Annotated in this window: 51 protein-coding genes and 2 pseudogenes (1 of these 53 running past the window's edge); 32 read left to right on the top strand and 21 right to left on the bottom strand. The window is 60.7% G+C overall.

From position 1 onward, the window contains the following. The 9 genes from BS630_RS29465 to BS630_RS29425 form a co-directional block, all read right to left on the bottom strand. Positions 1–705, bottom strand: partial view of an ABC transporter ATP-binding protein gene (locus BS630_RS29465; protein WP_077980213.1) — the 5' portion only. The gene continues 96 nt to the left of window position 1, outside the view; 705 of the gene's 801 nt are visible here — the first part of the coding sequence; the start codon lies at positions 703–705; the stop codon falls past the left edge of the window. After that, positions 702–1,691 (bottom strand): ABC transporter ATP-binding protein, encoded by a 990-nt coding sequence (locus tag BS630_RS29460; protein WP_077980212.1) that lies wholly within the window; start codon positions 1,689–1,691, stop codon positions 702–704. Before BS630_RS29460 ends, BS630_RS29465 begins: the two co-directional genes overlap by 4 nt. A 1-nt stretch (position 1,692) precedes the next feature. Beyond that, complete coding sequence (locus tag BS630_RS29455) at positions 1,693–2,550, bottom strand: ABC transporter permease (RefSeq protein WP_077980211.1); 858 nt, start codon at positions 2,548–2,550, stop codon at positions 1,693–1,695. Between the two features lie 3 nt (positions 2,551–2,553). Further along, positions 2,554–3,558, bottom strand: a complete 1,005-nt coding sequence (locus BS630_RS29450) for an ABC transporter permease (protein WP_025397817.1) — start codon at positions 3,556–3,558, stop codon at positions 2,554–2,556. A gap of 113 nt (positions 3,559–3,671) precedes the next feature. Beyond that, positions 3,672–5,576: an ABC transporter substrate-binding protein gene (locus tag BS630_RS29445; RefSeq protein WP_077980210.1), complete on the bottom strand. Its 1,905-nt coding sequence runs from the start codon at positions 5,574–5,576 to the stop codon at positions 3,672–3,674. A gap of 201 nt (positions 5,577–5,777) precedes the next feature. After that, positions 5,778–7,286, bottom strand: coding sequence for an arabinosylfuranosidase ArfA (gene arfA, locus BS630_RS29440; protein WP_077980209.1), 1,509 nt, complete (start codon positions 7,284–7,286; stop codon positions 5,778–5,780). 209 nt (positions 7,287–7,495) lie between these two features. Then, entirely contained in the window at positions 7,496–8,422 is a 927-nt protein-coding gene (locus BS630_RS29435) for an ArsR/SmtB family transcription factor (RefSeq protein ID WP_017957935.1), read from the bottom strand. A 114-nt stretch (positions 8,423–8,536) separates the two neighbouring features. Further along, positions 8,537–8,956, bottom strand: coding sequence for a type II toxin-antitoxin system VapC family toxin (locus BS630_RS29430; RefSeq protein ID WP_077980208.1), 420 nt, complete (start codon positions 8,954–8,956; stop codon positions 8,537–8,539). Next, positions 8,953–9,201 carry a FitA-like ribbon-helix-helix domain-containing protein gene (locus BS630_RS29425; RefSeq protein ID WP_077980279.1) on the bottom strand — a complete coding sequence of 83 codons (249 nt, stop codon included), beginning with the start codon at positions 9,199–9,201 and terminating at the stop codon, positions 8,953–8,955. Before BS630_RS29425 ends, BS630_RS29430 begins: the two co-directional genes overlap by 4 nt. Before the next feature lie 89 nt (positions 9,202–9,290). On the opposite strand from BS630_RS29425, the pseudogene BS630_RS38235 reads away from it, so the two are divergent. After that, positions 9,291–9,497: pseudogene (locus BS630_RS38235) on the top strand (alkaline phosphatase family protein); the annotation flags it as partial. Between the two features lie 54 nt (positions 9,498–9,551). Here BS630_RS38235 and BS630_RS29415 read toward each other — a convergent pair. Beyond that, positions 9,552–10,310 carry an IclR family transcriptional regulator gene (locus BS630_RS29415; RefSeq protein WP_077980278.1) on the bottom strand — a complete coding sequence of 253 codons (759 nt, stop codon included), beginning with the start codon at positions 10,308–10,310 and terminating at the stop codon, positions 9,552–9,554. Between the two features lie 160 nt (positions 10,311–10,470). On the opposite strand from BS630_RS29415, the gene BS630_RS29410 reads away from it, so the two are divergent. The 12 genes from BS630_RS29410 (at position 10,471) to ligD (ending at position 26,176) form a co-directional block, all read left to right on the top strand. Next, complete coding sequence (locus BS630_RS29410) at positions 10,471–11,178, top strand: 3-oxoacid CoA-transferase subunit A (RefSeq protein ID WP_077980206.1); 708 nt, start codon at positions 10,471–10,473, stop codon at positions 11,176–11,178. Continuing rightward, positions 11,175–11,894, top strand: coding sequence for a CoA transferase subunit B (locus BS630_RS29405; protein ID WP_077980205.1), 720 nt, complete (start codon positions 11,175–11,177; stop codon positions 11,892–11,894). The genes BS630_RS29410 and BS630_RS29405 overlap by 4 nt, the downstream gene beginning before the upstream one ends. A 9-nt stretch (positions 11,895–11,903) precedes the next feature. Continuing rightward, positions 11,904–13,109, top strand: a complete 1,206-nt coding sequence (pcaF, locus tag BS630_RS29400; RefSeq protein WP_077980204.1) for a 3-oxoadipyl-CoA thiolase — start codon at positions 11,904–11,906, stop codon at positions 13,107–13,109. 74 nt (positions 13,110–13,183) lie between these two features. Next, positions 13,184–13,666: a GNAT family N-acetyltransferase gene (locus tag BS630_RS29395; protein ID WP_077980203.1), complete on the top strand. Its 483-nt coding sequence runs from the start codon at positions 13,184–13,186 to the stop codon at positions 13,664–13,666. 141 nt (positions 13,667–13,807) lie between these two features. Continuing rightward, positions 13,808–15,022, top strand: a complete 1,215-nt coding sequence (locus tag BS630_RS29390; RefSeq protein ID WP_077980202.1) for an MFS transporter — start codon at positions 13,808–13,810, stop codon at positions 15,020–15,022. Positions 15,023–15,519: 497 nt separating this feature from the next. Beyond that, complete coding sequence (locus BS630_RS29385; RefSeq protein ID WP_245310523.1) at positions 15,520–20,097, top strand: caspase family protein; 4,578 nt, start codon at positions 15,520–15,522, stop codon at positions 20,095–20,097. Next, on the top strand, positions 20,084–20,524 hold the full coding sequence (locus tag BS630_RS29380) for a hypothetical protein (protein ID WP_077980200.1): 441 nt from the start codon (positions 20,084–20,086) through the stop codon (positions 20,522–20,524). Before BS630_RS29385 ends, BS630_RS29380 begins: the two co-directional genes overlap by 14 nt. Next, the gene (locus BS630_RS29375; protein WP_077980199.1) at positions 20,521–21,111 is read left to right on the top strand and encodes a DUF4760 domain-containing protein; all 591 of its coding nucleotides are present in this window, start codon (positions 20,521–20,523) and stop codon (positions 21,109–21,111) included. The genes BS630_RS29380 and BS630_RS29375 overlap by 4 nt, the downstream gene beginning before the upstream one ends. 115 nt (positions 21,112–21,226) lie before the next feature. Further along, entirely contained in the window at positions 21,227–22,021 is a 795-nt protein-coding gene (locus BS630_RS29370) for an SDR family NAD(P)-dependent oxidoreductase (protein ID WP_077980198.1), read from the top strand. A 103-nt stretch (positions 22,022–22,124) separates the two neighbouring features. Next, positions 22,125–24,281: a glycogen debranching protein GlgX gene (gene glgX, locus BS630_RS29365; protein WP_077980197.1), complete on the top strand. Its 2,157-nt coding sequence runs from the start codon at positions 22,125–22,127 to the stop codon at positions 24,279–24,281. A 12-nt stretch (positions 24,282–24,293) separates the two neighbouring features. Further along, on the top strand, positions 24,294–25,301 hold the full coding sequence (locus BS630_RS29360) for a DNA topoisomerase IB (protein WP_077980196.1): 1,008 nt from the start codon (positions 24,294–24,296) through the stop codon (positions 25,299–25,301). Then, entirely contained in the window at positions 25,298–26,176 is an 879-nt protein-coding gene (gene ligD / locus BS630_RS29355) for a non-homologous end-joining DNA ligase (RefSeq protein ID WP_077980195.1), read from the top strand. Before BS630_RS29360 ends, ligD begins: the two co-directional genes overlap by 4 nt. Positions 26,177–26,188: 12 nt before the next feature. Here the strand turns inward: ligD and BS630_RS29350 are convergent, their stop codons facing one another. Genes BS630_RS29350 through BS630_RS29340 form a run of 3 tightly spaced genes read right to left on the bottom strand, consistent with a single transcriptional unit; the run spans position 26,189 to position 27,579 of the window. Next, a complete protein-coding gene (locus BS630_RS29350; RefSeq protein ID WP_077980194.1) occupies positions 26,189–26,914 on the bottom strand; it encodes a glutathione S-transferase in 726 nt (241 codons plus the stop codon). A gap of 6 nt (positions 26,915–26,920) precedes the next feature. Then, positions 26,921–27,211 carry a DUF3175 domain-containing protein gene (locus BS630_RS29345; protein WP_077980193.1) on the bottom strand — a complete coding sequence of 97 codons (291 nt, stop codon included), beginning with the start codon at positions 27,209–27,211 and terminating at the stop codon, positions 26,921–26,923. Between the two features lie 53 nt (positions 27,212–27,264). Further along, positions 27,265–27,579 carry a hypothetical protein gene (locus BS630_RS29340; RefSeq protein ID WP_011655053.1) on the bottom strand — a complete coding sequence of 105 codons (315 nt, stop codon included), beginning with the start codon at positions 27,577–27,579 and terminating at the stop codon, positions 27,265–27,267. 153 nt (positions 27,580–27,732) lie between these two features. On the opposite strand from BS630_RS29340, the gene BS630_RS29335 reads away from it, so the two are divergent. Then, positions 27,733–28,110 (top strand): hypothetical protein, encoded by a 378-nt coding sequence (locus BS630_RS29335; protein ID WP_077980277.1) that lies wholly within the window; start codon positions 27,733–27,735, stop codon positions 28,108–28,110. 34 nt (positions 28,111–28,144) lie between these two features. On the opposite strand, the gene BS630_RS29330 is transcribed toward BS630_RS29335, so the two are convergent. The 5 genes from BS630_RS29330 to BS630_RS29310 form a co-directional block, all read right to left on the bottom strand. Then, positions 28,145–30,868 (bottom strand): hybrid sensor histidine kinase/response regulator, encoded by a 2,724-nt coding sequence (locus BS630_RS29330; RefSeq protein WP_077980192.1) that lies wholly within the window; start codon positions 30,866–30,868, stop codon positions 28,145–28,147. A gap of 176 nt (positions 30,869–31,044) precedes the next feature. Beyond that, positions 31,045–31,218 carry a hypothetical protein gene (locus tag BS630_RS37505; protein ID WP_165503844.1) on the bottom strand — a complete coding sequence of 58 codons (174 nt, stop codon included), beginning with the start codon at positions 31,216–31,218 and terminating at the stop codon, positions 31,045–31,047. A 10-nt stretch (positions 31,219–31,228) separates the two neighbouring features. After that, complete coding sequence (locus tag BS630_RS29320) at positions 31,229–31,411, bottom strand: hypothetical protein (RefSeq protein WP_020052618.1); 183 nt, start codon at positions 31,409–31,411, stop codon at positions 31,229–31,231. A gap of 139 nt (positions 31,412–31,550) precedes the next feature. Next, a complete protein-coding gene (locus tag BS630_RS29315) occupies positions 31,551–31,805 on the bottom strand; it encodes a DUF2934 domain-containing protein (RefSeq protein ID WP_072641816.1) in 255 nt (84 codons plus the stop codon). Between the two features lie 142 nt (positions 31,806–31,947). Then, positions 31,948–32,589, bottom strand: coding sequence for a UdgX family uracil-DNA binding protein (locus BS630_RS29310; RefSeq protein WP_077980190.1), 642 nt, complete (start codon positions 32,587–32,589; stop codon positions 31,948–31,950). A 165-nt stretch (positions 32,590–32,754) separates the two neighbouring features. Here BS630_RS29310 and BS630_RS29305 point away from each other — a divergent pair, with 165 nt between their 5' ends. The 5 genes from BS630_RS29305 to BS630_RS29280 all read left to right on the top strand — a co-directional run bounded on the left by BS630_RS29305 (position 32,755) and on the right by BS630_RS29280 (position 37,736). After that, entirely contained in the window at positions 32,755–34,218 is a 1,464-nt protein-coding gene (locus tag BS630_RS29305; protein ID WP_077980276.1) for a phospholipase D-like domain-containing protein, read from the top strand. 95 nt (positions 34,219–34,313) lie between these two features. Further along, the gene (locus BS630_RS29300) at positions 34,314–35,129 is read left to right on the top strand and encodes an endonuclease/exonuclease/phosphatase family protein (protein WP_077980189.1); all 816 of its coding nucleotides are present in this window, start codon (positions 34,314–34,316) and stop codon (positions 35,127–35,129) included. A 313-nt stretch (positions 35,130–35,442) separates the two neighbouring features. Further along, positions 35,443–35,730, top strand: a complete 288-nt coding sequence (locus BS630_RS38460; protein WP_077980188.1) for a DUF2934 domain-containing protein — start codon at positions 35,443–35,445, stop codon at positions 35,728–35,730. 151 nt (positions 35,731–35,881) lie between these two features. Further along, positions 35,882–36,802, top strand: a complete 921-nt coding sequence (locus tag BS630_RS29290) for an NAD(P)/FAD-dependent oxidoreductase (protein ID WP_077980187.1) — start codon at positions 35,882–35,884, stop codon at positions 36,800–36,802. Between the two features lie 592 nt (positions 36,803–37,394). Continuing rightward, entirely contained in the window at positions 37,395–37,736 is a 342-nt protein-coding gene (locus BS630_RS29280) for a hypothetical protein (protein ID WP_077980185.1), read from the top strand. Positions 37,737–37,908: 172 nt separating this feature from the next. Here BS630_RS29280 and BS630_RS29275 read toward each other — a convergent pair whose 3' ends face one another. Continuing rightward, positions 37,909–38,112, bottom strand: coding sequence for a hypothetical protein (locus BS630_RS29275; RefSeq protein WP_025397417.1), 204 nt, complete (start codon positions 38,110–38,112; stop codon positions 37,909–37,911). Between the two features lie 291 nt (positions 38,113–38,403). Here BS630_RS29275 and BS630_RS29270 point away from each other — a divergent pair, with 291 nt between their 5' ends. From BS630_RS29270 to BS630_RS29230, 12 genes are all read left to right on the top strand, one after another. Further along, positions 38,404–39,945, top strand: coding sequence for a UbiA family prenyltransferase (locus BS630_RS29270; protein ID WP_077980183.1), 1,542 nt, complete (start codon positions 38,404–38,406; stop codon positions 39,943–39,945). Positions 39,946–39,955: 10 nt separating this feature from the next. Continuing rightward, entirely contained in the window at positions 39,956–40,387 is a 432-nt protein-coding gene (locus BS630_RS29265; RefSeq protein WP_025397419.1) for a GtrA family protein, read from the top strand. 7 nt (positions 40,388–40,394) lie between these two features. Next, a complete protein-coding gene (locus BS630_RS29260) occupies positions 40,395–41,717 on the top strand; it encodes an FAD-binding oxidoreductase (RefSeq protein WP_077980182.1) in 1,323 nt (440 codons plus the stop codon). Continuing rightward, on the top strand, positions 41,714–42,463 hold the full coding sequence (locus BS630_RS29255) for an SDR family oxidoreductase (RefSeq protein ID WP_077980181.1): 750 nt from the start codon (positions 41,714–41,716) through the stop codon (positions 42,461–42,463). Before BS630_RS29260 ends, BS630_RS29255 begins: the two co-directional genes overlap by 4 nt. A 145-nt stretch (positions 42,464–42,608) precedes the next feature. Further along, positions 42,609–44,168, top strand: coding sequence for a hypothetical protein (locus BS630_RS29250; RefSeq protein ID WP_077980180.1), 1,560 nt, complete (start codon positions 42,609–42,611; stop codon positions 44,166–44,168). A 159-nt stretch (positions 44,169–44,327) separates the two neighbouring features. Then, the gene (locus tag BS630_RS38230; RefSeq protein WP_245310522.1) at positions 44,328–45,107 is read left to right on the top strand and encodes a hypothetical protein; all 780 of its coding nucleotides are present in this window, start codon (positions 44,328–44,330) and stop codon (positions 45,105–45,107) included. After that, positions 45,094–45,297 (top strand): hypothetical protein, encoded by a 204-nt coding sequence (locus BS630_RS38225; protein WP_245310521.1) that lies wholly within the window; start codon positions 45,094–45,096, stop codon positions 45,295–45,297. The genes BS630_RS38230 and BS630_RS38225 overlap by 14 nt, the downstream gene beginning before the upstream one ends. 90 nt (positions 45,298–45,387) lie before the next feature. Beyond that, a complete protein-coding gene (locus BS630_RS38220; protein WP_245310520.1) occupies positions 45,388–45,657 on the top strand; it encodes a hypothetical protein in 270 nt (89 codons plus the stop codon). 708 nt (positions 45,658–46,365) lie between these two features. Then, the gene (locus BS630_RS29240; RefSeq protein ID WP_077980179.1) at positions 46,366–46,689 is read left to right on the top strand and encodes a DUF736 domain-containing protein; all 324 of its coding nucleotides are present in this window, start codon (positions 46,366–46,368) and stop codon (positions 46,687–46,689) included. 342 nt (positions 46,690–47,031) lie between these two features. Further along, positions 47,032–47,199: a hypothetical protein gene (locus BS630_RS37500; RefSeq protein ID WP_165504247.1), complete on the top strand. Its 168-nt coding sequence runs from the start codon at positions 47,032–47,034 to the stop codon at positions 47,197–47,199. Between the two features lie 544 nt (positions 47,200–47,743). Next, positions 47,744–52,363, top strand: coding sequence for a Ti-type conjugative transfer relaxase TraA (traA, locus tag BS630_RS29235; RefSeq protein WP_077980178.1), 4,620 nt, complete (start codon positions 47,744–47,746; stop codon positions 52,361–52,363). Positions 52,364–52,947: 584 nt separating this feature from the next. Beyond that, positions 52,948–53,838, top strand: coding sequence for a LysR substrate-binding domain-containing protein (locus BS630_RS29230; RefSeq protein ID WP_077980177.1), 891 nt, complete (start codon positions 52,948–52,950; stop codon positions 53,836–53,838). Positions 53,839–53,873: 35 nt separating this feature from the next. Here the strand turns inward: BS630_RS29230 and BS630_RS29225 are convergent, their stop codons facing one another. Next, a complete protein-coding gene (locus tag BS630_RS29225) occupies positions 53,874–54,779 on the bottom strand; it encodes a LysR family transcriptional regulator (RefSeq protein WP_077980176.1) in 906 nt (301 codons plus the stop codon). A gap of 108 nt (positions 54,780–54,887) precedes the next feature. On the opposite strand from BS630_RS29225, the pseudogene BS630_RS29220 reads away from it, so the two are divergent. After that, positions 54,888–55,714, top strand: a pseudogene (locus BS630_RS29220) (SDR family oxidoreductase). Between the two features lie 126 nt (positions 55,715–55,840). Here BS630_RS29220 and BS630_RS29215 read toward each other — a convergent pair. Then, a complete protein-coding gene (locus BS630_RS29215) occupies positions 55,841–57,415 on the bottom strand; it encodes a carboxylesterase/lipase family protein (RefSeq protein ID WP_245310518.1) in 1,575 nt (524 codons plus the stop codon). Positions 57,416–57,671: the final 256 nt, after the last annotated feature.

Below are 57,671 nucleotides of genomic sequence, written 5' to 3'. Positions count from 1 at the left end.
TTCACCTTTGCGCATGATAATGATGTTGTCGCTGATGTAATAGGCGGTGGCGAGGTCGTGGGTGATGTAGACGATGGAAAGGCCAAGCTCGTTTTTCAGGCGGCTAAAGAGATTGACGATCGCCATGCGCAGCGAGGCGTCGACCATCGAGACCGGTTCGTCGGCCACCAGCAGGCGGGGTTGCGGGATCAACGCGCGGGCGATGGCAACGCGCTGAAGCTGGCCGCCCGACAATTCGTGGGGAAACCGGCCTTTCACTTCTTCAAGGGTCAGGCCGACATGGACGAGGGCGGCATCCGCCATCCGCTCTGCCTGCTCTCGGTCCGGCCGTTTTCCCGAGAACGAAAAATTGCGGGCCGTCTCAAAGAGATAACGATCGACACGTTTCAGCGGATTGAAGGCTTCGAAGGGGTTCTGCAGAACCGGCTGGACCTCCTTCATGAAAGCCTTGCGCTCGGATCGGCTATGAATGGCGACGGTCTTGCCGCTGAATTGAAGCTCTCCTTCGGTTGGTTCGGTCTGCCCGAGGATCATCGCCGCGATCGTCGATTTTCCCGATCCAGATTCGCCGACGATCGAGAGGATCTCCGGCTCCGCTCCCAGTTCGAAGCTGACGTCCTTGACCGCCGTGATCAGACGCCGGCCAAGCATGCCGCCCTGGCGGTAAACTTTGGTGACATGCGAGAGGCTAAGAAGAGCGCTCAAACCGGATCTCCCGTAACGGCAAAACACGCCACCCGCCGCCCCGGCTCGACGGTGACGAGCGGCGGAACCTTCTGCGAGCAGATCTCCATGCGCTTCGGACAGCGCGGGTGGAACCGGCAGCCTTCCGGCGGCATGGCGAGGTTGGGGGGGCGGCCCTCGAGCGAAGGGCGGGCCGTCGCATCGCCGATCCGCGGCAGGCTGCCGACGAGGTGCTGCGTATAGGGGTGGAGCGGTTTGCTGAAGAGCTTGGGGGTCGGCGCTTCCTCGACAAGACGCCCGGCATAGACGATGCCGATGCGGTCGGAGACCGTCGCGTGAACCCCCATATCATGGGTGACGAACAGGAAGGACGAGCCCATCTCGCGCTGGATTTCGCGGATCATCGACAGCACGTCGCGCTGAACGATGACGTCGAGCGCGGTCGTCGGTTCGTCGGCGATGATGAATTCGGGCGTCAGGATGGTGGCCAGCGCAATGGTCATGCGCTGGCGCATGCCGCCGGAGAGTTCGTGGGGATAGGCGTCGAGCAGATGCGGATCGAGCTTCAGCCGCTGCAGATGGGTGGCGACCCTTTCGAAAAACACCGGGCCGCTGACCTTCATGTGGCGAAAGGCGAAATCGGTGAAGGAATGCCGGATCCGGCGCACTGGATTGAGCACATTCATCGAGCCCTGCATGATATAGGACAGATGCTTCCAGCGCAGCGCCAGCCGATCCTCCGGCTTCATCGCGTAGATATCCTGGGTGCCGCCGTCGAAATGGAATGTCACTTTACCGGACACGACCCGCAGCGGCGGCCGGATTGCGCCGGCGATGGTCTTGATCAGGGTGGTCTTGCCGCTGCTCGATTCACCGGCGACGCCGTAGACCTCACCGCGGGCGATGGTCAGGCTGATATCGTCGACAGCACGCACCTCGCGATCGACGCCAAAGAGGAAGGCACGGTAATAGGCTTTCAGATTCTCAATTTCGACCAAAGGATCCATACTAACTTCCCATCCGGTTCAGCCGGCTGCGCGGATCATTGTATTCGTTCATCGACATGGACAGCAGGAAGAGCGCCAGGAAGAGGACGACGATGACGGCGACGGGGGCGGCCACCCACCACCATATGCCTGATATCAGCGCCGAATGGGCATTGGCCCAATAGATCATCATGCCCATGGTCGGCGTCTCGATATCTGTGAAGCCGAGCACCGACAGGGTGATCTCCATGCCGATCGACCAGATCATGTTGTTCATCGTGGTGGCAAAGACGATCGGCAGAACATAGGGCAGGTGCTCCTCGACGAGGATCTTGCGCATGCTCATGCCGGAATAGACGCTCTGGGTGGTGAAGGATCTGGTCTTCAGGCTGATCGCCACCGAGCGGATGAGGCGCGCGTCATAGGACCAGCCGAGCGAGGCCATGATGAGGATCAGCGCCGTCCAGGTCATGCTGTCCTTCAGCACAAAATAGAACAGGATCAGCAGCGGAAATTGCGGGATGACCATGACGCTGTCGTTGATGGCCATCAGCACCCGGTCGACGGCGCCGCCGGCATAACCGGCGACGAGGCCGACGACCAGCGAGATGATGCGTGAGATGAAGGCGACGCCGATGCCGAAAAACAAGGTGTTCCTGAGGGCAGTCGTCAATTGCCAGAAAACGTCCTGGCCGCGCGATGTCGTGCCGAGCCAATATTCGCCATCGGGCGGCATGTCGGGCGGCAGAAGATAGATGTCGGTCGCGCTGTAAGGCGAGAAATAGGACACCACTATCAATCCGACGATGACGGCAAAGAGCAGCAGGCCGCTGAGGAATTCCATATTCTGGCGCGCGAGGTCGCGGACGATCGTAAACATGCTCTATTCCACCTTGATGCGCGGGTCGATCAGCGGGCTCAGAATGTCGATGATGAACACTGCGGCGGCGACGCCGACGATCGACAATGCGCTGAGGCCGAGCACCAGGCTGTAATCGCCGGCATGCACCGCTTCGATCAGCAGGTTGCCGATGCCCGGATAACCGAAGACGATTTCGGTAATGACCGTGCCGTTGAAGATCGCGCCGAGCGACATGGCAAGCCCGGTGAACTGCGGCACCATGGCATTGCGGGCGATATAGGAGCGCAGGATCTTTCGCTTCGGAACGCCGCCGAGCTCGGCGAAGACGACGTAATCCTCGGTGATGATGTTGGAAACGAGCGCGCGCATGCCGATCAGCCAGCTGCCGGCGCCGACCAGGATCAGCGACAAGGCCGGCAGGATCGAGTGTTTCAGGATATCGAAGACCAGCGCAAAGGAGAGGTCCAGATTGGCGTTCATCTCGTAGCCGCCATTGATCGGCAGCACCGGCCAGAGATAGCCGAAGACAATCAGAAGCACGAAGGCCAGAATGTAATAGGGAATGGGAAGCAGGGCGATGAAGACGAGGCTGACGGCTTTCAGCACCATGTCCTTGCGGTAATAGCCGGCGAGTGCGCCGAGCGCATTGCCGAGCACGAAGGTGATGAGGGTCGACACCGTCATCAGCCCGATAGTCCAGGGCAGGGACCGCAGGATGATGGTGGAAACGGGTGTGGGAAAGGCCGAGAGCGAGGGACCGAGATCACCGGTCGCGAGCCGCAGCCAGAAATTCAGATATTGCTGCCAGATCGAGCCTTCCATGCCGTAGAGCTCGCGAAGCGACTGGCGCATCAGCTCGATCGCATTGGGATCGGACTGCCCCATCTGGGTGATGGCGCCTATGCTTTCTTCGACCGGATCGATCGGGGTCAGGTGGGTGACGAAGAATGTGATGGTCACGCCAAGGAATACGACAAGCAGAAACTGACCGAACCGCTTCAGCACAAAGATCAGATAGGACGTCATAGGGCGGTGGTTCCTCTCTGGTTCCCTTCATCAAGTGGAAAGGATCGACGGACATGCCACATGCCCGTCGATTAGGGGGCCGGCGCGCAACACTCGCGCCGGCGTTGGGAGGATTATTTCGATTGTGCCGGCTTCAGCTTGACCATCATCAGCCTGGAGTTGGCCCAATTCGGCACCGGATCGGTATAGGGATCGGATATCGTCGGATAACCGGTCCAATAGGTCGTATCCATCGAGGTGAAGACGTTATACGACATCAGCGGGATCGTCGGCATTTCGCGGGCGACCAGCTTCAGATAATCCTTGCCGAGCTCGACGCCCTTCGGATCGTCGGCGCTGATGCCGCGGATGCTTTCGATGATCTTGTCGAGCTCCGGATTGCTCCAGCGCTGCCAGTTGCGCGGCGGCTGGTTCTCACCCTTCTTGGCCACGAACTGCGAATGCCAGCTATCGAGGAAGAACGACAGGTCGGGATCGCCGCCCCAGGTTTCGACGCTCCAGGCGATCGCCACCTGGAAATCGCCGGGCTGTAGCGCCGTCTGCCAAAGTTTCGCGGCCGGCACGGCTTTGGCGTCGATGCCGAAGGCCGCCCATTGCTGTGCAATCAGCGTCCCGGCGCGGGTGAAGACCGAGCGCGTGTCGCCTTCCACCGTCATCCGGATCTTGAAGGGCTGTCCATCAGGTGTCAGCCATTTGCCGCCGGATTTCTTGAAGCCTGCCTTCTCCAGCAGTTCGCCGGCAGCCTTCGGATCCGGTTTCCACCAGCCATAGCCGAACGCACCGCTGATTGCCTCAGGATCGCTCGGGATCTGGTCCTTGAACTTCGGCTGCTTGCGCAGGATATCGGCGATCTGTTGCCCGACCGTCGGGTCATAAGGCTTGATCTTGCTCTTGCCGGTATCGATCTCGAAATTCTTCAGCCAATCCTGCATCGGCGCCTGATAGAATTTCATCGTGGCCGCCGTCGGCGGCACGCCGAGCGCCGAAAGCGTCGCCGCCCCGCGGTAGCTCGCCATATCAACCGCCTTGATGTCGATCAGCAGGGCAAGCGCCCAGCGTACATCGGCATTGTCGAAGGGCGGATTCTGGGTGTTGAAGATGACCGCCGGAAGTGTCGGATCCGGATGGGCGAAGGGGAAGCCCGGGAACCATGTCTCGATCGTCTTGGATTTTTCCTTCAACGTGAACATGCCCTCAGGCGTGTTGTCGTGAATGATATCGAGATTGTGCTCGAGCTGGGCGATCGTGCGCTTATCCGGCGGGCCGGGATCGGTATAGGTCACGTATTTCGGGGCTGGCTCGCCGAAGCGGGCAAGCGAGGTGCGCTGCCAGTCGTCGCGCTTCTCCCAGGTATACCATTTGCCCTGGGGGTCGTAGGACTTGAGCTTGTAGGCGCCGAGCGAAACGGGATTGGCGAAATCATAGCGAAGCGGATCTTCGACTTTCTCGAAGACATGCTTGGGCATGATCCAGGCGCCGTTCCAGCGAACGGTGAAGATGGCATGGAAGCGCGAGTTAGGCTTCTTCAGCTTGAACACCACCGTCTGGGGGTCGGTTGCCTCGACGCTTGCCACCTGCACCGAGAAGGCAGCACTCCAGACCATGCCGGGGTGATCCATCTGCGTCTTGACGGTATAGACCACGTCGTCTGCCGTGAACTCCACGCCGTCGCTCCAGAAGAGCCCCTTGCGCAGTTTCACGGTCATCTCGGTGAAGTCGGCATTATATTGCGGCTTGTCGGCGGCGAGCGAATTATCCCAGGTCGCGCCGCCAAGTCCTTGTTCGGGGTCGATATACCAGAGCGTATCCATCGTCAGCTGCTGCAGGCCGGTCGATACGCCGCCGCCGCCATTGACCCAGATGTTGAACCAGCCGGGATTTTTAATCGTCCCTTCCGGATTTTCGACGATGAGCGTCTCCTTGCGCGGCAAGGAGGTGTATTCTTGGGCTCCGGCCACTGCGGTCAGGCCGAACGTGGCCAGCACGAAGCCGAATGCAAACCTCTTCCACTTTTGCATGAACTCCTCCCTTGAAAGCGATCATGCCGCGGCCGCAAAGGCACGCATGGGCACGTCGCGGTTGTCGGTCCGCAGAAGCCTCAGGACTTGAACAGTCAGGTCCAGGACCTCGGTGAACCATCCCTCCGGCTCCCTGCCTCCTCGCAGCGAGCCGAATATTTTCAGCCGAAGGCGCCCCAATGGGCTACCCGGCGGCAGCTGTCACACCGACAGCCGGATGACGTTGTAGGAGAACGGTTTCAACGCTGCCCGCAACCGTCCATCCTCGATCTTTCCACTCTCGACATTGACGGGGGTGACCGTCTGCGGCCGCGCTGCCGTGTTGACGGCTTCCAGATCGCCGTGGGTCATCTCCACCTGCTCGACCACCCGGGCATTTGCGAAGCCTTCCAGCCGCACATCGAGATCGAGCGCCGTGCTCGGATGGCGGTTGACGGCAAAGAAGGTCAGGGTCCTGCCATCCTCGGAATGGACTGCCGATACGTCGAGATAGGGAACGTCGTTCTCCTCGTCGCTGTCATAGGTCGGGCCATCGACGACCAGCTGCAGCGCCGTTCCACGGCCATATCTGGAGGCGTAATAGAACGGGTAATAGATGGTCTGGCGCCATGCCGCACCGCCGTCCTCGGTCATGATCGGGGCGATGACGTTGACGAGCTGCGCGATGCAGGCGATGCGCACCCGGTCGGAACGGCGGATGAAGGTGTTCAAGATGCCGCCGACCTGCAGCACGTCCTCGAAATTATAGATGTCTTCCAGGAGATGCGGCGCGTCCGGCCATTCGTCGCGCGCCAGGATCTCCTTGTCCTGCTGGTTGGAATGATACCAGACGTTCCATTCGTCGAAGGAAATGCCGATCGTCTTCTTCGAGCGTTTTTTCGCCTTGATGTAGTCGATCACGCCGCCGATCGTGGTGATGTAACGGTCGAGCTTCGTCGCCCGGGCGAGATAGTTGAGGGTATTTTTCTCGCGGTTGGCAAAATACATATGCAGCGAGATATGGTCGGCGCTGTCATAGCACTGCTCGAGAACCTGGGCTTCCCACTCGGGATAGGTCTTCATATCGGAATTGGACGAGCCGCAGACGACGAGCTCGAGCGACTTGTCGAAGCCGCGCATGGCCTTCGCCGTCTCGTCCGCCAGCCGGCCATATTCATAGGCCGACTTGTGGCCGACCTGCCAGGGGCCATCCATCTCGTTGCCGAGGCACCACAATTTGACATCGTGCGGATTGGACCAGCCGTGCTTGCGGCGCAGATCCGACCAGTAGGTGCCGCCGGGATGATTGCAATATTCGAGGAAATTGCGGGCGGCATCCAGGCCGCGTGATCCGAGATTGACGGCGAGCATCGGCTTGGTATTGGCCTTCTTGCACCAGTCGACGAATTCGTTCACGCCGATCTGATTGGCTTCGCGCGTGCGCCAGGCAAGGTCGAGACGAACCGGGCGCTCGGCACGCGGGCCGACGCCGTCTTCCCAATTATAGGCCGAGACGAAGTTGCCACCGGGATAGCGGCAGTATGGCGTGTCGAGCTCACGGACCAGATCAAGGACATCCTGACGGAATCCGTCCTCGTCGGCCGTCGGGTGCCCGGGCTCATAAATGCCCCCGTAGATCGCCCTGCCGAGATGCTCGAGAAATGAACTGTAGAGCCTGGAATCAATGGTGGCGATGCGGAAATCGCGGTGAACCACAACGTTCGTCTTCAACGGATCCTCCCGTTTATATATCAGGTATTTTGTTTTCTTGCCTCTAACTTGATATCAGGAATGTTGTTCTGTCAACCAAGTTGCCGCTTTAATCATACTAATATGAATTTCAGGAAAAAATGTTTGATTACAGTGGCTTGGGAGATTTTATCGGCAGCCGAAACTGGAAAGAATCGTGATATTTAAATCAAGATTTCCGATTTTGATTTTTAGACGTGAAGTCGCATGATGATGTCGCGCCCGTGATTTCCGAAGCCGCGGCCGAAAATATTCACGCCGCCGGTATGGCCGGCATTCTCGGCGATGCCGACCCGGAGCCGGATGGAAGAGTGCTGGGCAAGCGCGAGATCGCTGAGCGTGACATTCGAGGCGGCGACGCCGTCGATGAAGGTGCCGCGCGTCGAGATCCGCCAGGTCTTCATCATCCCATATTGCGAGCCTTCGAGCTTCCACCAGGCCGGCGTGAAGGCGCCGCGCTTGTCGCCGTAGTCGCCAGGGGACGTCCAGGTTCCGATCGCCATTCCATTGACCCAGAGCGTTATATCGGAAGGCCAGTCCGGATTGGTGCCCGGCACTTCCGACGACAGCTCCAGCGAAAACTCGATGGCGCGGATATCCTTGTTCAACACCTTGGCATTGTTGGGGAATTTATATTCCACATAGCCCCTGCCGAACCAGACGAGCCCGGCCTGCATGCGCTGCGGGTCGAGAAAGTAGTCAGGCACATCGAGAGGACCGATGACGCTCTCGGTCGAGCAGAGACCACAAGGGGCATGGACGTCACAGCTGGTATATAGCCCGACCGGCATCTCGACTTCGATGATATTGTTGGCCCTTTGGGCGGCACTTTCCTCGAAGCTGATCAGAATTTCGCTGTAGATCGCCGAGCAGATCTTCTGGTTTCCCTTGCGCGCCTTCGTCAGCTGGGAATCGACAAGCCGGGCGTCTTCCAAAATCTGGATCCCGGTAGCGACAGTCGATTGAGGAAGAGAAAGGGCACGCGCGATATCGTTGATATTCATCGGCCCTTTGGCGCAAAGCAGCTTAAGCATCTCCAGCCGCGCAGGTGCCGAAAGCGCCCGTATCGCATCGTTATTCTCGCCGGCGGCAATCGTCAAAAACGAGCGTTCCATCATTCCCCCAGTATTTCCGATGAAATGATGTATATCGGAAATTATGATACATCAAGTGGAATGATTAGGTCGAGCGTGCCTGACCTGGATGGTTTAGAATTCTGCGATGCGAGGGTGTTAGTGGTCCGTCCACGGATTGATGATCTGCAAGCCTATTCCTTCGAAATCGGACACATTGCGCGTTGCGAGTGAAGCGCCGCGCGAAATGGCGATGGCTGCGATCTGCGCATCGAACTGCCTGATCGGCCTGCCAGCCTTGCGGCGATCGGTAATGATGGCATAGACGTCTGCCGCGTCACGATCGAATGGCAGGACACGGCCACTCATGTCTTCATTGAATATCGGCAGGACTGCCGCCTCGAGATCACTCCGACGCCGTCCGTGAGGAAGGAGACGCAAGCCATATAGAATTTCCGCTTCGGTAATCGCGGTCGTGAATACCGATAGTGGATGTTGTGCCCCGAGCCATTCGATTACACCCACATTCGGCGCCGGCGTGAGCAGTTCCGAAATGACGTTGGTATCGAGGACGATCACGCGTCAAAGTCCGGCGCGTCCCGGATCGGCTGCCGGGGCGAAATTTCGAGCTCCACCCCTCCGACCGATTGCAAGCGGGCGCGAATGGTATCGGCAAGATTGCTCGCCACCGGCTCGGTAGTCGCAAGGGCCATACGCTGAATATCGCGTGCTTCGTCTTCCATTGACCGGCCATGCGTGTCGGCGCGAACACGCAGCCGCTGCTTCAACGCATCATCGAGATTGCGGATCGTCATGCTGGCCATCATTGCCTCCGTTCATCAATGACCGCATATAATCTTGATTGCATTTTCTCAAGCGACCGTCGCGAGATGCGTCCCCGTCCTCAGCAACCCGTATTCCGGCCTTCTTCATCTCGCCCTTCGCCAAGGGCGGCATGGTCGATCATACCCAGTACGACACGACGTCGATCATCCGCTTCATCACCGCGCGCTACGATCTGCCGGTTCTGCCCGGGCGTCATCGCCCGCGACAAGGCGCTGCGCAACAACGACGGCTGCTAAGGGGCGACCTGACGGCCGGGCTCAACCTGTCGCATTGACCGATCACGAGCGGCCCCAGCGCTGATCGGGGCCGTTCTGTCCCAATTTTGCTGTCAGCGCCGCAGCAGCGGTCGCAACGCGGCCTGCGTTTCCTTCAGCAGCGGCAGATAGCGCTCCTTCATCTCGGCGGCCGGGACGAGGGCGGCCGGCGCGCCGATATTGATCGCCGCGACCGTTTCGCCGCGGTCGTTGTCGACAGGCACGGCGATCGAGCAGAGGCCGATTTCCAGCTCCTGATCTATGATAGCGTAACCCTCGGCGCGGACACGCCGGAGTTCGGCGATCAGCTCGTCCGGATCGGTCTTCGTATTCGCTGTGTTTTGCTTCAGTTCGCTGCGGGCAAGGATCGCGCGCGCCTCGCTCTCGGCCAGGGCTGCAAGCAGCACGCGGCCCATCGAGGCGCAGTAGGCGGGCAAGCGGCTGCCGGGGGTGAGGTTGATCGACATGACGCGGCGCTGCGAGGCGCGGGCGATATAGACGATGTCGGTGCCGTCGAGCACCGAGGCGGAGGCGCTCTGGCCGGCCTTTTCCGAGAGATGATCGAGATGCGGCTGCAGCAGCGCCGGCAGCGGCATCGCTGAGAGATAGGCATGGCCAAGACGCAGGATCTTCGGCGTCAGCGTGAAGAACTTGCCGTCATAATCGGCATAGCCGAGTTCGGCGAGCGTTAGCAGCGAGCGGCGCACAGTGGCGCGGTCAAGCTCCGTCAGCTTCGAGGCCTCGGCGATGGAAAGCCGCTGCCGCGTTTCACCGAAAGCTTCGATGACCTTCAGGCCGCGGGCAAAGCCGCTGACGAAATCCGTTTCGCGCATGGGCTCGGTCTCCAATGGATTCTCCTCATTGTGTGCGTTATACGAACAAATGTCAAATATCGCACAAAACACATTGCCGCCTGAGATGGAGCGCTTTATGTCTACGGCATAGGACGGGGTGGAGAGTTCCCGGCCGCATCTAGCCAAGGAGAGATCCCGCATGGACAAGACAGTCGGGAGCACGGCGGAAGCCGTCTCTGAGATCGGGGATGGCGCGACCGTCATGATCGGTGGTTTTGGTGGCTCGGGCGCGCCGATCGAGCTCATTCATGCCTTGATCGACAAGGGCTCCAAAGGCCTCACCGTGATCAACAACAATGCCGGCAACGGCCGGATTGGTATCGCTGCAATGATCGATGCCGGCATGGTGCGGAAGATGATCTGCTCTTTCCCGCGCTCGTCGGATCCGCGCGCCTTCACGGATAAATATCTGGCCGGCGAAATCGAGCTCGAGCTGGTGCCGCAGGGAACGCTTGCCGAGCGCATCCGCGCTGGCGGGGCCGGCATCCCGGCCTTTTATACACCGACCGCCTACGGCACCGAACTTGCCGACGGGAAGGTCATCGCCGAATTCGACGGCCGTCATTACGTGCAGGAGCGCTGGCTGAAGGCCGACTTCGCGATCGTCAAGGCTGCGATCGGCGATACCCACGGCAATCTCACCTACAACAAGGCCGGCCGCAACTTCAATCCGCTGATGTGCATGGCGGCGGCGAAGACCATCGTCCAGGTCTCATCCATCGTGCCAGCCGGCGGCATCGATCCCGAGCAGGTGGTGACGCCAGGCATCTTCGTCGATCGCGTCGTTGCCGTCCCCAATCCCCAGCAGGAAGAAGAGCTCATTCGAGCCGGAGTGGCCTACGTATGACAGTCGATCACAGCTCCATCAACACCCGCCCCATCAACACCCGGGAAGACATCAAGCTTTCCAATGCGCAGATCGCCTGGCGCGCCGCGCAGGACATTGCCGACGGCGCCTATGTGAACCTCGGAATCGGTTTTCCCGAAATGGTCGCCAGCTATCAGCCGCCCGGCCGTCAGGCGATCTTCCACACCGAAAACGGCATCCTGAACTTTGGCGAGCCGCCGGCGGCCGGCGAGGAGGATTGGGATCTGATCAACGCCGGTAAGAAGGCGGTGACGCTGAAGCCGGGTGCTGCCTTCTTCCATCACGCCGACAGCTTCGCCATGGTGCGCGGCGGTCATCTCGACGTCGCGATCCTCGGCGCCTATCAGGTCGCTCAAAGCGGCGACCTTGCGAACTGGCGGGTGGGCAGCAAAGGTGTGCCGGCAGTCGGTGGCGCGATGGACCTGGTGCACGGCGCCAAGCAGGTCTGCGTCATTACCGAGCACGTCACCAAGACAGGCGAACCGAAGCTGGTGGAAAAATGCACCTTCCCGCTGACCGGCGTTGCCTGCATCACCCGTGTCTATACCAGCCATGCCGTCATCGATATCGTCGACGGACGTTTCGTCCTACGCGAGAAGCTAACCGCGATGTCACAAGAGGAATTGCAGGCTATGACCGGCGCGCCGCTGCACGTCGACGGGCCGGTCGGCGACCTCGTCGTCCCCAAACTCTGAGGAAAAGCCATGACCGAAGCCTTTATCTGCGACTATGTCAGAACGCCGATCGGTCGCTTCGCCGGCTCGCTGTCCCAGGTGCGGGCCGACGATCTCGGCGCGATCCCGCTGAAGGCGCTGATGCAACGAAACGGCGCCGTCGATTGGGAAGCCGTCGACGATGTGATCTTCGGCTGCGCCAATCAGGCGGGTGAGGACAACCGCAATGTCGCGCGCATGTCGGCCCTGCTGGCCGGCCTGCCGATCGCGGTACCCGGCACAACGATCAACCGGCTCTGCGGCTCGGGCATGGATGCGGTGATCACGGCGGCGCGTGCCATCCGCTCCGGCGAGGCCGAGCTGATGATCGCTGGTGGCGTCGAGAGCATGTCACGCGCGCCCTTCGTCATGCCGAAGGCCGAGACGGCCTTTTCACGGGCGGCCGAAATCCATGACACGACGATCGGCTGGCGCTTCGTCAACCCGCTGATGAAGAAACAATACGGCGTCGATTCCATGCCGGAGACCGGCGAGAATGTCGCCGGAGACTATCATGTCAGCCGCGAGGACCAGGATGCGTTTGCGGTGCGAAGCCAGGCGAAGGCCGCTGCCGCCCAGGCGAACGGGCGGCTGGCGAAGGAGATCACCCCGGTGACCATCCCACAGCGCAAGGGCGATGCTGTTATCATCGACAAGGACGAGCATCCGCGCGCAACGACGATGGAAACGCTGGCGAAACTCGCCACACCTTTCAAAAAGGAAGGCGGCACGGTGACGGCAGGCAATGCCTCCGGCGTCAATGACGGCGCGGCCGCACTGATCGTCGCTTCGGAAGCGGCAGCACGAAAATACGGCCTGACGCCGATCGCCCGCATCCTCGGCGGCGCGGCTGCCGCCGTTCCGCCAAGGGTGATGGGCGTCGGCCCGATCCCGGCCTCGCGCAAGCTGATGGCAAGGCTCGGTATGACTCAGGAGCAGTTCGACGTCATCGAACTCAACGAGGCCTTTGCCAGCCAGGGACTGGCGGTGCTGCGCGCGCTGAATATCGCCGATGATGACGCACGCGTGAACCGCAATGGCGGCGCGATCGCGCTCGGCCATCCGCTTGGCATGTCGGGCGCACGCATCACCGGAACTGCAGCACTTGAGCTGCTGGAGACCGGCGGACAATATTCGCTGTCGACCATGTGCATCGGCGTCGGGCAGGGGATTGCGATCGCGCTTGAAAGGGTCTGAGGTCGCGACGCTTCCGGCTTTTGCGGAGGCTGGCTCCCGTTGCGCGGAGCGCCCGGTTTCGTTAGAGATCGGGCATGCTGATCCGACCCGCAGACAAGGACGATCGAAGTGCGATCTGGAGGATCATCGGCCCGACGATCCGCGCCGGCGAAACCTATGCGCTCGATCGCGATCTGAGCGAAGCCGATGCGCTGGCCTACTGGATGGGAGCGGACCGCGAGACCTTCGTCGCCGAAGAGGACGGCGTGGTCCTCGGCACATATTACATCAAGGCCAGTCAGGCAGGCGGCGGCCGGCATGTCTGCAATTGCGGTTACATGACCGATGTTGCCGCAAGCGGCCGCGGCGTCGCGCGGCTGATGCATGAGCATTCCCTGGAGCATGCCCGCTTGCTGGGCTTTCGGGCGATGCAGTTCAATTTCGTCGTCAGCAGCAATGAACGCGCGGTTGGGCTGTGGCAATCTCTCGGCTTCGAGATCGTCGGCCGGCTTCCCGGTGTCTTCCTTCATCCCACTCAGGGTTACGTCGACGCATTGGTGATGTTTCGCACGCTTTAGCGGCCACATCGCATGGCGAAAAAAGATAGGAATGCGCTGTCGAAATCGCGGCGGTTCAAACGTCTTAAGATCGCAGGCGCGGATTGCGGCGGTGAGCCGTGTGCCTCGCGATCACTCGGTCGGCATGGAGGTTATGAAGCCATGAGTGTTTCTTATCGTTGGGTCATCGTCGCCGTCGGCGCTCTGATGTCATGCGTGGCAATCGGCGCGATGTTCTCGCTGGCGATTTTTCAGGAGCCGATCGCATCCGCGACCGGCTGGTCGCATGTCGGTATCGCCAGCGCGATGACGCTGAATTTCATCGTCATGGGCTTCGGCGGTTTCTTCTGGGGGGCGGCAAGCGACCGCTTCGGCCCGCGCGTCGTCGTGATGATAGGCTCAGTGCTGCTCGGCTTGGCGCTGGTGCTGGCGAGCCGCGCCGAGACACTCCTGCAATTCCAACTGACGTACGGTGTCCTGGTCGGACTGGCCGCCAGCGCCTTCTTCGCGCCGATGATCGCGGCGACGACCGCCTGGTTCGACGAGCACCGCGGCCTTGCCGTGTCGCTCGTCTCCGCCGGCATGGGGGTCGCGCCGATGACGATCTCACCCTTCGCGCGCTGGCTGATCTCGGCCTATGACTGGCGGCCGGCCATGTTGATCATCGGAATAGCGACCTGGGTGATGCTGGTGCCAGCCGCCCTGCTGGTCAGGCGCCCGCCTGCCGGGACCGCAGATGCCGACACCGAATTTTCCGTGGAAGGCGCCAGGCTACAACTGTCGAAAGTCTTCCGGTCACCGCAATTCGTCGTGCTCGGCCTTACCTTCTTTGCTTGCTGTGCGGCCCACTCAGGCCCGATCTTCCACATGGTGAACTATGCGACGATCTGCGGCATCGCACCAATGGCAGCCGTCAGCATCTACAGCGTCGAGGGGCTGGCGGGACTGGGCGGCCGGCTGCTCTATGGCAGCCTTGCCGACAGGATGGGCGTGAAGCCGGTGCTGGTCGCCGGCCTGCTGGTGCAGGCGCTCGCACTCGCGACCTATCTCTTCGTCAGCCAGCTCGGCGAATTCTACGCGCTCGCCATCGTCTTCGGCAGCGCCTATGGCGGCGTGATGCCGCTTTATGCGGTGCTGGCGCGGGAATATTTCGGCCAGCGCATCATCGGTACCGTCTTGGGCGCAGCGACGATGCTTTCCAGCCTCGGCATGGCCTTCGGCCCTCTCATCGGCGGCTGGATATTCGACACTTTCGCCAATTATTCCTGGCTGTTCATCGGCTCCGCGATGGTCGGGCTGGGGGCCGCGGCGATAGCGCTCGCATTTCCGCCTCTCGCCCGCCAGAAACCACAGCCGGCCTTTGGCGTGGCGCCGTAACAGGCGCCTCGCCAATCCTGACGTGCGGTATCGAGAGTGGACGTCGGTGACGACGCCCACTCAAGGTTTTTCGCATCGTCGCGACTCTTGCCGGCAAATCGCCAACACCTCTGGTGCCACTCTCGCCTCCACCGTAACAAATGGACGAGGACCAGCCGGACCGCGATCATTCACATCCGCTGGCATCGCCATTCTGGATGTCGAAAGAACAAAGCGTCGAAAACCAAGGAATAACTTGATGCCGGCGAAAATCGAACTCGTATTGGTGTAGTAGTGGACGCTCCGGCGACGCGCTCTGCTAGGGCGGTAACGGGTAAGGCGTACCAATCCTTAAATATTCACTTGAGGAACCCTCAGTTCTTCGGCAGTATACTCTTTATTAACTTTTGGCTGGGGGCCATGCTGCAGCAATGAGGGTAATAGGGATTGCTCTGGCATGTATCATGTTGCTGTCGCAGCCGGCTCTGGCGCAGTCTCCACTCGACATCATCAGGAGCTTGACCGACGGCGTCACACGTGATGCTGCGCCGCCCGAGGCTGGTCGCCAAACGTCTAAACCGATGCCGACTTTTCGGTCACAGCTGACAGGAACGCAAGTGCAACGCCTGCAGCGTGCCCTGGAAGCACTCGGTTACTATCACGGTCCGATCGACGGAGATGCCGGGCCTGACACGTGGAGTTCGGTAGCAGCGTGGGCACGCGATCGGGGATGGGAGGCTCCAACAACCCTCCGTGTCGCGCATCTCAATTCCCTGGAAGCTGAACGCGCGCAGGGACAGGTTGCAGAACCGGATCGTCCAAGCTCTGGTCCAGAAGATGGGACTGTTCGTCGCGTTCAAACGGCCCTCTCACGGCTCGGCTACTATTCGGGGCCGGTGAATGGGCAGACAGACCAAGCGACCATGGCTGCGATGGCGGCCTGGGCGGCGGATCGGAGCTGGGAAGCGCCGGCATCGATCCGCGAGGCACATGCCGTCAACATGGAGGAGGAGCTCTCCCATAGGACAGGCCCGGTTGTCGGCGATGCGGCCTTGCCACCGTGGCAGCCGGACGACACGGGGATCGGCAGCAAAGTCTGCGCTTCCACCGGCTACAGCAAGGTCTGCCTTCGTCTTGCCTGCGATGCCGAAGTCGGTGTGGTCCTTGATTTAGAAGAGGTGGCGGGCTACTCGACACCGTCGGTCTCTAGCGCGGGTCTGACGGTGGATCGAGGCCCTGAGGCAATGCTTCCTCTCGATGGCATCCGCAAAAGACCGGTCCTCGATGCCGATCGCGATGCGGCGCTCGTCGCCCGCCTTTCCTCCGGGCGATCGTTGAACCTCAAGTTGGGGACATGGTCGATGTCCTTCGGTCTCGCGCAATTCGGCCCCGAATACGACCGGGTTGGAAAGGCATGTGCTACCCTCCTCGCCAGACTCCGTAGCGGCCAGGATCCCTTCCCTGGACGGTTCTCCCGCCTTGCCGACGAGCTGGCCGAGGTCACGATGTCCGAAGGAACGTGGACCTCGCAGCCGAACACGGATCTTGCCGGCAATGACATTCGAGATGGGCTGGCCGATCCGCTTCTGCGTGGCCTGACGGAAGGCGGCTGTATCGCGATCTGCTCGGAAACCGACATGTGCCAGGCCTATACGTTCAACCCGAGCGGCGGGGCATGTTTCCTGAAGTCCGAAAAGGGCTCGCCCAAACCCCACGCAGCCGCAAGGAGCGGCGTTTTCGATGGCCGGAAGGCGGGTTTAGCACCTCCACCCACCCGCGGACCGGGACCGATCGTCGATGGAGCGGTCGGGTGGCACGAGGGCGAGACACTGGAGGGCTTCCAGGCCCGCGTGAAACAAGCTGCTCGCAAACTCGCCGAGTCATGCGACGAGGAGAAGGAGACGCTCCGGCGTCTGGCCGAAAAATTCCAATGGACACTGCCGCATCAGGGACCGCTGCGCGCCGGAAACAGCTTTGCGATCGAGTGGTCGGGCAACACGCTCGCAGATCGCATACCGGTTTGGTTCATGGTCAAAGCAGAACAGCCCGTCCGTTTTAAAGGCAAGGGGCATGTGGCGCTTGGTCCTGCCGCACCCAATCCGTTCGCGATAAAAACCGGTCTCGGCAAGACACGCGCGGTGGTTGCCCTAGCGACGCGTGGCGCCGGGGCCGACGGTTCAGTTTCAACCATTCCGCTGCAAGCGGGGCCTTTGAACCTATCCGTCTCATTGGTCGGCTATCTGCGCGCCTGTGAGGAGGAGATCGTTCTGAAGGAAGAGTCAGAGCGGCTCGAAATCGTACCGGCGCCTGCCGAGATCGTCCTCAACACCGCCGAGGGCCGCGCGGCGTTCACACATAGCATCGATATCCCGAAATTCTCCCGCCGCATCCTCCTCAACGATACCCGCTTTCTTCTGCTGGATGCGGCAAGCGGGACGGAAATCGTCGAGCGGGCAGGCACACACCTGCAGATCTCGCCGACCCACCGCTTCATCGGCGTCGAGCATAATGGCCGGCTCGACATCATCGACATGGTCGATGGGCATACGGCTACGACAGCGGATGCCGGCGACCTTCGCTGGGCGCTCGGCGACAGCGTCGTCTTCACCACACTCGCGCCTTGGGCGGAGGTGAATTTTTCCTCCACCTTCGGCGATCATTTGCGCATACGGGAACAGATTACCGGACCATCCTGCTGCACTGCCGAACGTGGTCAAACGCGCGTCGCGATCGATCTGGAAAATGCTGCCTATGCCATCTGGGGTGGCGCCGGCTACCGCGTTGGTGCGCTTCAGAACCCGGATTACGCCTCGATCGCGAATTCTTCCGGCGCTTATAGTTCTCAAGGTGGCGAGACAATTCCCCTTCATTTTCATATATTCTGGTCGCTTGGCATGGTGTCGCCCGTCAGTGTCGCTCGGGAATTCGATGTTGCCGGCGGCTTCAGGACGACCAGTACCTGGGAAGACTGGGAGGTCGCGGACGCCGATAGCCGCCGCCCACGCGATTTTACGGAAAGCCTGTCGCGCACACTGGGCAAAATTGAGCTTCAGGCAGTCATGATCGATGCGGCCGTGGCATCGAACGACCAAGGCTCCACCAGAGCCGGCAACGACACACCTCTCGCCGCTGCCTTGCCCGAACAACTCTTGCGCCTCGGCGTCGCGCTCGATCCAATGGTCGACGGTGAACGCCTCGTCGAGTCCTACGCCGCAGGTGAGAATAACGCCCTTCACGCGCTTGATCGTGACCAGCGGCTGAAACGATCCGCAGAGGCGATGGGGCGCTTCCGCCGCGAGGCGGAGCGTGCGGGCTGGCGCTTCGACTGGGCTCTGCCCGTCGGGGACGAGGGTCCCATCTCCGACTGTGAACATCTTCTACTCGGAGAATCCTCAAGCACGGGGGGCACGGGTTCGCTGTTAGCGCCTCGCGATGTTGTCGAGGTCTCGACGGTCCGCACGTCTCGCGGGGCGGTATGGGTGGCACGTGCGGAGTGTGTTGCGGGCGCGACGTTCGGGAGCCTCAGGCCCTATGCTGCCCTTTACGTCATGGATATCGCGCGCCCCGCGCCGGCGGCGAGTGCGTCACTTCAGGCGGAAGGCGCATTTTTCTTCGAAAACAATGCCCATCGTCTGTGGTACGAGCACCCTTTTCGTATCAAAGCCAATGACGACCTTCTGCTGACCTATGCGCCCGGCAACGGCGTCATGACTGTGCGTGACCGCGCAACACAGAAATTCCTCTGGATCGGCGAGAATCTTCCGAATGGCGACCTCCTCGTCGATGCCTGGTTGACCAAAGACCGTCGCCATGCGGTGCAACTTAATTCTGACGGCAACTTCTACATTCACGCCATTCTGGACGATAGGCAATCGCTCCTGTCCGGGCGCATCGCCGACGACGAGATCGCGGTCTGGACCAAGGACTATTACTACGACGCGACAGCCGAGGCCGCCACCCTCATCGATCTGAAGTTTCCCGGTAAGGTTGGACAGTATAGTCTCGACCGGTTTGGCACAGCGCGCCTGGTCCCAGATCTGGCGCGCGCCGTTCTTGATCGCGGGCAGACGCCGGAGGCTGCCGCCGAGGTGGGCGTACCGCCGTCGTTGACAGGCGAGATCGCGCTCGAGGAAAACGGCAGTCGCGTAAGAGCGGTATTGCACTTCGATCCGGCTGAGACGGTGCATATGTCCGTTTTTCAGGACGGTGTCCTGACCGAAACGGTTGATGCTGCCACCGTCGAAAATGCAGTGTCGTTCGAGAGGCTTAAGGACGCGCGTTGGGTGTCCGTCATCGGATTCAATTCTGCGGGTCTGGCCAGCCTCCCGGTATCCGCTGATCTCGGCGAGCCTCTTGCGCGCCGCGCGATCACCCGCGCGCTCGTCATCGGCGTGAATACTTACGAGGACGAGCGACTGCGCTCGCTCAACTACCCTCTGCGCGATGCAGGCACGGTGCTCGAAACGCTGACCGAGCCGCTTGGCAAAGAGCCACCGTTCCGCGGCGAGGTAGGGCCGAAGGACAGGCGTGCCACACCCGAGGCCATACTGGAGGCGACTGCGCGACTGCTGGACGGGCTGGCGCGTGGGGACCACGCGGTCCTGTTTCTGGCCGGCCATGGCATGCAGGACCGCAATGGGCGTTTCTTTTTCGCGACGTCGGCCACCGATCCAACGGATCTCGAACACACAGCCTTGCCTTTCGACCGGCTGGCGGCGCTGTTCGAAAGGACCGAAGCGCGCATCACCATCCTTCTTGACGCCTGCCACTCCGGCGCCGCGGGGACCGGGTCTTTCACCACCAACGACGATCTCGCCAACAGCCTCGCCGCCCTTAGATCCAATCTCACCGTTCTCGCCGCTGCGAAGGGGCGACAGGAGTCGCTCGGGCGCCGCGAGGTGGGGGGCCTGTTCACCAACGCGATCGTTACCGTCCTCGGGAAAGAACGTGATCGTTATGACCACAACCACAATGGTCGCATCGAGGCCTCCGAACTGTATCGCGGCGTCAAGACGCTGGTTTTCGCTGCGAGCGGCGGCAAGCAGACACCCTGGATCATCAACAGCCGACTGGTGGGGGACTATGCCCTTTTTTAGATTTCGCAACGCCTATAGAACGGTTGCGATCCTAGCAGCTGCCATGCTGCTTCTCGCACCTGCCGCGTCCGGTGCTGCGTGCCTCATCTGTGACGAGGTCGTCGAGCTGGATGGAGTGCGGGCAAATTGCTTCCGTCAGGACTATGAAAAGTTTCTTTCAACTGCTCGAAGCTCGGAAACGAGCAATACGGAGGTCGATCTCTCCGCCTGTGCTGGCGATGACGGGCGCGAACGTCGCGGTCTGGATCGGATGCCTGGGCTTTTATCACTCGGAAGCGAATCCAGCGCGCGGAACCAGCGCGAGCTACGATCGGTCTACATCTTCGATGAGGCAAGCCTTGTTTGCCTCAAACGATTGCTGGATGGGCACGAAGGTAAGATCGATCCGTCGGTGCGGTTCGATCTGGTGGAGAATTGCAAGCCATGAGCCAGCCATCATCCAAGCGGCGGGTCGGGCTCTCTTTCTTAAATATTTCGGAAGCCGGCTGGTCGTTTCTGAGCAGCATCGTTGCCGTTTTGACCTTCGTCAGCGCGATAGGCGGTATCTTTTGGGCGGTTTTCGAGTACATCGAGAAGAAGGAGATGGATCGCACGAAATATACGCTCACTCTCATCGAGACCTGGGAAACGCAAGGCTATCGGCAAGCCTACGGCGAACTTCGCCAGTTTTATTCAACGTTCCTTGAGACGATCCCGGTCGGCGACAAGAGGAGGGCTGACACAGGCGGGCATGCCATGGATAATCTGTTGCAGTCCTTAAACCGTCAGATTGCGCAGGAGCCTGCGCGCCGGGAGCAAGTCAGGGAAGTCGTCTATTTCTTCAACCGGCTTGCTCTTTGCGTGAATGCGTCACTCTGCTCCAAGGAAACAACGGCAGTCTTCTTCAATGATACCGTGCAGTCTTTCCTTGAGGTTTATGGTCCTTACATCGACAATAACAAGGAAACATTGCCAGGCCGGGGCGTGACACTTGTCGAGCTCTCTCGGGAACTCAATCCTGCTGGCCGGCATTAAACACCATGCGAATCTCGCTCTTTCGTGCATTGCCCTTCGTCGATTTACCCTGATAAGACTTCTCCTATTCGTTTCATCACCTATGTCCTTGGTTTTTCGGGAGGCAATCGTCGCCATGGTCGAACTTGCGCAATCGCTAGCATCCATCAAGTTGCCGGACCTGTCCGGCAAGGCCGTGCTGATCACCGGCGCCTCGACCGGCATCGGTGCGGCGCTCGCCCGCGCCTTCGCGGCTCAAGGGGCCAAGGTCGGCGTGCACTACAATGCCAGCCGCGAACCGGCGGAAAAACTGGCTGAGGAAATCCGGGCTGCTGGCGGCACCGTGCATCTGATTCAGGGCGACGTGTCGAGGGAAGGCGAGACCGAGCGTGTCGTCGACGAGACGGCGAAGACTTTCGGCCATCTCGACGGCCTCATCACCAATGCTGGCGGCATGCTGGGGCGCAAGCCCACCTCGGAATATACCGACGCGCATTATGCCGCGGTCATGGACCTCAACGCCCGCTCGGTGCTGGCGGCAACACGTGCGGCGCATCCCTGGCTGAAGAAGCAGGGTGGCTTCATCATCAACACCACCTCGATCGCCGCGCGCAATGGCGGCGGCAATGGTGCGATCCTTTATGCGGCGTCCAAGGGCTTCGTCTCGACGATCACCCGCGGTCACGCCAAGGAATTCGTCGCCGACAGGATCCGCGTCAACGCGGTGGCGCCGGGTGTCATCGCCACACCCTTCCACGAGCGTTATACCAATGACGAGCAGATGGAGCTGCAGCGCAAGTCGATCCCGATGGGTTTCGTCGGCACGTCGGAGGACTGCGTCGGCGCCTATCTCTTTCTCGCTTCACCAACCTTGTCGGGCTACATCACCGGCCAGATCATTGAGGTCAATGGCGGGCAGCTGATGCCTTAAAGACGCCTTTTGGCGAGCCACATCGGTTGCTTTTCCCCTCAAGGACGGAACTTTCGCACCGCCCTCACGTTTCCCGCTTGGTCTTTTGACATAGCGGGGCACCATGAGCTTTTCATTTTCGGAACTCGACTTCCTCAAGCCGGAGCTGGGGGCGGAGTATACGGGTTCTGGCACCCATTTCGCGGTATTTTCCGCACATGCGGAACAGATGGAGCTCTGCCTCTTCTCGCCTGACGGAAAGAATGAGATCGCCCGGCTGCCCCTGCCGAAACGCGAAGGAGACATCTGGTCGGGCTATATTGCCGGCATCGGACCGGGCACTGTTTATGGTTATCGGGCGCACGGTCCCTACGATCCCAACGCCGGCCATCGCTTCAATCCGAATAAGCTTCTGCTCGATCCCTACGCCAAGCAGGTGACGGGCGAACTGAAATGGCATGATGCGCTGTTCGGTTATCAGATCGGCGAGGACGATCTAACCTTCGATGAGCGCGACAGCGCGCCGTTCATGGTCAAGGGCGTAGTGCAGGATCCGGACTTCGACTGGGCGGGGGAAGAGGCGATCCGCCGCCCTTGGCCCGACACCATCATCTACGAGGCGCATGTGCGCGGCCTGACGATAACGCATCCAAAGGTGCCCGACCGTCTGCGCGGCACCTTTCTCGGCATGTGCAGCGATCCGATCATCGACCATCTCGTCAAGCTCGGCATCTCGGCGATTGAGCTGCTGCCGATCCAGTATTTCCTCGACGATCGTTATCTCCTGGAAAAGAATTTACGCAATTATTGGGGCTATCAGACACTCGGTTTCTTCGCACCGCAATCGCGTTACATGTCCGGCGACAAGATTACCGAAATCAAGACGATGGTGAAAAAGTTCCATGCCGCCGGCATCGAAGTCATCATGGACGTGGTCTATAACCACACCGCCGAAGGCAGCGAGAAAGGACCGACGCTGTCCTTCCGCGGGCTCGACAATGCGAGCTATTACATTCTCTCTCCCGACGATCCGCGCCACACCTTTGATACCACGGGGACCGGAAACACGCTGAATGCCGCCAATCCCATGGTGATGCGCATGGTGCTCGACAGCCTGCGCTACTGGGTCGGCGTCATGCATATCGACGGCTTCCGTTTCGACCTCGCCAGTACGCTCGGCCGGCAGGATATGGAATTCGATCGGCAGGGCCTGTTCTTCGGCGCCATTCGCCAGGATCCGATCCTTGCCGGTGTCAAGCTGATCGCCGAGCCCTGGGACGTGGGCGATGGCGGTTATCAGGTTGGCGGCTTTCCACATCCCTTCCGTGAGTGGAACGACAAGTTTCGTGACGACGTGCGTCGCTTTTGGAAGGGCGATGGCGGCATGGTCTCGGAGATCTCGCAACGCATCACCGGCTCGTCGGTACAGTTCAACCACTCGGATCGCGGCGCGACGTCATCGATCAATCTGCTGTCGGCCCATGACGGCTTCACGTTGATGGACACGGTTTCCTTCGACGACAAGCACAATGACGCGAACGGCGAAGAAAACAGGGACGGACATTCGGACAATCATTCGGACAATATGGGTGCCGAAGGAGTGACTGATAACGAAGACATCAATAGGCTTCGGGCGCGGCGGCGCCGTAACATGATGGCGACGCTGATGCTCTCCCAGGGCGTTCCGATGATCCTTGCCGGCGATGAGGTGGGCAACAGCCAGGGCGGCAACAACAACGCCTATTGCCAGGACAACGAGATCGGCTGGACGGATTGGGCGGGGCTCGACGATCCTTTCCTCGATTTCTGCCGGCAGGCCGTCGCCTTCCGCAAGGCCCATCCCGTGTTGCGGCAGGAGCGGTTCCTGACCGGGGAGACAGCCGAGGACGGGCGCATCGAGATCGCCTGGTACAAGCCCGACGGCAGTTTCATGGATGACGGCGCCTGGAATGACGACGGATTGCAGGTGATTAGCGTCTATGTCTCGAGGAGCGTGCATGCTCCGGATACCGAGAAGATGGACGACCTCTTCCTCGTCTTCAATGCAGGTGGCGATTGCGAGCTCCATCTTCCTGTTGTGAATGGGCTGAAAGAGTGGTCGAGGGTTCTCGACACGGGATCGGAGACGGATTCCTTCAAAGTGCACGATGAGGACAATCCGGTGATGGTTTATGCCCAGAGCGTCGCAGTCTTCGCACCGAAGGGGCAGACCGAACCGCCGCAAGGCGCGACAAAGGCCGAGCGTCGTCGCTGGTTCCAGTTCGGCCGCTGGAGCAAGTAGGTCTCAGAAAACATGAATGCCGAAGTCATCACCGAACTTGGTCTCGTCTATGTCAGCGATACCGAACCTGGCATCCGCAGACGAAGGAAGGGCAAGGGCTTCAGCTACGTCATGCCGGACGGCACCACGCTTACTGATGAATCGCAGCGGGCGCGCATCAGGACGCTGGGACTGCCGCCGGCCTATGAGAACGTCTGGATCTGCCTCTACGAAAACGGCCATCTGCAGGCGACAGGCTTCGACGCTCGCGGGCGCAAGCAATATCGCTACCACAAGGAATGGCAATCCTTCCGAAGTGCGGGAAAATTCCATCAGCTGATTGAGTTCGGCCGGGCGCTGCCTCGGATCCGCCGGACCGTGCTGCGCCATCTCGACACCGGTGCGGAGGATATCAACGGCGTGCTTGCGGCTTTGACGACGCTGCTCGACGAGGCGCACTTGCGCGTCGGCAACCAGGCCTATGTCAGGGAGAACGGCACCTATGGCGCAACGACGCTGCTGAAGCGCCACCTGAAGATCGTCGACGGTCAGATAGAGCTAAAATTTCGCGCCAAGGGTGGCAAGCGCGTCCAGCGCAGCCTCAAGCATCCCAGGCTGCAGAAGATCCTGGAGGAGATAGCCGACCTGCCCGGCCGCCAGCTCTTCGTCTGGAAGGACGAAAGCGGGGCGCTGAAACCAATCGATTCCGGCCGGTTGAACGCCTATCTGGCCGAAATATCGGGCATTCCCATTTCGGCGAAAACCTTCCGCACCTGGGCCGGATCGCTGGCGGCCTTCGGTGTGGCGCGTGAGACGATCCTCAGTGGCGGCCGGCCGACGGTAAAGCAGATGTCGGAGGCCGCGGCCGAGGCGCTGCACAACACACCGGCGATCTCGCGCTCGAGCTATATCCATCCGGCGATCATCGCGCTCGCTGGCAACGATCATCGGCTGATCGAGAGCGGTAACGAGCCGCTGCGGGGCTTGCGGGCCGAGGAAAACAGGCTACTTGATTTCCTCACAAGCGAGATCGAAGAATGAGCCCCAGACATCCGCCGGTATCGGACGTATCGCTGACTAATCCCGACCGGCTCTACTGGCCGGACGAGGGCTTCACCAAGCAGGCGCTGGCAGACTACTACGCCGCAGTCTGGTCGTTCATTGCGCCTTATATCGTTAATCGGCCCTTGGCGCTGCTGCGCCTGCCCGACGGCATAAAAAGCCACCAGCGGTTTTTCCAGAAGCATGCCTGGAAGGGCATGAATCCGCATATCGAGGAGATCGCCGATCCGCAGGATGCGGACGGCGAAAAATTGCTGCGCATCGCCGATTTCAACGGGCTCGTGGCGCTGGTGCAGTCGGCCGCGCTCGAAATTCATCCCTGGGGCACGACGGCCGACAATTGGGAAACACCCGACATGATCACCATGGACCTCGATCCTGGCGAGGACGTGGCCTGGAGCGCGGTGATTTCGGCAGCGCTTGAATTGAAGACGCGGCTGGAAGCCCGTGGGCTGGCCGCCTTCGTCAAGACCTCAGGCGGCAAGGGGCTGCATGTGGTAACGCCGCTTGCGCCGAAGGCCGGCTGGGCGGAGGTGAAGGATTTCGCCCATTCGCTGGCCGAAAGCATGTCGGCCGACACGCCGGAGAAATATCTGGCAACGGCGACGAAGGCAAAACGCGGTGGACATATCTACATCGATTATCTCCGCAACGGCCGCGGCAACACGGCGGTCGCGGCCTATTCGACGCGGGCACAATCGGGTGCGCCGGTTTCCATGCCGCTGGATTGGTCAGAATTGAACGAGGTGAGCGGTCCCGCCGCTTTCACGCTCGGCAACGTGCCGGGGCGATTGGAGACCCAGCCGAGAGACCCGTGGGGAAATTTCTTCGATGCGGCGGTGCCGCTCGAATGAACGGCTCTTAACTCAGCCCGCACTGTCCAGCTCAGGATAGTGCCTGAAAATCCCTTCCTCGTTGAAGGCCAGGCGGCGGGGCGAGGCGAGATAACGGGCAATGTTTGGACGCTTAGCCAAAGCATCATGCAGAGCCAGCAGGGCGGGATATTCCGCCTTGCGGTTTGTCATGGCTCTCGGGAAGGCGTAGCTCAGGCCCTCGATCACCTGGAAGAGCGAGAGGTCGACATAGGTCAGCGCATCGCCGACCAGATGGTTGGGGCCTTTCGGGTTCTGCCGCAGTACACGCTCGAAATAACCGAGGAATTTCGGAATGCGGTCGCGAATGAAAGCGGCAGAGCGGGCTTTCGCCTCTGGCTTCTGATCCTCGTAATAAAGCGACATGTCGATCGGGTGGTGCGTGTCGTGCACCTCGGCGACGAAATCGGTGACGGTCAGCTGCAGGCCGTTGACGACATGGCGAAGGCCTTCATCCTGAGGCGCAAGGCCGAGCTTCGGGCCGAGGTAAAACAGGATGTTGGCGACATGCGGGACAATGAGATCGCCGTCCTTCAGGAAGGGCGGCGCAAAGGGAATGTGCGGTTCGCTGTCGCTCTTCATGATGTCGAACATGGCGCCGGTACCGCGCCCGGGCTGGCGGGTGATGTCGATATAGTCGGCGCCGGCTTCCTCCAGCGCCAACCGCACGAATTCGCCGCGGCCTTGAATGCCGTCCCAATAATAAAGTTCGTATGCCATGAGCGCTCAATCCTTCGATTGACGACCGAAGTCTTTTCGCAGTTCATCCTTGGCCTTTTCAAGGGTGCCGCGCCGCTTTTTCGTCAGCTGGTCGCCGGCGCGGTTGATGTAGAAGGTCAGCATCGACATGGCGGCGCGGAAGGGACTCGACTTGCGGCGATCGCTCTCCTCGGCGGAGTGCTTGACGGAGCGGGCAATCTTCTTCGGATCGTCCGATTTGAACACGCCTTCCTTCAGGTCCATCGCATCGCTGTGTTCGGTGACGTCCTGCGACCATTTCTTTTTCGATTTGGCCATGGGTTAAACTCCCTATGCGGCTGACGGAAAGCCTCCGCTTGCCGCATCAGTTGTTAATGGTGGCTGTGGTGTTCGTTGCGCTTGCGCGTCGCGGCGGCCTTCTTCGCGGAAGCGGACCGTTCCTCCTTCGAGCGTGCGGCGGATGCCGCGCCGCCGATGCGGCCGCCCTTTTCGGAGGATTCATGCGTATCCTTCTTGCCGCGGCCGGAACCGGATTTGTTGCCGCCGCCGCTTTCCTTGTTGACGGTCGCCCAGGCACGCCGTTCGGCTTCCTTCTCGGAGACGCCGCGATCCTCGTAGCCCTCCTCGATGTGCTCGGCCTTGCGCTTCTGCTTGTCGGTATAGTCGGATTTGTCACCTCTCGGCATCTTGGCCTCCTCTGGTTTGCAAAGGGACGGAACCGATCAGGAGCCCAAAAGTTCCGGCCGTGGTCGTGGCCCGCAAGGCCCGAATTCGGAACAAAAGCCGATTTTATCAGGTTTCCGATGGGAAAGGCCTGCACAGAAGAAGGAGCCGAGAACATGGAAAAACACATCGTCAAAGCCGATGGAAACGGCGCGATCGACGTGAACGGCCAGGTATCGCCGGTCACCTATACTGTCGGCCTCAAGCAAGGGAAGGGACGTTCCTACGAGGTCGACATCCGCCTGATGGCGCCGCGTGACTGGCTGCTGCAGAGGGGCTTCGAGCGGGATGCCGTGCTGGTCAGTCAGAGCGGCGCGCGTATTCCCGTCTATCACGATGGCGCCAGCCATCACGACGATGGCAATTATCACGATAATGGCCGTTTCGGTCCTGCCGACACGGTCTCGATCGAACTGACGGCGCGCGACGACAGCTGCACCAGCGAAGTGGATCTGATGCGCAAATATCCCGAGTTCGACGGCGCCGACGCATAAAAGCAGAGGTGGCAGCAGAGAAAACAGAGATACTCTAGGCGCCAGGCCGCTGCTGGACGGCGTTCTTGACCGCCTGGTCGAGCGCCGTGCTGCTGAAAGGTTTCGACAGCAGCACTGAACCGGGGAGACGGTTTGCATCCGGATCCGGCAGGCTGCTGTTGCCGGTGGCAAAGACCAGGCCGACCGACGGAAAGGCCTCGCGCGCCTTGGCGGCAAAGACCTGGCCCGACATACCAGGCAGGCCGACATCGGCGACGATTATGTCGACAATGGTGTGTCCGAGGATTTCCACGCCCCGTTCGCCGCTCTCAGCTTCGATCACGTCATAGCCGAGATCCTGCAGAATCTCGGCAGTATCCATCCGGATGAAAGCGTCGTCTTCCACGAGCAGCAGCTTCAGCTTTTCGCGGGCGTTCTCGGGATGTTTGGGAACGGTCACCGCGGCATCGCTCGCCCCTTGGCGGCGTTGTGTCCTGATAGTAAGCACGTGGCGGATCTTGCGGGCGAGTTCCTCGCGCGTATAGGGCTTGGAGAGCAGTTCGAGGCCGGGATCGAGCCGGCCGCCATGGACGATCGAATTTTCGGTATAGCCCGATGTATAGAGCACGGCGATATCAGGCAGACGCTCGCGTGCCATCCGCGCAAGCTCCGGGCTCCTCAATGGCCCGGGCATGACGACATCGGTAAAGAGCAGGTCGATATGGGCGCCGCTTTCGATCACGGTGAGCGCGCTTTGCGCATCCTTGGCCTTCAAAACGTAGTAGCCGAGATCCGACAGCATCTCGACGACGGTGACGCGCACGCCCTCATCGTCCTCGGCGACAAGGATGGTTTCCGTGCCCCCGGCGGCCGGTACGCTGTCGGCGGCCGTGACCCGATCCTCGCTTCGGAACGAGCGGGTCAGGTAGAGCTTGACGGTCGTGCCTTCGCCGATCTCGCTGTAGATCTTCACGTGGCCGCCGGATTGCTTGACGAAGCCGTAGACCATCGACAGGCCGAGACCGGTGCCCTTGCCTTCCGGTTTCGTCGAGAAGAAGGGCTCGAAGGCCTGATCCATCACCTCCTGCGTCATACCGGCGCCGGTATCGGTCACGGCGAGCACCACATATTGGCCGGCGGTGACTTCAGGATGGATGCGGCTGTAGGAATCGTCGAGGAAGGCGTTGCCAACCTCGATCGTCAGCTTGCCGGCGCCATCCATCGCGTCGCGGGAGTTGATCGCAAGGTTGAGCAGTGCGTTCTCGATCTGGATCGGATCGGCGAAGGTGTTCCAGAGTCCGCCGGAGACCATGGTCTCGACTTCGATCTCCTCGCCGAGTGCGCGGCGCAGCATGTCGTCCATGCCGGTGACGAGACGGCCGATGTTGATGACCTTCGGTTCAAGCGGCTGGCGGCGACCGAAGGCGAGCAGCTGGCTTGCCAGCCGCGAGCCGCGTTCGACCGCGGCAAGCGCGTTGGAAATGCGTTCCTTGCCTCGGCCGCCATCTGCCACATCCTTGCCGAGAAGCTGCAGATTGCCTGAGATCACCTGCAGCAGATTGTTGAAGTCATGGGCAACACCGCCGGTAAGCTTGCCGATCGATTCCATCTTCTGCGACTGCTGAAGTGCTGCTTCAGCCTGCTGGCGTTCGGCAATCTCGGCCGCGACGCGGACCTCGAGCATTTCATTGAGTTTCCGCAGCTGATCTTCCATGTCGCGGCGCTGGTCGATTTCGACTTTGGCGGCACGAAAGAGCCGGATATTGTCGATCGCGACGGCCGATTGGCCGGCGAGGCTGACGAGGCTCGCCTCGGCCGCTTGGGAAAAACGGCCGGGCTGGCCGTGACCGAAGAACAAGCCGCCGATGACGCTGCCGTCGCGTGATTTCACCGGCACGGCAAGATAACTCCTGACCGGAAGATGCCCCTTCGGCATGCCTGCATGCGGCGCATTCTGCCCGTAGCGCGGGTCGAGCAGGATGTCGTCGGAGCGCACGATGCCTTCGCCGTTGAAGGTCGGTGCGAAGACCTCGGTATTGCGCGGCATCGGGAATTTCTCGAAGTTCTTCCGATCGACACCGGCAAGCGCATAGAGCATGTAGCTGCCGCCCTCGCCATCATCGACATTGTAGAAGAAGGCACCGAATTCCGCGCCGGTCAGCGTCACGCCGGCATCGACGACAATCTGGGTGAGGCGTTCGACACTGGGCTCGGCGGTGATCGCCGCACCCGCCTGGTTGACGACTGCAAGCGCTTCCGATTTCGCGCGCAGCTCTTCCAGCGCGCGCTGTTCGCCGCGCTTGGCCGACACCTGATCGGTGACATCGAGGGCCGCGCAGAGGATGCCGGCGACCTTGCCGTCATCGTCGCGCAAAGGCGTGTATGAAAAGGTGAACCAAGTGTCCTCGGTACGGCCGTCGCGGCGCATCGGGATGAGCAGCTCTTTGAAGAGCTGCGAACTGCCTTCCAGCGTGCTGGCGACGATCGGCGAGAACTGTTCCCAAATATCCGCCCAGACCTCGCGGAAGGGTCTTCCGAGGGCATCGGGATGCCGCTCCTGGAAAACAGGCACATAGGCGTCGTTATAGAGAAAAGCGAGGTCCGGACCCCAAGCAACGAATTTGGGCTGGCGGGAATTCAACACCATTTCGGCGATATGCTTGAGAGATGCAGGCCAGCTTTCGACCGGACCGAGACCGACGGCGTGGAACGCCGGATGCCGTAACAATTCGCCGATTTCGCCGCCGCCTCTCGGCCAGCCGTTCCCGACGCTTCCCATTCAAAATCGCTTTCTTGTCGTCAGCCGCGCCGGGGGTGATCTGTCACCTCGGGGTTCAGCCCTTCCAAACCGTCAACATAGAGGCTTCCGATGGGAGGGAAAGGGCGCGGTCGAAATATCCTTAACTGCCGGGTGTTCAACAGTTTTAGCAGTCTGCGGACGGCGCCTGTGGGCTGTTATTTTCGGTAGAGTTTCTGCGAGGCGGCAAAGGCGCGGCCGATATAGACGGAGACCAGCTGAACCGGCGCGCGCGAATCGCGAAAAACCAGTCCGACGAGATTGTCGATGACAAGGATGAACCCGAGCGCGAGACCGAGGTAGAGCAGTGCGGCGATGACGAGGAGCGACATCTCCATCCCCTCACACGATCGCGGTTGAAACGCGGCCACTGGCGGCGAAGAGCGGGATTGAGAGGATTTCGATACGGCCGTCGTTCATGGCAACTTCCCCGGTTTCGCCATAAACAGCCATGGGATGCTCTTGTTCCCGATTATTCGGGCAGGGCTCAACTTTTTTGGGAAGCCTCAAAGCTTGCAGCGTCATCCGGCCTCTGTTCACCCCCGCATGGAAGCCCCCATCCCTGCAATTCAATATCGCACAACCAATTCAGGCATATGACAAAAAAGGATCAAGGGCGTCGAGGCGACGCCCTTTTTAATTGAGATGCTCAGTATTCTAGTGTTCAGGACGCGGTCTTGCGGCTCGCGGTGCGCTTCGGCGCCGGCGTGACCACGCCATTCGTCTTGCCGCCTGTCGCAGTGCGCTTCGTCTTGGGCTTGGCTTCCTTGCCGTTGGAAGACGCAGCCGAGCCCTCGAGCGCGTCGCGCTCGTGTCGTGCCTGTTCCCAATGGATCGACTCTCGCCCTGTCGGATAACCCTCTTCTTCCCAGAGGGTGTATGCACGTTTTTTGATCCACTCTTCCCGAGTTTCTGCCATCGCTGATCTCCAGTCACATGATGCCGTCGTTCGAACGCGATACTGCTTGGATGGTTCCAGAGGAGGGGAGCTCTTTCAAGCGAAATCGCGCCGCAACCGGAAATATTTCGCATCGCAGCATATTAGGGTTGAGAATCGGCCTTCACTGGGACCGAAACTCCACCGCCTTGTGCAGATCTGAGACGAAATCCCGGCGTTGCCGGCGCTGCTCTGCCTCGTCGCGAATGCGCAAGAGATAGGAAGGGTGGATGGTGACCAGGACAGGCGGACGGTTTTCCGGATGCAGGATATGGCCGCGCTCCGGCGTCAGCTTCACCTTCGGACCGAGCAGCGCATAAAGCGCGCTTGCGCCGAGCGTCACGACGAGCTTCGGCTGCAGGATGTTGAGCTCGGCGCCGAGCCACCAGGCGCACCGCCTGATCTCGCCGGCATTCGGTTTTGCATGCAGCCGCCGTTTGCCGCGCGGCGTGAACTTGAAGTGCTTAACGGCATTGGTGACATAGCAGCGCTGGCGGTCGAGACCGGCCTCTTCCAAGCATCGATCGAGCAGCCGACCGGCGGGACCGACAAAAGGCCTGCCGGTCAGATCCTCCTGATCGCCCGGCTGCTCGCCGACAAGGACGATCTCGGCTTTCACAGAGCCTTCGCCGAAGACGATTTGCGTGGCATTCCTGTAAAGATCACAACGGGTACAGCCATCGGCCTGATGCCGGAGTTCGGCAATGCTTTCGGCATCCGCGACTTCGAGCGCCAATGCGGGACCGATGTTTGCGGCGATGTTCATGATGGCGATCCTCACCTCCTCGGGATCAATCGATCCGCGCAGGGATTGTTCCCTGCTGAAACGGACGGCGCCGGGTCGGCAAAATGATCACGGTGAAAAATTTCGCGTCATGGGAGAGCGACGGCGCGATTGAACGCCGCCGTTTCGCGGCTATATTCGCCAGCGATGTTCTATCTCCTGTCGACCTACTGGCCGCATATCCTCTTTGTCGTCTCGATCGCCATGGGGGCCGCGGCGGCGATCCATGCCGCCATGACCAAGGAGGAGGTGCGTGCCGCGATCGGCTGGGTCGGCGTCATCATCCTGTCTCCGATCATCGGCGCGGTGCTCTATGCGATTGCCGGCATCAACCGTATCCGTCGCAAGTCGCTAAGCGTCCGCCGTGACGCGCTGCTGCTTGCGGCCGAATTCGACGAGTTGGAGACCTTCGACGCCGAGGCCGAGACGGTGATCAGCCAGTTCGGTCGCCGCTTTGCGGCGCTGCAGACACTCGGCGACCGGGTAACGCGCAATCCGCTGACTTCAGGCAATACGATCGACATGCTGGAGACCGGCGACGAGGCCTATGCGGCGATGAAATCAAGCATCGACGAGGCGACGCGCAGCATCCTGCTCGAAACCTATATCTTCGACCGCGATGCGGTCGGCCTTCGCATCGCCGATGCGCTGATTGCGGCGGTCAGGCGTGGTGTGGAGGTCCGGGTGCTGATCGACGCGGTTGGCGCGCGTTATTCGGTGCCGAGCATTCTTGGCCATCTCCGTGAGAGCGGCGTCACCGTCGCCGTCTTCAACGGCAACGTCATCATGGGGCTGCGGCTGCCCTATGCCAACCTGCGCACCCACCGCAAGATTCTGATCGTCGATGGGAAAATCGCGCTAACGGGCGGAATGAACATCAGGGCGGGCTTCAGCGAGGAGGCAACAGGCGAGAGCTTTGCCCACGACACGCATTTCAGCGTCACCGGCCCTGTCGTGGCCGATCTTTTCGACCTCGCCGCCGAGGACTGGCGCTTCTCAACGCAGGAGTTGTTGAACGACGAGCCCTGGCGCATCGAACTGCCAGAGCGCAGCCCCGGCGACCCCATCCTGATGCGCGTCGTCGCCTCCGGCCCGGACCGCAGCGTCGAGACCAACCACAAAATGCTGATGGGCGCCTTTTCCGTGGCGCGCCAATCGATCCGCATCATGTCACCCTATTTCCTGCCGGACCGTGAACTGATCAGCGCCCTGGTGACGGCGGCGCGGCGCGGCGTTGAAGTCGATATCGTCGTGCCCGCGGTCAACAACCTCGTGCTGGTCGACCGGGCGATGACGGCGCAATTCGACCAAATCCTCAAGAACTACTGCCGCATCTGGCGCTCCACCGGCAGCTTCAGCCATTCGAAGCTGCTGACGATCGACGGCACCTGGGCCTATGTCGGCTCTTCCAATCTCGATCCGCGTTCGCTGAGGCTGAATTTCGAGGTCGACCTCGAAGTGCTGAATGAGGGCTTTGCCGCCGAGATCGACGAGCATATCGAGGAAACCCTGAAATCAGCGACGCCGGTGACGCTCGACGGGCTGCGCGCGCGGCCCTTCGCGGTGCGCCTGCTCGAGAAGGTGCTGTGGCTGGGCTCGCCCTATCTCTGACGAATTTTTTGCATTCTGACATGGCAAGTTCTGCCCGGCTGCCTATACTGCCGAATGAGTAGCCCTTTTGATCAACGGAACAAGTGCGCCGCCCTATGCACGCCAGGAAAGACAGTCTTCCCGCCAGTATTCTCGCCTCGATCAGGAGCAGGAAAAAGCGGCTCGACGCGGCGCATATGGAGGCAAGGCCGCGTAGCGCCGGCACGCTGATCGCCTCCTACAACGTGCACAAGTGCGTCGGCACCGACCGGCGTTTCGATCCGGAGCGCACCAGCCGGGTGATTCACGAAATCGGCGCCGACCTGATTGCGCTGCAGGAGGCCGATACGCGTTTCGGCGAGCGCACCGGCATTCTCGACCTCGGCCGGCTGGAGCGGGAGACGGGCCTCATTCCGGTGCCAATTGCCGGTATGGCGAAGGCGCATGGCTGGCATGGCAATGTCGTGCTCTTCAAGAGAGGGCTGGTGCATGACGTGCATCAGGTCAAACTGCCGGGTCTCGAGCCGCGCGGCGCGATTGTCGCCGAGATCGAACTCGAAGAGGGCGGGGTGCTGCGCATCATCGCCGCGCATTTCGGCCTGCTGCGCCATAACAGAGCCCAGCAGGCCCGCACCCTGGTCGAGCTCATCAACGACAGGCACGAGATGCCGACCATCCTGCTCGGCGACCTCAACGAATGGCGGCTCGGCGACCGCTCCTCGCTCAACACCTTCCAATCCGCCTTCGGCGAGCTGCCGCGCGCCGTGCCAAGCTTTCCCGCCGGCCTGCCCATTCTGGCGCTGGATCGCATCATCGCCAACCGCAAAGGCATCATATCCGAAGTGGAAGCGCATGATACGCCGCTCGCCCGCGTCGCGTCCGACCATCTGCCGATCAAGGCGCTTGTGGATCTGAAACCAGCAGCAGTCTGAAGAACGGAGCCGACGCGCGGGCTTAAGTGGCCGAATGTTCCCTTGAGCTTGATAGGGCCTCAGGATCGGAACTGTGGGGTAAAGATCACGCCCATGCCAAGCGCCTTCCGCGCGATCCACCTTCAGCTTCAACGAACACCGAAACGGTCGTTGCGCGTGAAAAGAGCGACTCGTCTTTACTGGCCTTTTCGGCATCGACCCCGCCGCTCGGCTTCTCCTGCGTGTCTACGGCGCCTGGATGCCGGGAACTTCGCTGAGGACGACGAGTTAGCGGCGAGGCCATCGGCTTCCGCCGGTGCAAAGGAGAAGCGTTATGGAAGATCGGGATCGAGAAAACAGAATCCGCGAACGCGCCCATCAGATCTGGGAGCGCGAAGGAGGAGGCGAGGGTAATCAGGAACGTAATTGGGAGCAGGCTACCCGCGAGATTGATGCAGAGAACGCGGCAGCTGGTGAAGGCGACGATGGAAAAACCGGCTCGACTGGGTCGGCGAGCGGCCTGCAAGGGGGCGGAACCTCGCCAGGAGGTGGGCCGGCATCCGGCGTCGACAGCATGGCGGTGCCAAGGAAGAGTGGAAGAGGCGGGCCCGGTCCGAACTAATCCATCTCAAAGACGCAGACAAACCTGAGAGACCAAGTGGTCGCATGCTGTAAGAGCGTGATCAGGGTTAGCGATGATCGGTTCCGCGGAAATTCGACAAGATCGAACGTCGCGAGCGTGGGAAGCCCCATTTGATCGAGGGACCGAAGCGATGACGACGGAATTGCGGATTCTCGACGCCGTAGTGGTAGGCGCGGGCCCTGGAGGCATGACGGCTGCTATCTATCTGGCGCGGCTGAACCGCAAGATCGCTGTGGTCGACTCTGGCCACAGCCGCGCACTGCTCATCCCTCGCTCACGCAACCATCCAGCCTTCCCTGAAGGCATCGAGGGAACCGAATTATTGCGGCGCATGAGCATGCAGTTGCAGAACTTCGCCGTCGACACTGTGATTGGCACCGTTAGGCGGCTGAGGCGATGTGAAGCTCGTTACTTTTTGGTTGAATTCACCGGCGGTCGGATCTGGGCGGAAAACATCGTGCTGGCAACGGGTCTTGGGGACATATTCCCACCCATAGATGGAGCCTATGATCTCGTCCGCTCTGGCCACCTCCGCTTCTGCCCGATCTGTGACGGTTATGAAATTGCGGGAGGACCGGCAGTGGTGATCGGCGCAACGGAGCGGGCCGCTTCCGAAGCGCGCTTCTTAAAATCATTCACAACCGACATCGCCATTGCGACCCTCGGGAATACCTTGGACGTCACAGCCGAAACGATGGATCGGCTTATCGACGACCGAGTCACCGTACGGTGCGAGCGCTTGGTGCGATGCTTGCGTTCCGAGCACGGAACGGTCGACCTCGTCCTTGAAGCACCGACTGCGCTCGAAAAGGTCGTGCTCTATTCCGCGTTGGGGGTTCGGCCCCACTCGCAGCTCGCTGAGCGACTGGCTGTTGCACTCGATAGGGATCGGCGGATCAAAGTTGGTTCACATCAGGAAACAAACATCCAGGGGATCTACGCGGTTGGCGATGTTGTCACAGGTCTGAACCAACTCGGTGTGTCGATGGCGCAAGGCGAAATCGCGGCCGTCGCCATTCACAATCGGCTGCGCGAACGCAAGAACGACTGATGAGGCGTTAGTTGCCCGAGGCGAAGGGGCAATCTTCGCGCATGAGGAACGGTGATACCACCCGAAGGAGCGCCGAGAAACCAACGCATGCGAGCCCCGAATTGGAATCGATGTGCCTCGCCCCGTCGCGGAGTCGACCCGACGGTGGCCTGCAACAGCCGATTTGGCCTTCGGCGACTCGATACCGTGGAACCTTTGCTGAGCTTGAATGTTAGCGGCATCTGCACGGCAAAGGCCGTATTGCCGCTGGTCTATCCCGAGGCAACCGGCCCAGATGCTGGTGGAAAAGCATAGGAACGGCTGAGGACCCAGCGTTACATGAACCAACGGTGCCCATCATCAATGGGAGTGCTGTTATCTCTGTCCCTCAGGGTTGGCAGCCGGGCGGCATCGCGGTGCGGAAGCTTTTGAAGGCTTACAAGGCAGGAGGAGGATCGACAATGGACCAAGGCTTATCCCCGTGGTTGCTTTCGTCCTACGTGGGCGCCGTCATCGTCATCGGCCTCATCATCACCGCGGGCTCGATCTCAATGTGGTGGTTGAGCGGGGGCGACGGTGCGGCATCATCTCCAAGCGAAATAGGAGAACCGCGATGATCAAGAAGGATGGCAAGACCGCTGCCGAAGTGCGCGGTCGAATCCAATCAGGAGACAGCGGAGACATCAGATCGGGATTTGACCCTGCAGCCGCGCCACTGGAAACAGATGCTGAGGCCGCAGGTCAGCCGATGAGCCACGAAGAGATCGAGACGGCGCTGCATACCCAGAGCAGGGGAGCGGCCGATCGCCAACGCAACTACGATGTCGCCATGCGTGAACCCGGGAGTGCAGGGACCATGCCCCAGACGACGCGCTCTAACCCTTTACGCATCTTCATCGCCACACTGGCTCTTGTTGCGCTGGCAGTGGCGATCGCCAGCTGGATTTACAGCTGACAAGCTAGACGTTTGATCCCGGATTTTGATGGTGCAATCTTCTCACAGGCTAGGAGGGATTCGCTATGGGACAAATTCTGCATGGGAGCGCCACGACGACAGAGGCGATAGGCAAAGCAAGCCGCGCCAAGCGGAGCTTCTAGTAACTAAAGACCGTTCAACCTTGTCGGCACTACTGCGCGACCAGAACGGCTCCCATCAGGATTGCGCAGACGAGTCCAAGGATGTTCAAGCCGAGCGAGACGAACTCGCTGATCTGCTGACGGTGGGGATGGCAATGCTCTGCATTTCCTATGACGGCAATAGCCCCGCCGACCATCCAGCAAGTCAGTGTCAATGTCCCAAAAACAAGTGCCAAGTTCATCGCTTCGTTCAACCGGTCTTTGCGTATGGGGCACCCAACCGATACATCAGGGGTTTGTTCCGGCAGTCGAAACTCCGTCCGGTGGGGTACATCGCTCAGTGCAACCAGCCTACGCCCCGGCAACGAGGAGGTGCCGGATAGATCACTGATCATCCGTTCCGTGCGCAAGGGTATCCGCTGCCTGTCTAAACTTAGAGGTGAAGGTCGAGCAAAGAGTCAGACGCAAGCGACTGGGCTATGGAACTAAGCGGCTTGGCCGTTGTTCGGGGATTTCCACATACCTCAAGTATAAAGGGAAATCCTTTGAGCGAATTGCGCCAGGAGTTTGAGCTTCGAAGAGATTTTCTACCGACGGGTCAGGAGGACGACTGGATTTCACCTCGTCGAACGATATCAACGCTCGGTGGCTCGTCGACACCACAAAGTTCGGATTCGTCGCGGCCGCTGGTCATCGATCTCGATGGCACCTTGGTTCGATCCGACCTGCTGATTGAGGCCGCCTTTTCTGAACTCAGGCGCCGCCCCTTTTCCATCGTTGACCTTGTCCTCGCAACGTGCAGGGGAAAGGCATGCCTCAAGCACCGTCTTTCCACACCCGCGGATTTCGATCCGGCTATCCTGCCCTTTGATCCCGAGGTTCTGAACTTGATCCATACGGCGCGGGAAGAGGGACGTCAGGTCTATCTCGCATCCGCGACTCACGAGCGCCTTGTCTCGCGCGTTTCCGACCATCTAGGGGTCTTCAACGGCTGGTTTGCAACGGACGAGACGACAAACTGCGCCGCCGAGGTGAAGGCGGAAAAGCTCGTTTCGGCCTTTGGCCATGGCGGTTTCGACTATGCCGGCAACAACGCCGCAGATCTGCCTGTATGGCGCCACGCCGGAAAATCATACGCTATTCGGACGCCGGCCAGGGTAGCGAGGCAACTGTCGCGCCAATGCGACAATGTTGAACATCTTGCGCACGACAAACCGACCTGGCGGACTTGGGCGCGGTTGCTGCGGGTGCATCAATACGTCAAGAACGGGCTCGTCTTTATCCCGTTGCTGACAAATCAACTCTTCGACGTCCATAGTCTTGCCAATTCCGCTCTGGCTTTAGTCGCCTTCTCGCTTTGCGCGTCGAGCGTCTATGTGCTGAATGACCTGGTCGACCTTCAAGACGATCGCGGTCATCGCAGCAAATGCCGCAGGCCGCTGGGGTGCGGCGATATCCCGCTCTCACACGCGCTCATGGCAATCCCCGTTCTCCTTCTGCTGTCGTTTATGGTCGCCCTGACGATTACACCCGCCTTCATTTTGGTGCTCGCCGGATACTTTGCGTTGACCACCGCCTATTCGTTCTTTCTGAAGCGGAAGATGATCCTCGATGTCGTGACCCTTGCAGCTCTTTACACCACACGAGTGGTAGGAGGGTCGGCGGCGATCTCGGTTTGGCCTTCTCCTTGGCTGCTTGCCTTCATGATGAGTTGGTTCCTCTCGCTCGCGCTCGTCAAGCGATACACTGAGCTCATTTCGCGCCGAGCCGCGAACCTACCCGACTCGAAGAGCCGCGATTACAAGAATGGAGACGTCGGCATGATCGGCGCATTGGCGGCCGGGGCCGGAATGAACGCGCTCACATTGTATGCGCTCTACGCTGCAAGCGACAGCGTGCAGGATCTCTACACCCGGCCGGGAATTTTATGGCTGGCGGGACCAATCCTGGCTTGCTGGATTGCCCGCATCCTGTTGCTCGCCCATAGGGGACTGATGCATGACGATCCGGTCGTATTTGCGATCAAGGACAAGGTGAGCCTTGCGACTCTGGGCGTTGCCAGCGCCTTTGTTGTCGCCGCACTGTGAGGTGAGCGAGATGCGTTCCCATTATGGGGGTGAAGGGATCCCGACCCGCATCGCAGTTCGCTATGTCGTGTTCGCGATCCTCTCGACTTTAGCAAATTTTGCGGTTCAGGCGGCTGTCGTGAAGATCTACCCGTCGCAAAGCCTCGTGCCGTCAATGCTCGCGGGCACTGCCGCCGGGTTCGGGCTTAAGTACTTCCTCGACAAAAGGTGGATCTTCTTTGACCGATACGAGTCGCACGGCGACGAATTGCTCAAGATCGTCCTTTACGGCCTGTTCAGCGTCGTGACGACGATCATATTCTGGGGATTCGAAATTGTCTTCTGGACAGTCTGGAGAACGGATCTAGCGAAGTATGCGGGCGGGGCGATCGGTCTGGCGATCGGCTACATCTCAAAATTCGCGCTCGACCGAAAATTCGTGTTCAAGTTGGAAGGGGCGTGACAGACTGATGGAGGGATGGGGACGTTATCCACGCCATGATGGTGAAGTGCTTGATTGCAGGCTGCCGGAAGCGCTGCCTGGAACGGTGTCATCGCGCGCGGGTCTGATTGCTCGCGGCAACGGCCGCTCGTATGGCGATGCCGCGATCGGTGAGCATCTCACTTTGACCTGCGGTGCATTGAACCGGATGAAAAGCTTCGACGAGGTGAACGCGTCGCTGACCGTCGAAGGTGGCGTCATGCTGTCGGACATTCTCAGGTCGTTCATCCCCCGGGGCTATTTCCCCCCGGTAGTCCCAGGAACGAAGTTCGTCACAGTTGGAGGAATGATCGCATCCGATGTGCACGGGAAGAACCATCATCGCGACGGTGGGTTCGGCGAACACGTTCGCGAAATCAAGCTGGTTATCGCCAGCGGTGAGATCATTACCTGCAGCAGAACCCAGAATTCAGAGCTTTTTTTCGCAACGCTCGGGGGTATGGGCCTGACGGGCATCATCGCTGAAGCGACCTTTACGCTGAGGCCCATCAGTACCGGCTGGATTGTTCAAAAGACGGTCGCGACAGAAAATCTCGGCGATACGCTGAAAGCCTTGAAGCAAACAGACGACGCGACCTATTCCGTCGCCTGGATTGATTGCCTTTCGCGGGGCGCTTCGCTCGGCCGCTCGCTGATCTTTGTCGGCGAGCACGCCAGCCCGAGCGACATCGCTCAAATGCCAAAAGCAGCGCCATTGCCTCCCTTCAAGGCAGCCCGTTTTTCACTGCCGGTCGACCTGCCTGGTTGGGCGCTCAACAGAAGGAGTGTTTCCGCATTCAACGATCTTTATTATCGGGCGGGTGCCCGGAAAGCAGCCCGAGTCTCTTTGGTCCACTGGGACAGCTACTTCTTCCCGCTTGACGGTCTTCTCGAATGGAACCGCCTGTACGGCAAGCGCGGCTTCCTGCAGCATCAATGCGTGGTGCCTGACGAAAACGCACTTGCGGTTCTGAGCAGTATGATCGATCGTTTCGCTCTTTCTGGGAAAGCCTCATTCCTGGCCGTTCTGAAAAGGCTGAGGGGTGGCGCAGGCCTTCTGTCATTTCCGGCGCCAGGTTATACCCTCGCACTCGACCTGCCGGTCGCGCCCGACGTGTTCCAGCTGTTAGACGAAATTGACAAGCTGGTTGTCGCGGCGGGAGGGCGGCTCTATCTCGCCAAGGATGCGAGGCAATCCCGTCACACATTCGAAGCCGGTTACCCCCGACTGCAGGCGTTCAAAGAGGTGCGACGAACAACGGGGGCCGACCGTCACTTTAGTTCCCAGCTGGGAAAAAGGCTTGGCATATGAAAGCCATCGGCAAGACACTGCTCCTGATTGGGGCGACGTCGGATATTGGTCGTGCGACTGCCCTGGTCTATGCCGAGGCGGGCTGGGACATTCATTTGGTCGGACGCAGGCGTGAGCTTGTCCAACGTGAAGCCGATGACATCGTCACGCGCACCGGCGCCGTCGTCGCCGCCCATGAACTGGATATTCTTGATACCGGCCGCTTCGAAGAGTTCCTGAGCACCGTGTCGCCATTGCCTGACACGGCCATTTGCGTCGTCGGCGAACTCGGCGAGCAGGCCCGCGCCGAAAGGGAACTCGAACACGCCGCCATGGTGATGCGGACAAACTTCGAAGGACCGGCTTTGATGCTCGGCCTCCTGGCTAGCCGCTTTGCCGCGCGCGGGTCCGGCACCATCGTCGGCATAAGTTCGGTCGCCGGCGACCGCGGGAGAGGATCAAACTATGTGTATGGCGCCGCGAAAGCTGGCCTGACGGCGTTCTTGTCCGGTCTCAGGAACAGACTATCCACAGCCGGGGTACGCGTCCTCACCATTAAACCGGGTTTTGTGCGAACGCGGATGACTGATGGAATGAAGCTTCCACCCATGCTTACGGCCGAGCCTGCAGAGGTCGCTCAAAGGATCTTCGGCGTTGCCGATGGCAGCAAGGGAGGGGACGTCGTCTATGTCAGGCGGATTTGGTATCCGCTCATGGCGATAATCCGAGGCATCCCGGAACCGATCTTCAAGAGGTTGCGGCTGTGATCGAACCCTGGGGAATAGAAGATAGAGATTGCCCTGGCCGCTTCGTCGTCCACATGTTCCATCTTGTTGATCCGCTTTTTCTTGATCCGCTTTTTCCGGGCGCCGATGCGGATCAAGGCCTGCCCTCGGGAAGGACGGGGTCTAGATGATGCGCCGCCTTTTTTCCGCACAAGTTGCGCTCCTGGTGGTCGCGGCAATTTGTGCCGCCATGCTTGCCCTTCCTGGACGGACCATCAACACCGCTTTCATCAACGATGTTTTGATATTCATTGATGGAGCGCATCGTATCGCTGTCGGGCAGGTGCCAAACCGTGATTTTCATACGGCGCTCGGACCGTTGGTCTTCTATATCCCTGCCTTGGGATACCTCCTGTCCGGAAATTTCGGCGCCGCGATACCGATGGGAATGGCGCTCCTGACCGTTGCGTTCATGCCTGCGATGATCCGTATCCTTCTTTCGCGCCTCAGCTCACCCTCAGCCATCGCCTTGGGCATATTCCTGATTCTTATTCTCGCTGTCCCGATCAATCTCGGAAGTCCGGTCCGGCTTCTTTCTTTTGCGATGTTCTACAATCGCATCGGCTGGGTCGCTCTCGGGCTCATCCTGGTGATGTACCTGACGCCGAGATCCGAAGCCGCGCGCAACGACGTTGCAGACAGTCTCGCGACGGCCTTTCTTCTACTTGTCCAATTCTACACGAAGGCGACCTACGGACTCTGCGGCGTGGCCTTTCTGATCTTCCTGTTGTTGGACCGGCAGCAACGTTCCTGGATCCTGGTCAGTCTGCTCCTGACCGCACTGGCAATGATCGTCATCGAGTTCTTCTGGCGCGGCACGCTTCAGCATATAGAGGATCTGCGGGCCGCCGCACGGGTCAGCGGTGATCATGACGTCCGCAGCATACTGAAAAATGTCCGTGAGAATTTGTCGGATCTGGTGGTTTTCACGGTGTTTGCGCTGGTTGCCTTCTGGCACATCCGCAGCCTTCGAGACCTCCTCTACAGTGGCTTCTGCGTGGGTGCAGGATTGGCAATCATCAACCAGAACGCCCACAGCTGGGGTATCATCACTCTCTATTGCGGAGCGGCCGTCCTGGCGGAAAAGGCACGGCGTTTTCAATCTGGCGACCAAAGCGCGCAAATGGAGAGGCCTGCTCGTCTTGCAGCTGCACTGCCGCTGCTTCTAATCTTCTTTCTGTTGCCGCCCATCGTCCACCACGGAGAGGCGATCGCTCTCCACACGGCACTTGCGGCGGAGAATGTGGGCAAGCCCCTTGGCCCTCCGCTTTTTGAAGACGTCCGGGAAATCGACCCGCCCGGTGGCGAGCCTGATTTCATTCAGCGCTACCTCGATAGTATCGAAAGTGGGGGTGCTCTACTTCAGGCCCTGCCGATTCCGCTCGAACGGGTATTCGTGCTCGATTTCGTCAACCCCTTTTCCGCGGGGCTCGGAATACGTCCTCCCACAGGTGACACTGCGTGGTTCCACTGGAACCGCAACATCAATGAGAAGGCTTACATCCCACCAGAAGCACTGTTCGCCGACGTGAAGATTGTGATGGTGCCGAAGACTGGCATCAATAGCCTGCCGTTACAGGAGCTGTATGGCCCATTCATTTCGAAGAATTTCGACATGGTGCAGAAAACGCCGGAATGGACGATCTACCAGCGACCACAGGCCGCGTTGGAAAGCGAGGCGCGGTGACGCAGGCAGTGAGGTCGATGCCGGAGCAGGAAGGCGCATCGCCACGGGCGGGCCGCCAATACCTCTGGTGGACCCCCATCGCCTCATTTGCTCTGGTACTTTCAGCTATTCTCGCTCTGCCCAACCAGACGATCACCAGCAAATACGTCAACGATCTATATGTTTTCCTCGACGGTGCGCATCGCATCTGGTCGGGACAAGTTCCGAACGTTGATTTTCCATACGTCGCTTGGCGCGCTCACCTTGTATATTCCCGCTGCCGGCTATGGCCTTTCGGGAAGTATGGGCGGCGCGATGCCAGTGGGAATGGTCATAGTCATCCTGCTGTTCGCAGCCGTTGCCGCGGAGATCCCCGGCAGCCGCATGCAAAAGGCGCTCGGCTTGCCCTTGGCAGCTTTTCTGCTTTTGCTCGTCGCGGCTCCTGCCAATCCGGGAGAACGGATAGGCGATCTCACATTTGCTATGTTCTACAATCGACTGGGCTGGGCTTCGCTCGGTCTCCTTTTGGTCATGTACCTGCCCCGCCTATTCAGCGCTGGGAGCAAGGCCGTGGATGCCGCATGTGCAAGCTTCCTCGTATTGCTCATGGTCTACACAAAGATCACCTACGGCGTCGTAGAGCTTGCATTTCTGGTCTTCCTGGCGACCGACCGACGTCAAATCGGCTGGACGGCGCTGGCGCTCGGGATAATCGCGAGCAGCGTCCTTGCCATCGAACTTCTCTGGCGCGGTGGCCTCAACTATCTCGCGGATCTGCGCGTTGCAGGCGAGAATAGCGGCGGCCTCGCGACGCTCGACGCTCTGGGGCACGTCTTGCTGAATAATCTCGCTGACCTTTCTGTCTACGCACTTGTCGCTGGTATCTTTCTTGTCCTCGCACCAAGCTACCGCAATCTTGTTTATAGTTTTTTGCGGCGTAACCGGGGTGCTGCTCATTGAACAAAATTTTCAACGTGCGCGCATCCTGACGCTGGGGCCGAGCGCTGCTGTCATCACTCAATCTCTTTTGAAGGCCAAGCTTTCCCGACTGCACCCGAAGGCTCGCCTCGTCTTGCCGCTACTGCTGGCATTTCTGCTTGTGCCGGCGGCGATAAGCAATTCCGCGGCTGTCGCCATTCATGCCCGTTAATTTTCCAGAATTCGGCTTGTCGAGACATGGAGTGCTGGTCAGTACGACTACTTTGTACAGTATAATCGCACTCTGGCTGAGGCGTCGGACGTGCTGTGCCAGTTGGGCGCTCGCCAAGCGACTGTCGCCGTGCTGGATTTCGTCAACCCCTTCTCGGCCGGCCTGGCGCTCCCGCCGCCCGTTGGCGACAGCGTCTGGTACCACTGGGGACGGACGCTCGGTCCCGAATATCATCCACCCGCGGAGGAGATGTTTGCCGACGTCGACCTGATCCTCGATCCCAAATGGCCCATCGAAATCTGGACGGCGAATGGCATGCGCGACTTTTTTGCTCACTATTATCGCCCGCCATTACAATGAGGTGCGGGAGACGACGAATTGGCGCATCTACCGCAGGAAAGCATGACCGGCGGTTGCCTTCCCGCTCAGCTTTGAGCCGACCTACCGGAACCTCCGTCCTCGTTTTTTTATGGTGTCATCAATCAAGCCCAGCACCTTTTACCGCCGCTGCCTGGATGTTTGCTAACCGTGCTTCGGAGCGGGATGTTCCTAGGGTCGCGTCGAAGAATCGCTTACCCTACGGCCTCGTCGCAGACAGCTTCGAACGGCTCAGCCCTGTTGCATCGTCCTTCGTTCGCTTGATGCCTAGCATCCTGGTTGGATGCCTCAACGGACGGCGGCTCGGCGTCTGGTCTTCGCTCAACACCTACCAGCCCGCCTCCCGCCGCCCCAAGTTTCCCGCCGTCCTGCCGGATCGCAACCCGCTGTGGCGTGCAAGATGGCTTGCTGCCCGGCGCAGATATGCGGAAGGAGGACCTGTCGCTGTGTAAGACATCCGGGGCAGGGCCCGTCCGCGAGGCAGCAATCGGATAGCATGGATTGTTGTCTCCGCTGACGGCTGCCATTCAAGACCATACCCGTTCTCCATGTCGCCTTTTAAGAGGCCGGCCGCCATCAGCGTCAACCCGCAAGGGGTTCCCCTGCGCGGCGCTCCGGTGACGCCTGCGGCTCGGCCCCTTCTTCGGGCGCCATCGGGAATGGTCCCGAGCAACCGAAGGAGACACCACCATGGCTACCACGATCGCAATCCTCACCGCAAAGAGCGATGGCACCCTCGAAGGCATTTTCGCCACCATCCGGGTCAACGCCCCGATCGCCATCGTCCCGAATGCCAACAAGGTGAGCGAGGAAGCTCCCGACTACCGTATCATCCACCGCAAGACCGGCTTCGAGATCGGCGCGGGCTGGAACCGCATCGCCCGCCTGACTGGCGAGGAATACCTCTCGGTGAAGCTGGAGGCTCCGGAAATCGGCGTGATCTTCGGCAACCTCGCCCCCGCTCCCGGCGGCGAGCCGAACCGCAAGGTCATCCTCTGGAACAACCCGAACTGAACGACAGACCGTCGGCCTCGAGCGATCGAGGCCGACTTCCGGAATGTCTCTGCCGCGAGCCTTGTTGTTATTCGAGCCGGCGAGGGGCATCGAGCCCCTTGCCGGCTTTTCCGGTGCCATACGAGAGGGAGGGTCTGCTCAGTCCGTCCAAGGGTGCCATGGCGGCATGAAGGCCTCAAGGACGAGCGGTGCCCCCAATTTTGTCTGCGCTCCGGGTCCCCCTCCACTTCGACAAAATCGGCTCCCCCACTCGCCGGCTCCGCCGATTGCTTCGCAATCCTTGACCCCTGCATCCCTCCATGACCGCGGGCGTCGTCTTTCACAAACGTCAAGGAGACGACAATGACCACTTGCATCGACGAAGTCATCGTGCTGCTGCAGGCCGAGCTGCGAAACGCTGATCCAACCGAGCGTCGCCAGATCGAGAACGAACTCGAACTGGCTCTGGCCGAACGCGAGGTGATCTGGGCCGAGCAGGAAGGCCGCATCGAGGCTGAGCCTCCGTTCTGACGGAGGCTTATCCCGTGTTCGTGAGCCTGGCCGGCCGGATCGACCGGCCGCCAGGCTATCAAGGGTTTCACCCCTCGACACTCCCCGCCGGCTGACGCCGGAAACGGTCGCGTCCCCTCCTTGTGCAGCGGGGTGTGCTGGATGGTCGATCCAGCTAGTTTGCGGTATACCAACGTAAACCCGTTGGTATCTCCATGTGTCGATCGTAGTCCGCCTGTGCGTAGCGACCGACACATGATCCTGCTTGACTAGGTGGTCATCCGGCGCGATGAGCAGTCGGGAGTGTTGACGTCCGCACTCTTCCGCGAAGTGTTCGGCTGTCCAGCTTGGACGGGATGAGAAGTCTTCACCCAGCCGGAAAGACCTCGCCGTCCAACGTTCCTTTCGTTGGGATGAACGCTTCCGGTGAATATACTACCTGGAAAAAATCAGTTAAATAAACTAGTGTGCGGCGGCAAACGCGGCATCGGCCCTGCGGTCCGATCGGTTTGAGGGCGCAATATACGTCGCTGTCGCGACGTGCTTGAAAGGTCTGGAGACGGCGGTGGCGATTATGTTCGTCAGAGCGCAGGTGATCAGCAGAGGGGTGGGGCGCAGCATCGTCTCGGCCGCGGCCTATCGCCACCGCGCCCGGATGATGGACGAACAGGCCGGTACGTCCTTCAGCTATCGAGGCGGGAGGGCCGAACTGGTGCATGAGGAGCTGGCTCTGCCGACGCAGACACCGGAATGGCTGCGCACGGCAATCGATGGCCGCACCGTTGCAGCGGCGAGCGAGGCGCTGTGGAATGCGGTCGATGCTTTCGAGAAACGGGCGGACGCGCAGCTGGCGCGTGAGCTGATCATCGCCTTGCCGGAGGAACTGACGCGGGCCGAGAATATCGCGCTGGTGCGTGAGTTCGTGCGCGACAATCTCACCTCGAAGGGCATGGTCGCGGACTGGGTCTATCACGACAAGGACGGCAATCCGCATATCCATCTGATGACGGCGCTAAGACCGCTGACGCAGGAGGGGTTTGGACGCAAGAAGGTGGCAGTCACCGGTGAAGACGGCGCGCCGTTGCGCGTCGTCACGCCGGACCGCCCAAAGGGCAGGATCGTCTACAAGCTCTGGGCTGGCGACAAGGAAACCATGAAGGCCTGGAAGATCGCCTGGGCGGAAACGGCCAACCGGCACCTGGCGCTTGCAGGCCATGAGATCCGGATCGACGGCCGCTCCTATGCCGAACAGGGTCTCGATGGCATCGCCCAAAGACATCTCGGGCCGGAAAAGGCAGCTCTTTCCCGCCGGGGTGCCGAGTTGTATTTCGCGCCAGCCGATCTTGCCCGCCGGCAGGAGATGGCCGACCGGCTGCTTGCCGATCCTGCGCTGTTGCTGAAGCAGCTCGGCAATGAACGTTCGACCTTCGATGAGCGCGATATCGCCAAGGCGCTGCATCGCACCGTCGACGATCCCGCCGACTTCGCCAATATCCGCGCGCGGCTGATGGCGTCTGACGATCTCATCATGCTGAAGCCGCAACAGGTCGATGCCGAAACGGGCAAGGCGAGCGAACCCGCCGTCTTCACCACGCGCGAGATCCTGCGCATCGAATATGACATGGCGCGGTCGGCGCAGGTCTTGTCGGAACGCCGCGGTTTCGCCGTTTCCGATCGGGCGGTTGCGGCTGCGATCAGGAATGTCGAGACCCGAGATCCGGAAAGGTCCTTTCGGCTCGATGCAGAACAGGTCAACGCGGTCAGTCATGTCACCGGTGACAGCGGCATCGCGGCCGTGGTCGGCCTTGCCGGTGCCGGCAAGTCGACACTGCTTGCCGCGGCACGCGTCGCTTGGGAGAGCGGTGGCCGCAGGGTCATCGGCGCGGCCCTTGCGGGGAAGGCTGCGGAGGGACTGGAAGACAGCTCCGGCATCAGGTCGCGAACACTCACCTCCTGGGAACTCATCTGGGCCAATGGACACGAGACGCTCCATCGTGGTGATGTGCTTGTCATCGACGAGGCCGGCATGGTGTCGTCGCAGCAGATGGCCCGCGTGCTGAAGCTCGTGGAACAAGCAGGGGCGAAAGTCGTTCTGGTCGGCGACGCGATGCAGCTCCAGCCGATCCAAGCGGGTGCGGCATTCCGGGCGATCACCGAACGGATCGGTTTTGCCGAACTCGCCGGCGTGCGCCGTCAGCGCGAAGAGTGGGCGCGCGAGGCATCGCGGCTTTTTGCGCGCGGCGAGACGGAGAAAGGTCTCGATGCCTATGCGCAGCAGGGTCATCTCATCGAGGCTGGGACACGGGACGAAGCCATCGGGCGCATCGTTTCCGATTGGACGGATGCCCGTCGCGCGCTCGTTCGGGAATCTGCCGAAGGCCCAAACACATCTCGCATTCGCGGCGACGCGCTTCTCGTGCTTGCCCACACCAATGCAGACGTGAAGCGCCTGAACGACGCGCTGCGATCGGTCATGACGGGAGAGGGCGCGCTAGGTGAGAGCCGCGCATTCCAGACCGAACGTGGGGCGCGGGAATTCGCCGCCGGCGACCGCATCATCTTCCTGGAGAATGCCCGCTTCCTCGAGCCACGTGCGCCCCGTCTCGGCCCGCAATATGTGAAGAACGGCATGCTCGGCACGGTCGTTTCCACCGGCGACAAACGCGGTGATACCTTGCTTACGGTGCGTCTCGACAATGGCCGCGATGTCGTCATCAGTGAGGACAGCTACCGCAATGTCGATCATGGCTACGCTGCGACCATCCACAAATCACAAGGTGCCACCGTCGAGCGAACCTTCGTGCTCGCCACCGGAATGATGGACCAGCATCTGACCTATGTGTCGATGACCCGACATCGCGACCGCGCTGATCTCTATGCGGCGAAGGAAGATTTTGAAGCAAAGCCGGAATGGGGGAGGAAGCCGCATGTCGATCATGCCGCCGGTGTGACCGGTGAGCTCGTGGAAACCGGACAAGCCAAGTTCCGGCCGAATGACGAGGATGCCGACGACAGTCCTTATGCCGACGTGAAGACGGATGACGGAAGCGTCCATCGTCTCTGGGGTGTGAGCCTGCCGAAGGCGCTCGAAGAGGGCGGTGTCTCCGAAGGCGACACGGTCACCCTGCGCAAGGACGGTGTCGAGAAGGTCAAGGTTCAGGTTCCGATCGTCGATGAGCAAACTGGGCAGAAGCGTTACGAGGAACGTGAGGTCGACCGCAACGTCTGGACCGCCAAGCGGATCGAAACCGCCGAAGCTCGCCTGCAAAATCGGCCGGATGTGTTCAAGCAACTCGTCGAGCGCCTGTCGCGCTCCGGTGCCAAGACGACGACGCTCGATTTTGAGAGCGAGGCCGGTTATCGCGCCCATGCCGACGACTTCGCCCGGCGTCGTGGGCTCGACACTCTTTCTCAAGCTGCCGCCGGCATGGAGGAGGAGGTTTCGCGGCAGTGGGCGTGGATTGCGGAAAAGAGAGAGCAGGTGGCTGAGCTCTGGGAGCGGGCCAGCGTGGCGCTCGGTTTCGCAATCGAGCGGGAACGGCGTGTTTCCTACAATGAGGCGCGCATTGAAACGCAAACTGTCTCGGATGCAGACACTGGCCGTGTGCGGTATCTGATCGCGCCCACCACGGGATTCGCCAGAACCGTCGCCGAGGATGCGCGGCTGGCACAGCTTTCGTCGCCGGCCTGGACGGAGCGGGAAACAATTCTGCGGCCGCTATTGGAGAAGATCTATCGTGACCCGGATGCAGCACTTGTCGCCCTGAACGCGCTTTCATCGGATGCAAGCATCGAACCCCGCAGGCTTGCCGACGATCTTGCCGCGACACCCGATCGGCTCGGCCGCCTGCGTGGTTCCGATCTGATCGTCGACGGTCGTGCGGCACGCGACGAGCGCAGCATCGCGACTGCGGCATTGCTGGAATTGATACCGTTGGCCCGCGCCCATGCCACCGAGTTCCGCCGGAATGCTGAACGGTTTGGTTTGCATGAGCAACAGCGCCGCGCTCATATGTCCCTGCCGATCCCGGCGCTCTCGACGGCGGCGATGGCACGTCTCGTCGAGATCGAGGCGGTGCGCAGGCGGGGTGGTGACGACGCCTACAAGACCGCCTTCGCGCACGCCACAGAAGACCGCTCGCTCGTGCAGGAAGTCAAGGCGGTCAGCGAGGCGCTCACGGCCCGCTTCGGCTGGAGCGCCTTCACATCCAAATCCGATGCGGTTGCCGAACGCAACGTGATCGAGCGTATGCCGGAAGACCCCGCGAGCATCAGAGGCGAGAAGCTGGCCCGGCTGTTCGAGGCCGTGAAGCGCTTTGCCGACGAGCAGCATCTCGCCGAGCGGCGGAACCGCTCGAAGATCGTCGCGGCGGCGAGTGCCGATCAGGGCATGGGGACAGACAAGGAGAATGCCGCCGTGCTGCCCATGCTTGCCGCTGTCACCGAGTTCAAGACCCCTGTCGACGAGGAGGCGCGCTCGCGGGTGCTGTCAGCTCCTCTCTATCGCCAGCAGCGCGCAGCGCTGGCTGAGGCGGCACGAGTGATCTGGCGCGATCCGGCCGGCGCCGTCGACAAGATCGAGGAACTACTTGTGAAAGGCTTTGCAGGCGACCGCATCGCCGCTGCGGTGACCAACGATCCGGCCGCCTACGGCGCGTTACGCGGTTCCGATCGTCTGATGGACCGGATGCTGGCTTCCGGCCGGGAGCGGAAAGAGGCGGTGCAGGCCGTGCCTGAAGCTGCCGCCCGCCTGCGCGCGCTCGGTTCAGCCTACGTCAATGTGCTAGATGCCGAACGCCAGGCTATTACTGAAGAACGACGGCGCATGACAGTCGCCATTCCCGGCCTGTCGAAGGCGGCGGAAGAGGCGCTTATGCGGCTGACAGCAGAGGCGAAGAACAACGGTCGCAAGCTGAGCGCATCGGCCTTTTTTCTCGATCCCGACATTCGCCGGGAGTTTGCCGCCGTCAGCCGGGCGCTCGACGAGCGCTTTGGTCGCAATGCCATCATTCGCGGCGAAAAGGATCTCATCAACCACGTGCCACAAGCACAGCACAATGCCTTGGAGGCAATGCGGGAGAAGCTGAAAGTCCTGCAGCAGGCTGTCCGGATGGAGAGCAGTGAGCAGATCATCTCGGAACGGCGTCAGCAGGCTGTCAACCGCGGGCGTGGCATCGGATTCTGAGACCAACCGAGGAGGGACTCAATAAGCTTAGTCGTGCTTCTTTTTGCCTGTTCTTCTGAATCCAACGCAGGTCGAAAGCTCGACGGCAGTCAGATTGCGTCGCCCCCTCAGAAGGCCTTCGCTCCTGAGCTACGAGCCGAGGTTGTCTGATTGATGAGCAGATCTGCAAGCGCCGCGGCGAATGGCTTGATCTGAGTCGCAGCGTCGACGGGATCCAGCTCAGTTGCTCATTTCCGTTCAGTCTGAAGCCTGTATCGTTGAAGTGTCAGTACCCTCAGAACATCGATATCGCAGGAGACGACTGAGAAGGACCGCGCGGACGATCGTCCCGGGCCGTATGGACCGTTCTTCCAATTTGGAGTCGGTGCCCGGCTGATGTCATGGCGAATGCGGATGCCGGCGCCTTTATTCCCTCGCCTAGTCTTTCACTCGGCATGGCTGAAACGTCACCAGCCGGATGACGTTCAATATGGTCTCGAATATCCGCTTGCGCATCGATATCTCTCCTTCGCGATCATATGCGGCTTCTTGCCTTGCGCCTTCAAACGAGCTTATCGTCGACCTCGAATGACTTGAGGTTATGGATGAAACGCGGACGCCTGCCGTTGACGGCTTTACGGAGTTTCGAGGTCGCCGGCCGCCTCGAGAGCTTCACGCTGGCGGCGCAGGAGCTGTTCATCTCGCAGGCGGCGGTCAGCCGGCAGATACGCGAGCTGGAGACGTTGCTGGGCGAGGCGCTCTTCGAGCGCCGCCAACGCGGCGTCCATCTGACCGCTTCGGGCAACAGGCTGCTGGCGATCCTGACATTGTCCTTCGACCGGATCGACGAATGCCTGGAAGAAATCCGCAGCCGGCCGGCGACGGCAGCGGTGACGATCAGCGTGGAACCTTCCTTCGCGGCGTGCTGGCTCGTTCCCCGTCTGCCAGAGTTTCGGGAACGGCATCCCGACATCGACGTGACGATCGACGCCGATTCTCGCCTGATCGAGTTCCGGGGCGGGCAGGCCGAGATCGCCATCCGCCACAGCGCCAGCGTGACCGCCTGGCCGAGGACGGAGAGCGCGCATCTCGCCGATGTCAGGATGGTGCCGGTCGCCGCACCCGCGCTGCTCAAGGCAGGGCCTGCGATCGACCGCCCGGAAGACATGCTCCGCCATGCGCTGTTGTATGAGGAGAGCCGCGACGTGTGGTTCCGCTGGTTCGAGGCGGCAGGCATGACCATGCCGGAAACCGCGCGCGGGCCGGTCTATGCCGATGGCGGGCTGGTCATGCAGGCGGTCCTGCGCGGGCAAGGCATAGCGCTGATGGACGATATCTTCGCCGAGGAAGAGATCAGGGCGGGCCGATTGCTTCGTCTGTCTGATCTTGCTGTTGCCCACGGCGCCTACTGGCTGGTCGCGCGCAGTTTCGACCGGCTCGCCCCGCCTGCCTCACTCTTTGTTCGCTGGATCAGCTCCCGGATCGAAACATTCTGACGGCGGCCGATATCGGCAAGACTCGGCCGAGAGGCCTATCGTCCGTGACGCTCGACCTCGGTCAGCACAGTGATGAAAGCCCGCAACCCCTGCGGCACATGACGGTGGCCGGGATAATAGAGACAGAGGCCAGGGATGGCCGGACACCAGTCGTCCAGCACGGTGACGAGCGCGCCACTTTCGAGAAACGGCCGGGCCGTGCGATCCGAGACATAGGCGATGCCGAGACCTTTTGCCGCTGCCTGCGCCATCAGTTCGACATGGTCGAGCGTCAGCGCGCCCGGAACGTCGACGGCAAGCTCGTGGCCGTATTTTTCGAATTCCCAGCGGAAGAGCTTGCCGCTTGGCAGCCGGAAGCGGATGCAGGCGTGGGTCCTTAATTCGTCCGGTGTCTGCGGCGCCGGATGCGCTGCGAGATAGGCCGGCGAAGCGACGGCAACAAAGCGGGTATCGCCGCCGAATTCCACCGCGATCATATCGAGCGGCACCGCCTCGCGAAGTCTTATGCCGGCATCGAAACCGTCGGCAACGACATCGACGAGCCGGTTGTCGGTGACGAGATCGAGCGGCATGTCGGGATAGCGTGTGAGAAAGGTTGGGACGGCGGCATCGAGCAGCACCCGCGCGGCGATCTCGCTGGTATTAAGCCGCAATGTGCCGCTGGGATGGCCGCGGAATTCGTTGACCTCCTCGAGCGCCAGATCGAAAGCCCTGAACAGTGGCGTCAGGCGGGCGACGAGGCGCTCGCCGGCCTCCGTCGCCGCGACGCTGCGGGTCGTCCGATTGAGAAGCCGAACGCCCATATTTTCTTCGAGCGAACGCATCATATGGCTGAGTGTCGAAGGCGACAGAGCCAACTCGTCGGCGGCCTTGCGGAAGCTGCGATGGGTGACGATGGCAGACAAGGCTCTCAGATCGGCAAGAGTCGGCTTGTAATTCATGGCTAAAATTCACCAACTCATGCAGCATTCGACGGATAGAAGCAGGAATAGTCTCATCTATCTTACTTCAAGAGCAGCTGCAATCGCGCGGCATGAAAGATAAGGACAATGGCAAAGACATGGATGATAACGGGCGCCTCCTCCGGTTTCGGGCGCATCATGCCGAAAAACTGCTGGCGCGCGGCGATGGCGTCGCGGCGACTGTGCGCAGGCCGGAAGCGCTCGACGATTTGACGTCGCAGTACGGCGAGAGCCTCTGGATCGCGACGCTTGACGTCAGCAATGACGGGGCAGTACGCCCGGTCGTTGACGCCGCCTTTGGAGCGATGGGTAGAATCGACGTCGTCGTCAGCAATGCCGGCTACGGCCTGTTCGGCGCCGCAGAAGAGGTGAGTGACGAACAGATCCGTCATCAGATCAATACCAACCTGATCGGCTCGATCCAGGTGATCCGGGCAGCGCTGCCGCATATGCGGGCGCAGGGCGGCGGCCGCATCCTGCAGCTGTCTTCGGAAGGCGGACAGATCGCTTACCCGAATTTCAGCCTTTACCATGCGACCAAATGGGGCATCGAAGGCTTCATCGAAGCGGTTTCGCAGGAAGTCGCCCCCTTCGGCATCGAATTCATCATCGCCGAGCCAGGTCCGGCGCGGACCGATTTCGGGCGCGGCCTGGTCGCGCCGCAACCGATGGAAGTCTATGACGCGACGCCGGCCGGCGAAATCCGCCGCGCCATTGCCGACGGCAGGTTCGAAGCAAAGGGTGATCCCGTCAAGATGGCGCAGGCGATGATCGAGGCTGCCGAACAATACTCGGCTCCGAAGCGGCTGGCGCTCGGCACCGGCAGCTATGCCTCGATCCGCAAGGCGCTGGTCGAGCGGTTGACTGAGCTCGACGCCTTCAAGGAGGTGACGATGTCGGCCGATGTCGACTGACCAGCGGTTGATCGTCGCCCATCTCGATATTTTTCTAATCAGCGAGACGAGTGGGAGGCGATTGCGCTGCGCCGGCCGGGTCGATCGATGTCGGCCGGCGCCGTATGTCCAATCCTGCAATTGGCGCTAGAGGGCGCCTGCTGTCTGCAGAAGCTTGCGGTCGAGGTCGACTGCCACGCGGGACTCCTTGTCGAGAACCATGGTCGCCGGATTATCGGTCGTGTAGGCCGGCCAGTCGGGCAAGCCCTCGGCGCTCGGTTTGCCGTTGCGGGCGAAGTTAACCCAGGCCTGGCTTACCGTCCTGGAAAGCGCGAGGGCGTCGCTGCCGCCGCCGGTCGACGTCTTGACCAGCGCGGCGTTGGCAAACACGTAGGGCAATTCCGCACAATGCCAGGCCATCGCGATCCCATCCAGGACGGGTGACTCGTAGGCGAACATATAGGAGTAGACCGGAGCCCCGTTCTGCCTTGCCTTCAGGTCGAGATCACGGATGGTTCCCGGACGGAAGCGCAGATCCAGGAAATAGGCGTCGGCGATCTTTTTCTCCGGGTAGGCGGCCATGAACGCCTTGCCGACCGCGTCGGATTTGCCGGCGAAACGCTCCTTCAGCTTGGCCCGGGACTTGTCTTCGTCCCAGTTGTTCTTGTTGTCGGCAAGAAGCTCGCCCGCCTTGTGGTTGATCACCGTCTCGAACTCATTGAGGGTGTTTCCGACCATCAGGGGAATGTCCTTGGCCTGGTCGACCCACTCTGTCCCGACCGGGTTCGCCGGAATGTAGTCGCCATCCTGAACGGGCGCGTAGCGGGCGTCCTTGACGCCTTGGGCGGCTGCTTCCTTGATGGCTTTGTCGGCTGCGGCAAGGAGATCGTAATAATCGACGTCGGCAACTTTGTCGATTTCCTCGGCCTTGAGACCGAGATTGGCGAGCGTCAGTTCGGCCACCTTCCGCGAGGACGCCTGATCGACGACGGAATCGGTCCGGGAGCCGCTCTGGACAATGGCCTTCTGGAAGAGGCCCTTCGCCGAAGGCGTCCCCATCAGGGCGCGCACCTTGTAGCCACCGCCGGACTGGCCGAAAATCGTCACGTTGCCGGGATCGCCGCCGAAGGCCTCGGCATTATCCTGGACCCATTGCAGCGCAGCGACGAGATCTGTGGCGCTGGCATTGCCCGACCGTTTGTATTTCTCTCCGTAGGCGGAAAGATCGAGGAAGCCGAGCACGTTGAGCCGGTGGTTGAGGGTGACGACGACGACATCGCCTTCCTTGCTCAGATTGTGGCCGTCATACGAGGTCAGCTCGATGCCGGAGCCATTGGTGAAGCCGCCCCCATGGATCCAGACCATGACCGGCCGTTTCTTTCCTTCCTTGATCGCCGGCGTCCAGATGTTCAGGAACTGGCAGGCTTCGCTCATCGGCAAATAGCGGTGCGGATTGAAGAGTTCGTCGCCGGCCACCTCCTTCATTCGGGGGATGAAGCAGTTCTCGCCATAGGTGACTGCGGGACGGCTGCCTTGCCAAGGCGCGACCTCTTCCGCCGGCATGAAGCGGTCGGCATGAGCATAGGGGACGCCAAGATAGCTGTAGATGCCATCGTCGAGTGCGCCGACGAGACTACCCTTCTTGGTTTCGACGACCGTCTTGCTCTGCGAAGCAACAAATTCTTCGGCAAGAGCGGGTGCGCCGACAATGGAAGCCGTCATCGCCGATAGCGCAGATATTAAAGCGCAATATAGGAACGTCCTTTTCATCAACTTATCCTCTTGTCGTTGATTTCGAGTTTTAAAAGCCCGACGGCCGCCCATCCCCGACCGTCGGTGACTAACTAGGCCGGGGAGGACGATTTTCAGGACTACAGTCAGATGGTTGCTGGAGAGAGATCACGCCGGAGGGTTGGACGGGTCTTCTTGCCGACCGATGTGCGTCCGACGAAAACCGGGCGCCCGCTCTGCTTTAACC

It is taken from the genome of Rhizobium laguerreae (assembly GCF_002008165.1).
In the GTDB taxonomy this organism is placed as follows: domain Bacteria; phylum Pseudomonadota; class Alphaproteobacteria; order Rhizobiales; family Rhizobiaceae; genus Rhizobium; species Rhizobium laguerreae.
The sequence above is the reverse complement of the archived record's forward strand: the minus strand, read 5'-3'. Positions and strand labels throughout refer to the sequence as shown.

Coding starts and splice junctions, on each gene's coding strand:
- BS630_RS29460 (WP_077980212.1), bottom strand. CDS start 1,691: ATGGATCCTTTGGTCGAAATTGAGAATCTGAAAGCCTATTACCGTGCC.
- BS630_RS29455 (WP_077980211.1), bottom strand. CDS start 2,550: ATGTTTACGATCGTCCGCGACCTCGCGCGCCAGAATATGGAATTCCTC.
- BS630_RS29450 (WP_025397817.1), bottom strand. CDS start 3,558: ATGACGTCCTATCTGATCTTTGTGCTGAAGCGGTTCGGTCAGTTTCTG.
- BS630_RS29445 (WP_077980210.1), bottom strand. CDS start 5,576: ATGCAAAAGTGGAAGAGGTTTGCATTCGGCTTCGTGCTGGCCACGTTC.
- BS630_RS29435 (WP_017957935.1), bottom strand. CDS start 8,422: ATGATGGAACGCTCGTTTTTGACGATTGCCGCCGGCGAGAATAACGAT.
- BS630_RS29425 (WP_077980279.1), bottom strand. CDS start 9,201: ATGGCCAGCATGACGATCCGCAATCTCGATGATGCGTTGAAGCAGCGG.
- BS630_RS29415 (WP_077980278.1), bottom strand. CDS start 10,310: ATGCGCGAAACGGATTTCGTCAGCGGCTTTGCCCGCGGCCTGAAGGTC.
- BS630_RS29410 (WP_077980206.1), top strand. CDS start 10,471: ATGGACAAGACAGTCGGGAGCACGGCGGAAGCCGTCTCTGAGATCGGG.
- BS630_RS29405 (WP_077980205.1), top strand. CDS start 11,175: ATGACAGTCGATCACAGCTCCATCAACACCCGCCCCATCAACACCCGG.
- pcaF (WP_077980204.1), top strand. CDS start 11,904: ATGACCGAAGCCTTTATCTGCGACTATGTCAGAACGCCGATCGGTCGC.
- BS630_RS29395 (WP_077980203.1), top strand. CDS start 13,184: ATGCTGATCCGACCCGCAGACAAGGACGATCGAAGTGCGATCTGGAGG.
- BS630_RS29390 (WP_077980202.1), top strand. CDS start 13,808: ATGAGTGTTTCTTATCGTTGGGTCATCGTCGCCGTCGGCGCTCTGATG.
- BS630_RS29380 (WP_077980200.1), top strand. CDS start 20,084: ATGCCCTTTTTTAGATTTCGCAACGCCTATAGAACGGTTGCGATCCTA.
- BS630_RS29375 (WP_077980199.1), top strand. CDS start 20,521: ATGAGCCAGCCATCATCCAAGCGGCGGGTCGGGCTCTCTTTCTTAAAT.
- BS630_RS29370 (WP_077980198.1), top strand. CDS start 21,227: ATGGTCGAACTTGCGCAATCGCTAGCATCCATCAAGTTGCCGGACCTG.
- glgX (WP_077980197.1), top strand. CDS start 22,125: ATGAGCTTTTCATTTTCGGAACTCGACTTCCTCAAGCCGGAGCTGGGG.
- BS630_RS29360 (WP_077980196.1), top strand. CDS start 24,294: ATGAATGCCGAAGTCATCACCGAACTTGGTCTCGTCTATGTCAGCGAT.
- ligD (WP_077980195.1), top strand. CDS start 25,298: ATGAGCCCCAGACATCCGCCGGTATCGGACGTATCGCTGACTAATCCC.
- BS630_RS29350 (WP_077980194.1), bottom strand. CDS start 26,914: ATGGCATACGAACTTTATTATTGGGACGGCATTCAAGGCCGCGGCGAA.
- BS630_RS29345 (WP_077980193.1), bottom strand. CDS start 27,211: ATGGCCAAATCGAAAAAGAAATGGTCGCAGGACGTCACCGAACACAGC.
- BS630_RS29340 (WP_011655053.1), bottom strand. CDS start 27,579: ATGCCGAGAGGTGACAAATCCGACTATACCGACAAGCAGAAGCGCAAG.
- BS630_RS29335 (WP_077980277.1), top strand. CDS start 27,733: ATGGAAAAACACATCGTCAAAGCCGATGGAAACGGCGCGATCGACGTG.
- BS630_RS29330 (WP_077980192.1), bottom strand. CDS start 30,868: ATGGGAAGCGTCGGGAACGGCTGGCCGAGAGGCGGCGGCGAAATCGGC.
- BS630_RS37505 (WP_165503844.1), bottom strand. CDS start 31,218: ATGTCGCTCCTCGTCATCGCCGCACTGCTCTACCTCGGTCTCGCGCTC.
- BS630_RS29320 (WP_020052618.1), bottom strand. CDS start 31,411: ATGACGCTGCAAGCTTTGAGGCTTCCCAAAAAAGTTGAGCCCTGCCCG.
- BS630_RS29315 (WP_072641816.1), bottom strand. CDS start 31,805: ATGGCAGAAACTCGGGAAGAGTGGATCAAAAAACGTGCATACACCCTC.
- BS630_RS29310 (WP_077980190.1), bottom strand. CDS start 32,589: ATGAACATCGCCGCAAACATCGGTCCCGCATTGGCGCTCGAAGTCGCG.
- BS630_RS29305 (WP_077980276.1), top strand. CDS start 32,755: ATGTTCTATCTCCTGTCGACCTACTGGCCGCATATCCTCTTTGTCGTC.
- BS630_RS29300 (WP_077980189.1), top strand. CDS start 34,314: ATGCACGCCAGGAAAGACAGTCTTCCCGCCAGTATTCTCGCCTCGATC.
- BS630_RS38460 (WP_077980188.1), top strand. CDS start 35,443: ATGGAAGATCGGGATCGAGAAAACAGAATCCGCGAACGCGCCCATCAG.
- BS630_RS29290 (WP_077980187.1), top strand. CDS start 35,882: ATGACGACGGAATTGCGGATTCTCGACGCCGTAGTGGTAGGCGCGGGC.
- BS630_RS29280 (WP_077980185.1), top strand. CDS start 37,395: ATGATCAAGAAGGATGGCAAGACCGCTGCCGAAGTGCGCGGTCGAATC.
- BS630_RS29265 (WP_025397419.1), top strand. CDS start 39,956: ATGCGTTCCCATTATGGGGGTGAAGGGATCCCGACCCGCATCGCAGTT.
- BS630_RS29260 (WP_077980182.1), top strand. CDS start 40,395: ATGGAGGGATGGGGACGTTATCCACGCCATGATGGTGAAGTGCTTGAT.
- BS630_RS29255 (WP_077980181.1), top strand. CDS start 41,714: ATGAAAGCCATCGGCAAGACACTGCTCCTGATTGGGGCGACGTCGGAT.
- BS630_RS29250 (WP_077980180.1), top strand. CDS start 42,609: ATGATGCGCCGCCTTTTTTCCGCACAAGTTGCGCTCCTGGTGGTCGCG.
- BS630_RS38230 (WP_245310522.1), top strand. CDS start 44,328: ATGTTTTCCTCGACGGTGCGCATCGCATCTGGTCGGGACAAGTTCCGA.
- BS630_RS29240 (WP_077980179.1), top strand. CDS start 46,366: ATGGCTACCACGATCGCAATCCTCACCGCAAAGAGCGATGGCACCCTC.
- BS630_RS37500 (WP_165504247.1), top strand. CDS start 47,032: ATGACCACTTGCATCGACGAAGTCATCGTGCTGCTGCAGGCCGAGCTG.
- BS630_RS29230 (WP_077980177.1), top strand. CDS start 52,948: ATGAAACGCGGACGCCTGCCGTTGACGGCTTTACGGAGTTTCGAGGTC.
- BS630_RS29225 (WP_077980176.1), bottom strand. CDS start 54,779: ATGAATTACAAGCCGACTCTTGCCGATCTGAGAGCCTTGTCTGCCATC.
- BS630_RS29215 (WP_245310518.1), bottom strand. CDS start 57,415: ATGACGGCTTCCATTGTCGGCGCACCCGCTCTTGCCGAAGAATTTGTT.